We start from the raw sequence: 51413 nt of genomic DNA on the forward strand, positions 1-51413 counted from the left end.
GTGGGCCGGCCCTGGATCTGTTCGTCGGCGCCGCGCGGCGTCCTGGAGTTGGGGTGGTCGGTTGATTGCCGCGAGCGGGCTGCGTTGGGTGCTAAGTCTTATGTTCGCCGTGCCGGTCGTGTACGGGGTGTGGCGGACGGTTTCGCCCGGGACGGGCATCGCGGAGCGGGTGGATCACGCGCTGCACGCGGCCATGGGGGTGCTGATGATCGCGATGGCCTGGCCTCAAGGAATGGATCTGCCGGTCGTTCCTCAGGTCGTGCTGTTCTGCGTGGGCGCGCTTTGGTTCGTCGCCGCCGCTCCGTTCCGATCGCTGGGCGGATCGCGGGGGCGGTCGGTGGTCGCCGTCCTGCCACACGTCGTGATGATGGGCGCCATGGCTTGGATGGTGTGGGCGATGGACTCCTCCGGGAGGATGTCCGGCGGCGCCACTTCGGGCGGGGCGCACGACATGGCCGGGATGGACATGTCGGGTGGCTCGGGTCTCGCCTCCATGACTCTGGCCGGGACGGGGCCCGTGGCGACGGCGGTGCTTCTCGCGGTCGTCCTGGGCGGTCTCGGGCTGTCCTGGCTGACCCGTGCGCTGGACCGGGCCCGGGGCAGGCACGAGGAGGAAGGTCGGCGTCCGGGGGACGACTGCTCGCCCGAGGCGGGACGCGACGGGGCTCTGGGCCCCGGCTGTCATGCGGCTATGGCGCTCGGGATGGCGGTCATGTTCGCTCTGTTGGCGTGACGTCGTCGGCCTCCAGGAGACACGTCCCTGCGCGCGGTGCCCCAGTTCGCCCGGGGTGCGCCAGACCGAGGTCACCTCTCGGCCGGGGCCCGTCGGCAAAGTGCCGTAGAGGCCTGTCGGTTCGCTGTTTTTCGGGGGCCGGCTTGGGCAGGTAACGGTCGGGCCGTCCATGGCCGGACGCGGTGAGCGGGACAGCGGCGGGGGAAGCAGGGGTGAGGTTCCGTGGCCGAAGCACTCGGCAGGCAGGTGAGCGTCACGGACGGGACGTGGCCCTGGGAGCGGCCCGTCATCCGTCCGCGCGGGTGGACGGCGGTGGGTCAACGCCTGAGCAGGGTCTGTTGCCCGTGCTGACCACGGTCGTACTGATCGCGGGCTACGCCTGGCTCGGCTCTTTCGTCGGGGGTGTGATCGGGGCCGCGGTCGGTGCCGCCGCGGGGCTGGTGATGACCGGTGGGCTGCACATGACGGTGAACCGGGTCGTGTCGGGCCCGCGCGGGCGCCGTACCGTTTCCGGTCCTGGACGCCCGGACGCGTACTGACGTACAGGCCATGGCGCCCGGCCGCCGAGAACGGGTACGGGCTCGCGTCCGTGGCGGGGAACGTGTCCGTCAGGCTGCGATCGTTTCGGTGACCTCGTACCCCGCCTCCACGATCGCCGCCCGCAGTCGCGCGTCGTCCAGCTCCGTACCGCCGACGGAGACCGATCCCGCCGTGACGTCGACGTTCACGTCGGTGACGCCGGGGACCTGGGAGACCTCGTCGGTGATGCTCGCAGCGCAGTGCTCACAGCTCATTCCGGTGACGAGGTACTGCTTCTGTGCCATGGCCCAACTCCTGGGTGCTGGTTAGGCGTTCGTACACCTCTTGATACGAATGCACCGGTTCACGCGTTCACCCGGTGCCGTCCACTACTGAGTCGGGGCGCCTGCTCGGCGAGTTCCCGGCTGTGGTGCGGTTCACTCTTCCGGAGCATTACGCGCGGGGCCGGGGCACGCTCGTTCGCGCCCCGGCCCTTGGCGCGGTCAGCGCGCGGTGGCGGATCCAGCCGTACGGCGATTCCGGACCGCTCCCACGGCCAGGTCGACGGCGAGGAACGCGGCCAGCGGTATGCCGAACAAGGGAATGACCCAGCCGACCACGGCGACCGCGACAATACCGACAGCGACAGCCCAGGACGGCAGACCGCGCCAGGCGCCGCGGGCGGGCGGGGCGCCGAGGCCGGCACGGCGGTCGTCCCGGGTGGGACGGCGCTGCCACCACATGCGGTAGCCCCACACGATCACGCAGATCAGACCGATGGCGAGCACGGCCAGCAGGATCTGGTTGGCGAGACCGAAAAGCGTGCCCATGTGGGCGTTGATGCCCCAGCGGGTGAGTTTGGCCATCACCGGCCAGTCGGCGAAGGCGATCCGGTCGGTCACGCGGTCGGTGGTCGGGTCGACGGCGACGCTGTCGCGTCCGACCGGCCAGAGGTTGCGGGTCTGCGTCACCGTCCATGCGGTGCTGCCGTCCGCGGGCACGGCGATCGACACCGGGCCGTCCACGCCGTCGGCCCGGGCCGCCTTCAGGACGCCGTCTATCGCGGCCGGGTCGACGCTCTTCTTGGCGCCGGAACTTGCCGTGCCTGTCGTCAGGGATGTGGCCACCGAGGGCGTGTGAGCGTGCAGCGCGTCGACTGCCTCGGTGAAGTTGGCGCCGGCGTAGCGCGACCAGGTCAGGCCGGTGGCTGACAGGCCCAACAGGCCGATGGAGAGCCAGACTCCGGTGGCGGCGTGCCAGCTGCGGGTGCGCCGGACGCCCTTCTTCGCGGCCCGGTCCGGCAGCAGCAGGCGGCGCGCGGTCCGCCGGCCGTGCCGGCGGCGCCACCACAGAACAAGTCCACCGAGGACGAGCACCCACAGCCAACTGGCCGCGGTCTCCGAGTAGTAGCGGCCGACGGTCCCCAGGTGCAGGTTGCGGTGCAGCGCGTCCAGCCACGTGGTGAGCGGGGTCTCGGCGTACCAGGTGGTCAGCTGTCCCTTGGTCTTGCCCGTGTACGGGTCTACGTAGACGGTGTGGCTCTTCTCGCCGAGTTCGGGCAGGGCGAAGTCGACCTGCGTGGTGTCATCGCCGCTTCCCGGGCGTACGGCGGTGAGCGTGCCGTTCGGGTGCGCCGCGCGGGCGGCGGCGACCTGCTCGGACAGGGGCACGGTGGTGCCATCCGTTTGGGAGACGTGGAGTTCCTTGCCGTAGACGAGCGAGTCCAGTTGCGGCGTGAAGGTGTAGAGCAGCCCGGTTACGGCCGCGACGAGCAGGAACGGCGCCACCAGGATCCCGGCGTAGAAGTGCAGTCGTGCCAGCAGGGTGCCGAGCCCTTCCGGCTTCCGGGCGGGCGCGGGCGCCGTCGGTTGCGCGGCCGTTGCGGTGGCCGTGGCCTCGGCGCCCGCACCGGCTTGTTCGGACAGAGGGGGTTCTTCGGAGTCGACGGTCGTCATCTTCACCTCGTGCTGGGGTCGACGGTGCGCGGGACACCGGTATTCGTGCGGGACGCTCGGCGCCGGCCGCCTGATCGCCGCGACACCGCTCCAGCGGCCCGAATTCAGCCGCTGTCCTGAACTAGTCGGATGGAAGGTCCTGCGAGTTCCTGGGGAATCACTCGAATTCGCCGCTGTTGACAGGCGGGGCGGTTCGGACGGGCCTACGGGACGGAATCGGGCCGGACGACGGCGCTGGGCATTTGCACGTAGTCGTCGTAGGGACCGCTTCGGTTCGCCGGCGCCATGAGGACAATCCTCACGTGGGACGGTTCCTCGTCGGTGCTCCCGTACCCGGTGGCGTCGTGCCACGATGACGGCACCCGGGCCACGATGGAATTCGCCTTCCCGAGCGTGGCCCGGTCTGTGCCTGCCGACCGCCACGTCGCCATGCCCCGCCCGGTGCGGGCGGCGGCCGGCAGGCTCAAAGAATCCATCACCGGAGCCCGGACTCCCGCCCGGAGTACGGGAGTCTGGACGCCAGGTCAGTCGCCGGCGCCCCCTTCCAGGGTTCTACGGCGTCGCAGTGTGCGGACGGCGAGTAACCCACCGCCCGCCACCACGGCGAACGCCCCCGCGACAGCGGCAGTCGCAGTGGTACGACTCATGCCCGCGACGGTGTCCGAGCCTCCCGTCTGCGGGGCGGGCAGGCTCAGGTCCGCGCAGGCCGCAGGCGTGCCGGCGGGCTTGGTGCCCTCGGCGGCCTCGAACTGGTAGGCGTTGGTCTGGGCGTCCCCGTCTCCCGCGGTGATCGAGTAGGTGAGGGTGATGACGCCCTTGGGCAGCGGGGACACGGCGGCACAGGCGGTGTTGGCGTCGGTGACGACGGGCCGTCCGACCGGGATCTCCTTGCCGTCCGGCCCGACCATCCTGATCTCCGGCGCGATGCCGGAGGTCAGGTTGTCAAACGTCAGCCTGACCGCCTCGGTCCCCGCGCCGACCGTGGCTCCGGGGGCCGGGGCGGCGTTCTTGAGCGCGGTGTGGGCCTGTGCGGGTGCGCTGCCGAGGAGCAGCAACGCACCTGCGCACGCGGCGAGTCCGGCCGGCGCCGTCAGAAGTCGAAGTCGGCGCATGCGATTCGGTTGTCCTGTGCCTCGTTGGGATGGACGACGATCGCGACCGCGTCCGTGCCGGTCTTGCGCGCGTTGGTCACCGTGGTCAGGCCCATGCCGGATTTGTCGGCGGTGAACATCAGATGGATCTCGTTCGGGGGCATGGTCGGGCCGCCCTTGTCGAACTGGAAGTGACTCCCGCCGTTGTCGTCCGAGCAGTGCTGGGCGTGCAGATGGGCCATGTAGACGTGCCCCGCCTTGAGTCCGGTCAGGGAAACCGTGACGGTGGTGCCCTTGGCGCCCTGGGCCAGCCAGGCCGTGCCCTTGACGTCGTTCATGCCCGGCGGGCGGGTGTCGAGCATCTTGAAGGCGCCCTTCACCACCTTCGCTCCGGTCAACTCGTAGGCGGGGGTGGCCGAGGGGTCGCCCATCGCCTTGTCGGACATGCCCTGCATGTCGTGGGCGGAGGACGATGCGGAGGCTCCGCCGTGGGTGGATGCGTGGTCGACCGAGTCTCCACCGCAGCCGGTGAGCAGGGCCGTCAGGGTCGTGGCGAGGAGAGTGCCGAGGACCAACCGACTGGTTCGGCGGCCGAGTTGGGGCGCGGAGGGACAGTCGGTCGGGGACGGGTGGGCGGACGTGACGTGGTGCATGGGACTCCCGATCGGTACGGGGAAGCATGCGCCGCCACCCGCGCGGGCGGAGGACGCGTGCCGGGCCGAGATGGACAGGAACACGGGGACACAGGAGCGCGCGGCAGCGGCGCACGTGGACCCGTCCTGTCGACCCCGGCGGACCGGGGTGATTCAGGAGTGCGTGGCGAACAGTGGGCCGAAGGACGCGCGTTGGACTGCCGAGGGGACCCTTGGCGGTCCTCTGCGGACGACGGCGTGCCTGAGCACGGCGAAGCCTGTCGGCGAGGCCGGGGCGGCGTCCGGAGCCGGTCGGCCCGCGAGAGTCCGGCGATCGAGCACGGGTCGCGCGAGCAGTCGGCGGACGCGCTTCAGCGGCGCGAGGAGTACGACGGCGAGGGCCCGGCCCAGCCGGTACATCGCCGTCTCGCCGCGCCACAGCCACACCCCGCACACGACGGCGGCGAGAAGGTGTGCCAGGAACATCGCGGCGGGGCCCTGATGGGCCGCGGCGAGGAACATCGGCATGCCGGCGGAGGTGCCTGCCGTTCCGCTCGGTGCCATGGTCATGCCGGCCCCCGAATGGTCCATGTGCATGGCCATTCCCGAGTGGGAGAACATCATCGCGTGGTCCATGCCGGACGCGGATCCGGCCTCCGCCACACTCGTCGGCCCGTGGGTCATCTGGTGTGCCAGGTCGAACAGCCGGTGCAGCAGTCCCTGCGCGACGGTCGTGAACCCGACCACGGTGCCGGGACCGCGTTCCCGGCCGGTGAGCCACCAGCCGGCCGAGACCGTCCCCGCGAACGCCGCGCCCAGCGCCCACCAGGGCAGCAGGTCACCGGACATCAGGGCATGTCCCAGTGCGCTCGTCACCACGCAGACGGCCGCGAAGACGACCGCCGACAGCGCGCGTGGGCTGCCGGCGCGTTCTCCGGCCGACGTCACGCGGGTCGCCGGGCGCGTGATGCCGCGCCATCTCCGGGACACAAGTCAACTCCTCGTACCGATGGGCTCATTGCCTCTTACGGACGGGAGTGCTCTTTCATTCAGCGGCTCTGGCAGGGCTGGCTTGGGCGCCCTGGGGGCTCCCGCCGCCCGCGAGAGGCCGGGCCGCGTACGTGATCCGGATGACGCCGTCTACGTGACGTTCGGTGCTCGCGCATACGCCGAAGACGTCGGCGAGAAGGGCCGGGGTGAGGACCTCCAGGACCGGGCCCGCCGCCGCGACAACTCCCTCCTGCAGGACGACCAGGTGGTCGCAGAGGCGGGCGGCGAGGTCGAGGTCGTGGAGCACGGCGAGGGTGGTGACGCCGGTGGCCCGGACGAGGTCCAGGAGCTCGAACCGGGCGCGGATGTCGAGGTGGTTGGTGAGTTCGTCCAGCACGAGGAGCTGCGGGTCCTGGGCCAACGCCCGTGCGAGCAGGACGTGTTGGCGTTCGCCGCCGGAGAGGGAGGCGTAGTCGCGGTCCGCGAAGGGGCGTACGCCGCAGCGGTCGATGGCGTCCGACACGGCCCTGTGGTCCTCGGTTCCGTCGCGGCCGAGGAGACCGTGGTGGGGGGCGCGGCCGAGGGCGACGATCTCGGTGACGGTCAGGCCGGTGGTGTTGCCGCCGGCGTCCTGGAGGACGGCGGCCGTACGGCGGGCGGCGGCGCGCGCGGACAGCCGCCATACGTCCTCGCCCACCCTGACCGCTCCGTCCACCGGGCGGAGCGAGCGGTAGACCGTACGCAGCAGATCACCTTGCCGCCCTGGGCCGCGAGTTCGTCCTTGGCCAGGTGGTGGGTCGTGCACGGGCGGCCCTTGGTCAGGCCTGCCGCGGACAGCACCATCACCCCTGTGCAGACACCGGCGACGGCGACTCCCGCCTCCTGTGCCCGTACCAGGTCCCGCAGGACATCCTGATCGTGGATCAGCCGGTCGCCGCCGCCCGGCACGACCAGAAGATCGGTTTCAGTGGGCTCCCACGCGGCCGGCACGGTGATCCTGGTGCCGAAGAATCAGGTCACCTCGCCGGGAGCCGAGGGCCGTACCAGCGTCGTCTCCACGTCCCCGCCCGCCTGTACAGCGTGCCCGAAGACGTCACGCGGTCCGATGGCGTCCTGCTCCTCCACCCCGTCGTACACGATGACCTGAACACGTAGGGGCATCGGCTTGTCTCCTTGGCTGGTGAAGCGTCCACGGACACCCCGGAGCGGGATCTGCGCTCCAGCGGCCCGTCTCCCTGGGCTGGCTCGACCTAGGAGTCGGACACGCCGCTCGCGCAGTTCCCGTCCCGCCCCTACTGATCCGCCGTCATGAATACGACCCACGCACCAGGGCGAAGTGGGGGTGCCGGGGCCGACCGCCCCGACAACCCCCGCACCAACCGGGCTCAGACCGCCGCCATCGCTCGGGCGGGTCCCTCCTCCCCCACTGCCTCAAGGGCGTGGGAGGTGCCCCCGTCCTCCAGCAGGTCCATCAGGCTCGCCCGGGCGCGGGCCACGCGGGAGCGGACCGTGCCGATCGGGCAGTCGCTGACCTCGGCTGCCTCCGCGTACGGCAGACCGACCATCTGCGTGAGGATGAACGCTTCCCGGCGCTCCTCGGGGAGCGCCGCCAGGAGGTCCAGCAGGGCGATGCCGTCGTCGAAGCCGGGCAGGTCGCACGGCTGGGACAGCTCGATGGCCAACTGCCAGTCCGGTACGTCGGACAGGCGGGGCCTGGCGGCGGCGTACCGGTAGCTGTCGATGACGGCCCGACGGGCGATGGACAGCAGCCAGGTGCGCGCCGACGAGCGGCCCTCGAAGCGGTGCAGGCTGCCGAGGGCGCGCAGGAACGTGTCCTGGGCGAGGTCTTCCGCGGCCTGTGGGTCGGCGCACAGATGGGCGACGTAACGCTGGACGTCCCGCTGCAGGGCGCGCACGAACCGCTCGACCGCGTTGGCGTCGCCACTTCCGGCGGCGAGTGCGCAGGCTGTGATCGACTCGTCGAGGGCTGCCGTTTCGTCACCTTTACCGCTTTGGGTGCGCGGGGTGGGCAAGGCAGATGTAATCACCCGGTGTCCTTCTCGGGATCCGTGATCCGCACCGACGCACGCAAGGGCACGCGGGCGGTTCCGGTGAGTGGGGAGACGGCCTACGGCACAGTGGCGCTACGGCGCCGGTGCGGTCGTACGGCCGTGTTCCGAGGTGCGCACGGGCAGCCTCGGGATCCAGCTGTCGTCAGGCGACAGCCGTTCCCGCGGGCGGACCCCGAGAGATGATCGTGTGGACGAGCAGGAGGAGACGCGGCGCCCGGTCCGAGCGGCGGCGCCGCAGGTGCGGGCGGGGGCGCTCCGGGGTGTCCGGCAGAGTGAGCAGCAGCCTCAGTGGTGCGGCCAGCCGTCCGGCGACGGCGCGCAGGATGCGGAAAGCGGCCTTCTCGCCGTACGCCAGCCACAGCCCGCACAGCAGCGCGGCCAGCAGGTGGGCGCCGAGCATTCCCGCCGTAGGCGAAGTACCGGCCGCCGCATGCCCCATGTGATCCATGTGGGTCATGTCCATGGAGCCCGTATGCATCGGCTCCATGTGCATCGGGCCCATGTGCATTGGGCCCATGTTGCTCATGTCCATGGATCCCGAGGACCCGGACGCCTCAGTCATCGACTGGGCGAGCGAGAACGCCTCATGTAGCGCCGTCTGGGTGGCGACCACGACCGCCACGATCAACGGCAGCCCACGTTCCCGGCCCGCCAGAGACCAGCCCACGGCACCGGTCGCAACCACCCCGGCTGCCAGCGCCCAGGCGGGCACGTCGGTGCCGGACATCAGGATGTGGCCCAGGGCGGCGAGCAGCACACAGACGGCCGCGAACACCGCGGCCCTTACCGTGCGAGAACACCACCCTGCTGTCATGGCGCCTCATCCTCGCATCCGGGCGTCGCTCGTCAGGTGGGGGTACGGATATCCACAGCTACCCCCACTCAATCCACAGCGTGTGATCCAGACCACGCAAATGGGCGGGAAGTCAACGGGACTTCGGCCCGACGTTTCCTTGGCCGGGGGCATGTGCGGGAGTCGGAGAGTGCTCCATGGGGCGGGTCGCGTGCGGCCACAGCGTCAGGGCGAACAGCACCAGTGGAGGGCCGGTGCCCGGGTCGGTGGCGTGGCCGGTCAGGAGTCCGCCTAGATCCTGGCCCAGAAGGCCGGTTGCGACCGTCAGGGCGATGCCCGCCGACAGGGCCAGGCACCGCGTGCGAGGGGTCAGGACCCCCACGCCGACGGCGATCGCGAGCAGCCCGAGGACGACGACGAACACCGCCTCCCATCCGCTGGCCAGCCCGCCCGCCGCGTGGTTGATGGCGGCGACCACGGCCGGCTCGTCCTCTCCGGTGTTGGACAGCTGGGCGGCCGGCACATGGGCGGCGGGTTCCAGCTCCAGGGCCGCCGTGCCGACCCACACCACCAGCCACGCCCAGCGGGCCACCGCCCCGCCCAGGAGCCCTCGATCCGCGATGGCCGGCCCGGCACGTCCGGGGCGCGGCCACAGCGCCAGGGCGACCAGCGCGTAGAGCAGGGCCGCGCCCGGGGCGCCGGTCAGCAGGTCGGTGCCGCTCATGAACAGACCGCCGAAACCTTCGCCGATGATCCAGACCCCCAGCGCCCACAGGACCGAGAAGGCCAGGGCCGGGCGGGCGGTGCGCCGCCACAGCAGGCCCACGCCGAGCGCGACCTGGAGCGAGGCGAACAGCGCGTTCCACAGGGCGGGGTGGGCGGCGAGCATGCTCGTCAGGTCGTACTCCACCGTCGCCACGGGCCCGGGCAGGCCCATGTTCGCCATGCCCAGCGTGTCCACGAAGAAGCCCCGGGTGAACATGGACGGCTGGAACTGCAGCGCCCCGTCCACCAGCCACAGCACACCCAGCGCGATCTCCACTCCGCGCCGTGTCACCCCTGGCGTGCCGCCCATATGCCGCAGGGAGAAATCCTGGATCTGCCGCTCGTCGACGGTCATGAGCCGGCACCTCCGCTCGCTGGTCCCGCCCATGTATACGAGCGAGAAGCGCCGGATATTCACTTTTGTGCGTTTTTTGCGGCCCCGGTGATCAGGAGGCGCGGCCGCTCGGGCGGATCACCACCGCGAGGGTCCTGATCGGCGACTGGTGTTCGAAATGCAGGGTGAAGGACACGAGGTCGCCGGCCCGCCACCCCGCCTTGGGCTGCAGGGTCACGTCCAGACCCTGCGGCGACATGGACAGTTCACCGCCCGCCCGGACGGCGACCGAGGCCACGCTCTCCCGGGAGGCGGCCGCGCTCCCGGTCATGCGATGACGGGTCAGTTCCGCCTCTCCCCGGGCCGCAGGTGTGGTCACGCCGACCAGCCGGTCGTCCGCCCCACCCAGATTCATCACGTCGAAGAACGCCGCGGTCTCCGTGCTGTCCCCGTACGGCAGGAAGACCCGCCCGTTCGATACGGCGATCCTCGCCGGGCTGCCCGCCTTCCCGGCCGTCACCCAGGTCGTCAGGCCCCCGAGGGCGAGGCTGAACGCGGCGACGGGCGCGATCGCGGCGAGCAGGCTGTCGGTCAGCCGTCGGCGGGTGGGCCGCCAGGGGTTCTGTCCGTTCATCGGGTACGCCTCCGGGTGGGCGAGGGCTGCCAGGCGCGCAGCCGCAGGCTGTTGCAGACCACCAGCACCGAGCTGGCCGACATGGCCGCCGCGGCGACCATCGGATTCAGCAGGCCGACCATGGCGAGCGGCACGGTGACGACGTTGTAGCCGAAGGCCCACACGAGGTTGGCGCGGATCGTGACCAGCGTGCTCCGGGCAAGCCGGACGGCGTCCGCCAGCGCCTCGATGTCTCCGCGTACGAGGGTGACGTCGGCGGCGCCGATGGCCACGTCCGTTCCGGTACCCATCGCGATCCCGAGGTCGGCGCCGGCCAGCGCCGCGGCGTCGTTCACGCCGTCGCCGATGACCGCGACCCGGTATCCCTCCGCCTGGAGATCTCGTACAAGGCCGGCCTTGCCCTCGGGAGTGCAGCGGGCGTGCACCTCGGCGATGCCCAATGCCTTCGCGACGGCCTGCGCGGGCGCCTCCCCGTCGCCGGTGGCGAGTATCGGCCGTACGCCGAGTCGCCGCAGCCACTCGACGGCGCGGTAGCTGCCCGGCCGTACGACGTCCCCGACCTCGATGCGGGCCTCCGCGACACCGTCCACGTACACCAGCACCGGCGTGTGCGCCCCGGCCTCCGCCACCGACAGTCCAGGGGGCAACTCGTCTTCCGGAGCGAGGACTTCGACAAGATGCCCCTCGACCCGGCCGCGCACGCCCCGCCCTGGCAGCGCGCTGAACTCTTCTACCTCGGGAAGCGGCTGATCCAGCTCCCGCCGGGCGTACGCGGCGATGGCCCGTCCCAGCGGATGTTCCGAGCCCTGCTCCACGGTCCCCGCCAGCCGCAGGACGTTCTCCCGACCGAGCCCGTCCGGTACGGCGGTGACGCGGGCGACGCTCATGTGTCCGGACGTGAGCGTGCCGGTCTTGTCCAGCACCACGGCGTCGAGATGCTGAAGCCCCTCCAGAGCCTGCGGGCCGGTGACGAGGACGCCCAGTTGGGCGCCGCGCCCGGTCGCCGCCATCAGCGCGGTCGGCGTCGCCAGCCCGAGGGCGCACGGGCAGGCCACGACGAGCACGGCCACGCACGCCGTGATCGCCGCCTGCGGATCAGCCCCCGCGCCGAGCCAGAACCCCAGCGCCGTGACGGCCAGCGCCAGCACGACCGGCACGAAGACCCCGGCCACCGTGTCGGCCAGCCGCTGCGCCCGCGCCTTGCCCGCCTGCGCCTCGGTCACCAGCCGGGTGATCCGGGCGAGCTGGGTGTCGGCGCCGACCGCGGTGGCCCGCACCAGCAGTAGCCCGCCGGCGTTGACGGCCCCGCCGACCACGGCCGAGCCGGGCCCGACCTCGACGGGCTCGCTCTCGCCGGTGACGAGGGACAGGTCGATCGCCGAACTCCCCTCCGTCACCTGCCCGTCGGTGGCGACCCGCTCCCCCGGGCGTACGACGAAGACCTGCCCGACACCCAAGTCCTCGACGGCGATGAGCCTTTCGGAGCCGCCCTCCCGTACCGCGACTTCCTTGGCGGCGAGTTGGGCCAGCGACCGCAGCGCCGCCCCCGTCCCGCGCCGGGCCCGCGCCTCCAGGAACCGGCCGGCCAGCACGAACAGCGGTACACCCACGGCAGCTTCGAGATAGATGTGCGCGACACCGTCGGAGGCGGAGGGCACCAGACTGAACGGCATCCGCATGCCGGGATCACCCGCGCCACCGAGGAACAGCGCGTACGTCGACCAGCAGAAGGAAGCGACCACGCCGAGGGACACCAGGGTGTCCATGGTGGCCGCCGAGTGCCGCAACCCCCGTACCGCCCGCACATGGAAGGGCCAAGCACCCCACACGGCGACCGGCGCGGCTAGCACGAAGCACAGCCACTGCCAGTTGCGGAACTGCAGGGCGGGCACCATCGACAGCACGAGCACCGGCAGCGCGAGCAAGGCGGTGATCAGCAGCCGGTCGCGTTCCTGCCGACCGCCTTCCACCTCGTCTTCGCCCTCACGCTCCCGCTTCTTGGGCGGCTCGGGCAGGGCGGCCGTATAGCCGGCCTTCTCCACGGTCTCGACGAGTTCCTGTGGGCTGATCCCCGCCGGATGGCTCACGCGGGCCCGCCCGGTGGCGAGATTGACCGTCGCCGTGACACCGTCCAGCTTGCCGAGCTTCTTCTCGACCCGCCTCACACAGGCTGCGCAAGTCATTCCGTCGACCGTCAGGTCGGTGGTCACCAGGGCGGTCACGGCCGCGGCCATCAGCGGCCTCCCCCGTGCGACCCGCCCATGTCCATGTCGCCCATGTCGGTGCCGCCGCCGATGCTGCCCGTCCGGGTGCCGTGCATGCCGGGCGCCACCGGACCGGCGGCGGACCCGACGGCGTACGACGCCGTGAACATCAGCGCCAGCAGCAGAAGAAACCCGCAGAGCGCGGGCGCAGGCGCGAACCTTCGCAGCACCGCACCCGGGTCGGCGGGGGATTGCCGGGACTCGTCCATCAACCGTGTCTCCAGATCACGTCGTACGAACTCGGTCGGATCGAGCCGTACCGCTTCAGGAGTCGGGCCGACCGGTGGTCGAGTTCCACATCACCGTTGTGGCCCCCGTCACGCGAGGCTCAACGCACCAGCCCTGCCGACGCAATCACCGTCGACAGGGCCATCGATGCGTGCCCTATTTGGCGCGGGGTCCGGTGGCGCGGCTGCGCAGGACGGCGAACACCGCCGCGGCCAGCCCCAGAACGCCCACGATCAGCCCGGCGACACCGAGCCCGCGCGCGGTCGAGTCACTGCTCGATGCTGTCGACTTGGTGCTGGTTGAGGTCTTCGAACTTGTCGGCAACGGGGTCGTGCTGCTGGCGCCCTCGTCCGTTCCCTTGGCGGTCAGCTTGAGGACCGGCGCCGGGTTCTCCGGCTCCTCGCCGCCGGACGCCTCCTCGATCCAGCGGACGGTCTTGCCGTCGGAGTACGTCTGGAGGGTCTTGAACGTCAGCTGGTCGGCGTCCTCGGGCAGTTGACCGAAGGCGACGTTGAAGTCCTCGTAGTGACCGGGGTCGATCTTGCCTCCGGTCCAGGTGATCTCGGAGACGGCGTCGGTGATGGTGCCGTCGTCGGTCTTCACCGGCGTCTTCAGCTTGGTGTTCGTGACCTTCGCGGTCCAGCCGTCCTGCGGGGAGACGAGGACGCCGAGTACGGGGTGGTCGGTGGGAAGGAAGACCTGCACCTTGGTGGTGCCGGCGTTGTCCTCCTCGTTGGGGACCCGGAAGGTCAGGACACCGTCGGTGGCGCCCTTGGCGTAGCTCTCGGGGTGGACGGTGACGTGCGCGGAGGCGATACCGGCCGCGGCGAGGAGGCCGGCGGCGGTCAGGGCGGTCACGGTGCCGACGCGGCGCAGGGCGATACGTGCTCTGGACATGGGTGGGTGAATCTCCGTACTGGAAGGAATGTCGCGGTCAGATGGCGTACGACATCCCCGGCGGCGGCCCCCGCCGGTGCACGGCGTACCGCAGCCGCACACCCTTCATCGACCGGGACCCCGCGAAAGCCCGCAGCCCCGGCCGCCGCGTGTCCGGCACCCCTCCGGCGGTCCGCCACCAAGCGGCGAGCCCCGGCACGAACTCGATCGCCCACCGCAGCAGCGACCACACCGCGGCCTCGCCCCTCCGCAGCCACCAGGTCAGCACGAGCGCCGCCCCGACGTGGGCGGCGGTGGCGTGCGGTGTCAGCGCATGTGAGCGGGCGTGGGCGTCGGTGGTCATCCGCATGCGGTGCGTGACCATCCCGGCGTGGTGCGGCTGGACGGCATGGAAGACAAAATGCAGTCCGCCCTGGGCGGCGAGCGTCACGGCGCCGATACCGACCAGCGACCGCTCCCGGAGCACGTCCACCGCCAGCCTCCTGCCACGCGACCTGCCCCTTACTGAAGCCGTCGGTTCCTGTTTTCGGTGCACGGCCGGCGAACAGGTCTTGGTGTACCTCCGGGCCGTTTCCACTACGGACAGTTTCGCCCCCTGCGCGACTGCGGCAGCAGACCTACGCCCCGGAGGGCGCGCACCGGTCGCTTCCAAATCTTTCCCCGGAGCCGCTCCGCCCTGCTTTCCTCGCGTGTCGCGAGCCCAGACGACCGCGACATCAAACACGTCGACCTGCATGCCATGGCTGGAGCACAGCCAGATCGACAGCCCTGTTCTCGTTACCAGCGGCCTCAGGATGGCCACAATTCACGGCACCACCGCTGCGCCGCCCAGCAGAACAGGTCTCGCCGGCTACGCTCCTACCCGCATTTGCCCAGGTCAGGGGAGCATGAGCAGACGCAAACCGATCCGGCCCCAAACTCACGAGCAGCGGATTCAGTCCGTTCAGGCGAAGTTGACGTTCCGACAGCCCAAAATGAACGTTTCCGCAGGTCACAGCCCTGCACAGGTGGGGCGGGTGGGACTCGAACCCACGGCCGACGGATTATGAGTCCGCTGCTCTAACCGGCTGAGCTACCGCCCCGTACGGCGTGTCGCGTACATGTGTACGCGCCGTCTGCCGCAGCATAGCCGCTCATACGATCTCCTGCTTCGCAGGGGCGACTTCGCCTGCCCTTGAGGACTCCGCCGTGACCTGCGCGGTTCCCGAGACAGGGGTGAGGACATGAAAAAGGACCCCTTCGGGGGCCCTCGTTCAGCATGCTCCCCCGACTGGACTCGAACCAGTAACCTGCCGGTTAACAGCCGGCTGCTCTGCCAATTGAGCTACGGAGGACCGAGCTCCCCCGACTGGACTCGAACCAGTAACCTGCCGGTTAACAGCCGGCTGCTCTGCCAATTGAGCTACGGAGGAATGCCTCGTTGCATCGAACGTACCTACCTGGGTATTCGCCAGGGGGCGGGCGCTCGCTGCGACACATACATTAGCGCAAGCAGGGGGGTGCTCCGCCAATCGGTTCCCCCGGCGCCGACCACACGAGGGAAGGGTGGCCTCCATGCGCTACAAGCTCACGTTCGTCGTCGGCCTGGCTCTGGGTTACGTGCTCGGCACACGCGCAGGGCGCGAACGCTACGAGCAGCTGAAGAAGTCCGCACGCCAGGTCGCCCAGAACCCGGCCGTCCGCAACACCGCCGAGACGGCGGCCCAGCAGGGCCGCCAGTTCGCCGGCAAGGCGTACCACACGGTCAGCGACAAGGTCGTCGACCGGGTGCCGGAGTCGGTGGCCGGGCGGGTGCGGTCCTTGAAGGACCGCACCACCAACGGGACGGGCCAGGACGACTGGGGTACCAGCAATACATAGGTACGCGGCAGCCGGTGGCACACAGCCCCGCGGCACACACCCCCATGGCGGACGGCCCATAGAATTTCCGCCATGGGGATAGTCGCCGGGCTGGACAGTTCGCCCGATTTCACTCGCATCGTCGTCTGCGACACGGACACGGGCGCCGTGCTCAGGCAGGGGTACGCCCCGCATCCGGTGGACGGCGACCGCCCCGCGGACGTCGATCCGCAGGCCTGGCTGCTGTCCCTCGGCGAGGCGGCCGGCGGAGGTCTGCTGGAGGGCGTGCAGGCCATCGGCGTGTCCGCGCAGCAGAACGCCGTGATCCCGCTGGACGCGCAGGGCGGCACCGTGCGCCCGGCGATGGTCGGCGGCGACAAGCGCACGCAGGTCGCGGCGGCCGATCTCATCGACGCGCTCGGCGGGCGGGAGGCGTGGGCACAGGCCGTGGGGTGCGTGCCGCAGGCGGCGCAGCCCGTGACCAAGCTGCGCTGGCTCGCCAAGAACGAACCCGACGCCGCCCTGCGCACCGCGATCCTCATGCAGGCCCACGACTGGCTGGTCTGGCAGTTGCTGGGGCGGCCCGTGAGGAGAACCACGGACCGGGGCGGCGCCTCCGGGACCGGGTACTGGTCGGCGGCCACCGGCAGTTACCGCACCGACCTCGTCGAGCTGGCGCTCGGTCACCAGGCCATACTGCCCGATGTGATCGGCCCGGCCGAGGCGGCCGGTACGACCCCCGAGGGGCTGCTGATCTCCGCCGGCACCGGCGAGACCATGGCCGCCGCCTTCGGGCTCGGCATCGGGCTCGGCGACGCCGTCGTCTCGCTCGGGGCGTCCGGGTCCGTCATGGCCGTCCACCCCGAGGCCCTGGTCGACGGCACCGGGATGATCACCGCCCTCGCCGACGCGACCGGCATGCACCTGCCCGTCGTCACCACCCTGAACGCCGTGCGGACCCTGCGCGGGACCGCCGAGCTGCTCGGGCTGCCGGATCTGGAGAGCCTGTCCGACCTGGCGATGAAGTCGACGCCGGGCGCCCACGGCCTCGTACTCCTGCCCTATCTGGAAGGTGAGCGGACGCCGAACCTGCCGCACACCGCGGGGACCCTGTCGGGGCTGCGGCGGGAGTCGATGAAGGCCGAGCATCTGGCGCGGGCCGCGTTCGAGGGCATGCTGTGCGGGCTCGCGGACGCGCTGGACGTGCTGCGCGGGCGGGGCGTGGAGGTGCGGCGGATCTTCCTGCTGGGGGCGGCCGCCGAGCTGACGGCCGTGCAGGCGGCGGCGCCGGCGCTGTTCGGCGCGCAGGTCGTCGTACCGCAGCCCGCCGACTACGCGGCGATCGGGGCCGCCAGGCAGGCCGCGTGGGCGCTCGGCGCCTCGCAGGGGACGCTGGATCCGCGCACTCCGCCGGCCTGGCAGGGCGCGGCGGCGCAGGTGCTGGAGCCCGGTGAGGAGCTGGCGGTGGGGCAGGCGGTGCGGCAGCAGTACGTGTCGGTGCGGGAGCAGACCCATCCGGGCGCCTTTCGCCCGTAGGACCCCGGCAGATCCCGGCGCGTTCCGCCCGTAGGCCCCCGGCAGACCCCGGCGCGTTCCGCCCGTAGGACGGCGAAAGGCACTGCTGTCGGCTTAATCGGTTGAGGTAACACGGGTGGAGTGTCCGACGATAGGGGCCACGGGCAACGAACCCGCCCCATCGCCGACTCCGAGAGACGTAGCGTGCTCATACGACTACTGCGGACCTATCTGAGGCCGTACAAGAAACCCATCAGTGTGCTGGTGCTGCTGCAGTTCCTGCAGACCTGCGCCACCCTCTACCTGCCCACGCTGAACGCCCACATCATCGACAACGGCGTCGTCAAGGGCGACACCGGCTACATCCTCTCCTTCGGTGCCCTGATGATCGGCATCTCGCTGGCGCAGGTCGTGTGCAACATCGGGGCCGTGTACTACGGCGCCCGGACCGCGTCCGCGCTCGGCCGGGACGTACGGGCCGCCGTGTTCGACCGGGTGCAGTCCTTCTCGGCGCGTGAGGTCGGCCACTTCGGCGCCCCCTCGCTGATCACCCGTACGACCAATGACGTGCAGCAGGTCCAGATGCTGGCCCTGATGACGTTCACCCTGATGGTGTCGGCGCCCATCATGTGTGTGGGCGGCATCGTGCTGGCACTCGGCCTGGACGTGCCGCTGTCGGGGGTGCTGGTCGCCGTGGTGCCGACGCTGGGCATCTGCGTGACGTTGATCGTACGGCGGCTGCGCCCGCTGTTCCGGTCCATGCAGGTCCGTCTGGACACCGTCAACCGGGTGCTGCGCGAGCAGATCACCGGCAACCGGGTGATCAGGGCCTTCGTGCGGGACGAGTACGAGAAGGGCCGGTTCCGGAAGGCGAACACCGACCTCACCGAGATGCAGCTGAAGACGGGCAACCTGCTCGCGCTGATGTTCCCGGTGGTCATGACGACCGTGAACCTGTCGTCGATCGCGGTCGTGTGGTTCGGCGCGCACCGCATCGCCGACGGCGGGATGCAGATCGGTGACCTGACCGCCTTCCTCGCCTATCTGATGCAGATCGTGATGTCCGTGATGATGGCCACCTTCATGTTCATGATGGTGCCGCGCGCGGAGGTCTGCGCCGAGCGCATCGAGGAGGTGCTGGACACCGACTCCAGCGTCGTGCCGCCGAGCGCGCCGGTCGTCGAGCTGCGCCGGCACGGGCATCTGGAGATCCGGGGCGCGGGCTTCCGCTATCCGGGTGCCGAGGAGCCCGTGCTGAAGTCGATCGACCTGGTCGCCCGGCCCGGTGAGGTGACCGCCGTCATCGGCTCGACCGGCAGCGGCAAGTCGACGCTGCTCGGCCTGGTCCCCCGGCTGTTCGACGCGACCGACGGCGAGGTCCTGGTCGACGGCACGGAGGTCTCCACCCTCGACCCGAAGCTGCTGGCGAAAACGGTCGGCCTGGTCCCACAGAAGCCCTACCTGTTCGCGGGGACGGTGGCGACCAACCTGCGGTACGGCAATCCGGACGCCACGGACGAGGAGCTGTGGCACGCGCTGGAGGTGGCGCAGGCCAAGGAGTTCGTCAGCAAGCTCGAGGGCGGGCTCAACGCGCCGATCGCGCAGGGCGGCACCAATGTCTCCGGTGGTCAGCGCCAGCGGCTCGCCATCGCGCGCACGCTCGTCCAGCGGCCGGAGATCTACCTCTTCGACGACTCCTTCTCCGCCCTCGACTACGCCACCGACGCGGCGCTCCGTGCGGCGCTCGCCCGGGAGACCGCCGAGGCGACCGTGGTGATCGTCGCCCAGCGGGTGGCGACCATCCGGGACGCCGACCGGATCGTCGTCCTCGACGAGGGACGGGTCGTCGGCACCGGCCGCCATCACGAGCTGATGGCCGACAACGAGACCTACCGGGAGATCGTGCTCTCCCAGCTGACGGAAGCGGAGGCTGCCTGATGGCCGGGCCGATGGCGCGGATGATGGGCCAGGGCGGCGGCCCCGACAGCCGTTCGATGGACTTCAAGGTGTCGGGCAGGCGCCTGATCGCCCAGTTCAAGCCGGAACGCCTCACCATCTACGCCCTGTTGCTGTGCGTGGTCGTGAGCGTGGGCCTGAACGTGATCGGCCCGAAGATCCTCGGCCGGGCCACCGACCTGGTCTTCTCGGGGATCATCGGTCGGCAGATGCCGGCCGGGGCGACCAAGGACCAGGTCCTCGCCTCGATGCGGGAGCGGGGCCAGGGGCAGATCGCCGACATGCTCCGCAGCACCGACTTCACCCCGGGCAAGGGCATCGACTTCGACGCGGTGGGCCGGGTCCTGCTGCTGGCGCTGTGCACGTTCCTGGTCGCCGGTCTGCTGATGGCGTTCGCCACCCGGCTGGTGAACCGGTCCGTCAACCGCACGATGTTCCGGCTGCGCGAGGACGTGCAGGCGAAGCTGTCACGGCTGCCGCTGTCGTACTTCGACAAGCGGCAGCGCGGTGAGGTGCTCTCCCGCGCCACCAACGACATCGACAACATCGGGCAGACCCTGCAGCAGTCGATGGGCCAGCTGATCAACTCGCTGCTGACCATCATCGGTGTGCTCGCGGTGATGTTCTGGGTGTCCTGGCTGCTGGCGCTGGTCGCGCTGGTGACCGTGCCGCTGTCGTTCGTGGTGGCCACCCGGATCGGCAAGCGGTCGCAGCCGCACTTCGTGCAGCAGTGGCGCACCACCGGCAAGCTCAACGCCCACATCGAGGAGATGTACACCGGGCACACCCTGGTGAAGGTGTTCGGGCGGCAGGAGGAGTCGGCGCAGCAGTTCGCCGAGCAGAACGACGCGCTGTACGAGGCGGGGTTCAAGGCGCAGTTCAACAGCGGGATCATGCAGCCGCTGATGATGTTCGTCTCCAACCTCAACTACGTGCTGGTGGCGGTCGTGGGCGGTCTGCGGGTCGCCTCGGGCGCGCTGTCCATCGGTGACGTGCAGGCCTTCATCCAGTACTCGCGGCAGTTCTCGATGCCGCTGACCCAGGTCGCCTCGATGGCGAACCTGGTGCAGTCCGGCGTGGCCTCGGCCGAGCGGATCTTCGAACTCCTGGACGCGGAGGAGCAGGAGGCGGACCCGATGCCGGGCGCGCTGCCCGAGGAGTTGCGCGGACAGGTGGCGCTGGAGCACGTGTCGTTCCGCTACGACCCGGAGAAGCCGCTCATCGAGGACCTCTCCCTCACGGTGGAGCCCGGGCACACGGTCGCGATCGTCGGCCCGACCGGCGCCGGCAAGACGACCCTGGTCAACCTGCTCATGCGGTTCTACGACGTCTCCGGCGGGCGCATCACCCTCGACGGCGTCGACATCGCCACCATGTCCCGGGACGAACTGCGCGCCCAGATCGGCATGGTGCTGCAGGACACCTGGCTGTTCGGCGGCACGATCGCGGAGAACATCGCGTACGGCGCCTCGCGCGAGGTCACCCGCGGCGAGATCGAGGAGGCGGCGCGGGCGGCCCACGCGGACCGGTTCGTGCGGACGCTGCCCGACGGGTACGACACCGTGATCGACGACGAGGGCACGGGCGTGAGCGCCGGTGAGAAGCAGCTCATCACCATCGCGCGGGCGTTCCTGTCCGACCCGACGATCCTGGTCCTCGACGAGGCGACGTCCTCGGTCGACACCCGTACCGAGGTGCTGATCCAGAAGGCGATGGCCAAACTCGCCCACGGCCGCACGTCCTTCGTGATCGCCCACCGCCTGTCGACCATCCGGGACGCGGACACGATCCTGGTCATGGAGAACGGCTCGATCGTGGAACAGGGCGCGCACGCGGACCTGTTGGCGGCGGACGGGGCGTACGCCCGCCTGTACAAGGCCCAGTTCGCGCAGGCGGTCGCGGAGGTGGACTAGCGGGTGGGGGCCACTCATCTCGGTGAGTGGCCCCTGCTCAGTCCAGATAACCCCGTAGCTGATCCGCAAAAGCGTGATCCCGGAGCTTGTTGAGCGTCTTCGACTCGATCTGCCGTATCCGCTCCCGGGTCACCCCGAAGATGCGGCCTATCTCCTCCAGCGTCCGGGGCCGCCCGTCGGCCAGCCCGTACCGCAGCTGGACGACCTTCCGCTCCCGCTCCCCCAGCGTCGACAGCACCGCCTCCAGATGCTCCCGCAGCAGCAGGAACGCCGCCGACTCCACGGGTGACGCCGCGTCCCCGTCCTCGATGAGGTCGCCGAGGGCCACGTCGTCCTCCTCGCCCACCGGGGCGTGCAGCGACACCGGTTCCTGGGCCAGGCGCAGGACCTCGCTGACGCGCTCGGGCGCGAGCTCGAGGTGGGCGGCGACCTCCTCGGGGGTCGGCTCGTAGCCCCGCTCCTGCAGCATGCGGCGCTGGACCCGGACGACCCGGTTGATCAGCTCGACGACGTGCACCGGGACCCGGATGGTGCGGGCCTGGTCGGCGAGGGCCCGTGACATGGCCTGGCGGATCCACCAGGTGGCGTACGTCGAGAACTTGTAGCCGCGGGCGTAGTCGAACTTCTCGACCGCCCTGATCAGGCCGAGGTTGCCCTCCTGGACGAGGTCGAGCATGGTCAGCCCGCGGCCGACGTACCGCTTCGCCACGGACACGACCAGCCGCAGGTTCGCCTCGATGAGCCGGCGCTTGGCCATGCGGCCCATGACCACCAGACGGTCCAGGTCGAGGCCCAACTGGCTGTCCAGATCGGGGGTGTTGCTCAGTTTCTCCTCGGCGAACAGGCCGGCCTCGACCCGGCGGGCGAGCTCGACCTCCTCGGCCGCGGTGAGCAGCGGGATGCGGCCGATCTCGCGCAGGTACTGGCGGAACAGGTCCGAGGACGGGCCGCCGGTGTCGGCGCGGGCGCGTTCCGCGGCGGTGGTCTCCGCCGGTTCGGGGGCCTCGGCGGCCTCCAGTGCCTCGGCGGGCGGTTCGGCCGGCTCTGGCGGCCCTTCGGGTTCCACGGGATCCGCCTCGGGGTGGTGCACGACACAGGTCTGCGGGGGGACCGCGACGAGGACGTCGGTCTCCGCGTCCGGCTCCGCGCCGTCCGTACTGATGTCGGTCTGTGTGAGGGTCTGGGTCTGCACGGGGGCGACCTCCAGGATGATCGCTGCCAGGGGGTACGGCAGCGGTACTTCGGGAGCGGAGTCGGCGGCCACGCCGCTGTCCGTCCCGTACGCGATGAGCGGAACCGCGGGGGTGTGGGACCCGTGTGGGACGGATCGGCCGCGCTCCGAGGACTCAGGCACCGCACCCCAGTGTGGAGTACGACACATCGCCGCCACGAGGGGCGTGCGGTGACTTTTTGCAATCGGCCCGTGACCCGGCGGTTACCGTGGCGTACGGGTGCGGTCAGAGAGCCGCGGCGCCGTGTTCCCTGAGGGCCTGGTCGTACTGCTGGAGGACCCACAACTCGTTCTGTACGGCGGCCAGGTGGGCCGGGTCGCCGCCGGCGGAGAGGCGGGTCATCTGGGACTGGACGTCCCGGATCCGGCGCTCCACCGCCCGCCGGCGGACCTGGACCAGCACCGTGCCCGCGTACACCTCGTCGACAGTGCGGCGCATGATCGGCTCGACGGCGAGTTCGGTGACCATCGCGCGGACGGTGTCGTCGGGGGCCGCCTCGCGGACGCGGACCAGGTACTCCTGGCCGTCCTGCACGCCGTACTCGGCGCCGCCCGCGTCCATGACCGCCTGACGTACGGCGGCGTACGGGGCGGCGGTGAACTCGTCGACGCCGTACGCGTCGACGGCCGGGGAGACCAACTCGGGCCGCTGCAGGGCGAGTTTGAGCAGCTCGCGCTCGGTGGCGTAGACGGGGTTGCGGAGGGTGAGGGCGGGGCCGGAGGTCGCCGGGCGGGGCGCGGCCTCGTACGACTGCGGGCCGCGGGGCGCCGGCGCCGGGGCGCCCTTGCCGCCGCGGTCGCGGGCCCAACGGGCCAGCTGGGCGACCCGCTTGACCACGAACTGGGTGTCGAGGATGCCGAGCATTCCGGCGAGCTGGACGGCGACCTCGTGCTGGGCGCCGGTGTTCTTGATGCGGGCGACGATGGGCGCCGCCTCGTCCAGGGCCGCGGCCCGGCCCGCGGGGGTGTCGAGGTCGTAGCGGACGACGATCTGGCGCAGGGCGAACTCGAACAGCGGGGTGCGGGGTTCGACCAGGTCGGCGACCGCCTCGTCGCCCTTGGCGAGCCGGAGCTCGCAGGGGTCCATGCCGTCGGGGGCGATCGCGATGTACGTCTCGGCGGCGAACTTCTGGTCGTCCTCGAAGGCGCGCAGGGCCGCCTTCTGGCCGGCCGAGTCGCCGTCGAAGGTGAAGATCACGCGGGCCGAGCCGTTGTCCATCAGCAGCCGGCGCAGGATCTTGATGTGCTCGCCGCCGAAGGCGGTGCCGCAGGTGGCGATCGCGGTGGTGACGCCGGCGAGGTGGCAGGCCATGACGTCCGTGTAGCCCTCGACGACGACCGCGCGGGAGGCCTTGGCGATGTCCTTCTTGGCGAGGTCGATGCCGTACAGGACCTGGGACTTCTTGTAGATCGCGGTGTCGGGGGTGTTGAGGTACTTGGGGCCGTTGTCCGCCTCGTACAGCTTGCGGGCGCCGAAGCCGACGACGTCCCCGCCGATGTCGCGGATGGGCCACATCAGTCGGCCCCGGAAGCGGTCGATGGGGCCGCGGCGGCCCTCCTGGGCGAGGCCCGAGAGGAGGAGTTCCTTGTCGGTGAAGCCCTTGCCGCGCAGATAGCGGGTGAGGTGGTCCCAGCCCTGGGGGCTGTAGCCGACGGAGAAGTGCGCGGCGGCGTTCTGGTCGAAGCCGCGCTCGGCGAGGAAGAGCCGGCCGGTCTCGGCCTCGGGGCTGGTGGCGAGCTGCTCCACGTACCAGTCGGCGGCGATCTTGTGCGCCTCGACCAGGCGGATGCGTTCGCCGCGCTGGTGGGAGGGGTTGTAGCCGCCCTCCTCGTAGCGCAGGGTGATGCCGGCCTGGGCGGCCAGGCGCTCGACCGCCTCGGAGAAGGTGAGGTGGTCGACCTTCATCACGAACGTGATGGTGTCGCCGCCCTCCTGGCAGCCGAAGCAGTGGAAGAGTCCCTTGCTCGGGCTGACCTGGAAGGACGGCGACTTCTCGTCGTGGAACGGGCAGAGTCCCTTGAGGTTGCCCCCGCCCGCGTTGCGCAGCTGGAGGTACTCGGACACGACGGCGTCGATGGGAACCGCGTCCCGTACCGCCTTCACGTCCTCGTCGTTGATCCGTCCAGCCACGCGTGAATTCTACGGTGGTGGTGTGACACCTACGGGACGAGGCTTTCGAGCGGAACGTGCGGGTCCGCCAGGGACTCCGTGTTCACCTGTGCCTTCGACCTGATCAGCTTCTGGATGGGCTCTGTGACGTCCCACACGTTGACGTTCATCCCGGCCAGCACCCGGTCGTCCTTGACCCAGAAGGCGATGAACTCACGCTTCCCGGCGTCCCCGCGGATCACCACCTCGTCGTACGACCCCGGCGGCGCCCATCCGCTGTACTCCATCCCCAGGTCGTACTGGTCGGAGAAGAAGTAGGGCACACGGTCGTAGGTCAGGTCCTGGCCGAGCATCGCGCGGGCCGCCGCGGGACCGCCGTTGAGGGCATTGGCCCAGTGCTCGACGCGCAGCCGGGTGGTGAACAGGGCGTGGTGGAAGGAGGCGACGTCGCCGGCCGCGTAGATGTCGGGGTCGGAGGTGCGCAGCCGGTCGTCGACCACCACCCCTCCCCCGTGCGCACGGTCGGCGATCTCCAGGCCCGCCGCCTCCGCGAGGCCGATGCGCGGGGCCGCGCCGATCGCCGCGAGGACGTCGTGCGCCGGGTGCTCCTCGCCGTCGTCGGTGCGCGCCGCCAGCACCATGCCGTCCTGGCCGACGATCTCCGTCAGCTGCACGCCGAAGTGGAAGCGCACCCCGTGCTCGCGGTGCAGCTCGGCGAAGAGGTTGCCGAGCTCGGGCCCGAGGACGCCGTGCAGCGGGGTCTGCGCGGGTTCGACGACGGTGACCTCGGCGCCGTACTCCCGGGCCGCCGCCGCGACCTCCAGACCGATCCAGCCGGCGCCCGCGATCACGATGTGCCCGTTGTCCCGGCCGAGCGCCGCCAGTACGCCCTTGAGCCGCTCGGCGTGGGCGAGGCGGCGCAGATGGTGGACGCCCGCGAGGTCGGTGCCCGGGATGTCGAGGCGCCGCGGCTCCGCGCCCGTCGCCAGGAGCAGCTTGTCGTAGTGGACGAGCGTGCCGTCCTCGCCGAAGCGGACCGTCTTCGCCGCGCGGTCGATGGCGTCCACGGTCTCGCCGAGGTGCAGCTCGATGTCGTTCCGCGCGTACCAGGCCGGTTCGTGGACGAAGACGCTGTCGCGTTCCTCCTTGCCCAGCAGATACCCCTTGGACAGCGGAGGGCGCTCGTACGGGTGGTCGCGCTCGTCGCAGATCAGTATGACGCGGCCGCTGAAGCCCTCCGCTCGGAGCGTCTCGGCCGCCTTCGCACCGGCGAGACCGCCTCCGACGATGACGAATGTCTGATCCGCGTCGACCACTTGATGCCTCCTACGGGGTGTCCGAGGGGTTTCCCCTCGGAGAACGCAGCGGGTGCCGCCACATGCGAGCGTCCCGCACGGAGTGTGATGGGGGAAGAGGGAGTGGCCCGATCAGGCCACGGAGGGTCACGTTCGGGCGCAATCGGGGTCACTCGTGTCGCGTCAGTCCCTCGCCTTCCCCGTCAGACGGGAGTGAAGCGACCGGGCGGACGCGTCGGTCAGCGAGGCGATCTGGTCCACGATCACCCGCTTGCGCGCCCGGTCGTCCCCGGCCTGCTCGAACAGCGCCCGGAACTGCGGGTCGAGGCCGTCGGGTGCACGCGCGGTGAGCGCCTGTGCCAGTTCGGCCACCACGATCCGCTGATCGGCCCGCAGCCGCTCCTGCTCGGCGCGCTGCATGACGTACCGGTCGGCGACGGCCTTGAGCACCGCGCACTCCAGCCGCGTCTCGTGCGGTACGACCAGTTCGGCGCCGTACCGGGTGAGGCGGCCCGTGCCGTACGCGGCGCGCGTGGCCGACTCGGCGGCCAGACAGAAGCGGCCGATGAGCTGGCTGGTGGCGTCCTTGAGGCGGGCCTGCGCGACCGCCGAGCCGTCGTAGCCGTGCGGCCACCAGTCCTGGTCCTGGAGACGGTCCAGGGCGGCGGACAGCTCCGCCGGGTCGGTGCCGGCGGGGACGTACCGTCCGACGGCGACCTCGAAGACCGCCCGGCGGTCCGGTTCCGCGTGCAGGCAGTTCGGGTCGATGTGGCCGGCGTGCAGTCCGTCCTCGACGTCGTGCACCGAGTACGCCACGTCGTCCGACCAGTCCATGACCTGGGCCTCGAAGGTGGTGCGGGTGGCGGGCGCGTCCTTGCGGATCCAGTCGAAGACGGGTCTGTCGTCCTCGTACACCCCGAACTTGGGGGAGGCCGGGTCGGTGGGGTGGGCGCCTCTGGGCCAGGGGTACTTGGTGGCGGCGTCCAGGGTGGCGCGGGTGAGGTTGAGGCCGACGGAGCCCTCCGGGGTGAACCGCTTGGGCTCGATGCGGGTGAGGAGCCTGAGGGACTGGGCGTTGCCCTCGAAGCCGCCGCAGTCCTCGGCGAACTCGTTCAGCGCGTGTTCGCCGTTGTGGCCGAAGGGAGGGTGGCCGAGGTCGTGGGAGAGGCAGGCGGCCTCCACGAGGTCCGGGTCGCAGCCGAGGGCCGCGCCCAGCTCGCGTCCGACCTGGGCGCACTCCAGGGAGTGGGTGAGGCGGGTGCGGGGGCTGGCGTCCCACACGGTGGCGCTGCGCTCGCCCGGGGTGACGACCTGGGTCTTACCGGCGAGCCTTCGGAGTGAGGCCGAATGGAGTACGCGGGCGCGGTCGCGTTGGAATGCGGTGCGGCCGGGGCGTTTGTCGGGTTCTGGGGCCCAACGCTCGGTTGAGGACAGGTCGTACGGCATGTCTCGACAGTACGGGCATGGACTGACAATGCGCGTACGCGGATCGACACGCCCCCGCGCTCCTTCACGCAGCCGTCCTCGCCGGCGTCGCGAGTGCTTGGTCGTAACGGTGGAGGATCAGTTCCGCCATTGCCGGGTGGGTGCCCAGGGGAGCCGAGGCGATCCAGGGGGCCGCCTCCGCGCACTCCGTGGCGAAGCGGCCCGGGGCTGTGAAGTACGACGCCACGGCGACCCGGGTCCGGCCCCTCGACGTCAGGGACTGGATCGCGTCCGGGACCGTCGGGGCCGCTGTGGTGGCGTAGGCCGGGACCACGGGTACGCCCAGGCGTTCGGCGAACAGCTGGGCCGTGCGGTTGGTGTCGACCTTGGACTCGGGGTCGCGGGAGCCCGCCGCGGCGAGGACGACCGCGCTGGTGCGGCGCGTCTGCTCGTCCATGCGGGTGCGCCAGCCCGCCTCGACCAGGCGGGCGTACAGGGCGTCCACCAGGAGGGGGTGGGGGCCGAGCGCGTCGGCCACGCGTGCGCGTACCCCGGAGGCGGCCGCCATCTCGGGGATGTCCCGCTTGATGTGGTAGCCGCGGCTGAGCAACAGGGGCACGAGGACGGCCTCCGCCGTGCCGAGGCCGGCCAGGGTGTCGGGGAGCAGCGGGGCGTTCAGTTCGATGTGGCCCAGGTGCACGGACAGGCCGGGGCGTTGGTCGCGGACCCGGTCCAGGAGCGCGCGGACCGTGCTCAGGGCGCGCGGGTTGCGGCTGCCGTGGGCGACGACGACGAGCGCGGGCGGGCCGGGGCGCCGCCTGCCGTCGAGAGAGATGAGGCTGAGCTGGCTGGCGAGCCGGCTGCCGATCTGGCTCATGAGGTGCGCCGTACTGTCCGTCATGGACCGATCCTCGCGGTGGCAGGTTGCCGTCCCGTTGCGCGGGAATGACGGGCGTTTTCCGTAGCTTCACCGTGGGGTGCCGGGGGTTTGTGAGGCGAGGTGACCTGCGGTTTCATCGGGCGGAGTGAGCCTGGTCACGTATCGTGGGCGAACCGGACGGCCTGACAGGACGTCTCTGAGTGTCGAAAACAGGCCGAAGAGGGGGACCGTCCGATGCGCCGACCCAAGCTGCGCAGACCGCGTCTGCCGCGTACGCGTGCGGGACAGCGGCGGCTCGTGCAGGCCGTGGTGGCGGTGTGCGTGCTCGCCCTGCTGCCCGCCACCTGGATGTACGTCACGACGGTCGACCGGCTGCGCACGGTCGCGGGCGTGCCGCGCACCCAGGTCGCCGTCGTCTTCGGCGCGGGCCTGTGGGACGGCGAGCCCTCCCCGTATCTCGCCCACCGTCTCGACGCGGCGGCCGGGCTGTACCGGGAGGGCCGCGTCGAGGTCGTCCTCGTCACCGGCGACAACAGCCGCAAGGACTACGACGAGCCGGACGCCATGCGCACCTATCTGACCCAGCACGGCGTCCCGGCCTCGCGGATCGTCAGCGACTACGCCGGTTTCGACACCTGGGACTCCTGCGTCCGCGCGAAGAAGATCTTCGGCGTCGACCGGGCGGTGCTGATCAGCCAGGGCTTCCACATCCGGCGCGCGGTCGCGCTGTGCCGGGCGGCGGGTGTGGCGTCGTACGGCATCGGGGTCCAGGACAAGCACGACGTGACCTGGTACTACGGCGGCGCCCGGGAGCTCTTCGCGGCCGGCAAGGCGGCGCTGGACGCCGTGTTCCATCCCGATCCCCAGTTCCTCGGCCACAAGGAGACGGGGGTCGCGAAGGCGCTGGCGAGCGCCCGGTGACCGGGGGCTCACGCCGGCCGGTCCGGCGCGGGGAGGTCGCCGTCCCGGCCGTGTAACAAGGGGCCGCGCCGCACGTAACACGACCGAAGCACGCTGGCCGGTATGCAGAACTCCGTGACGCCCACCCACTGCCCGTACTGCGCCCTGCAGTGCGGGATGAACCTGACGCCCACGCCGGACGGCACGGTCGAGGTGGGCGAGCGCACGGACTTCCCGGTGAACCGGGGCGCGCTGTGCGGCAAGGGCCGTACCGCGCCGGCCGTGCTCTCGTCCCGGGTGCGCCTCACTTCGCCGTTGGTGCGCTCCGGGGGCACGCTGGTGCCCGCCACCTGGGACGAGGCGCTGGACCGGATCACCGAGGGGCTGCGCCGCACTCGTACGGAGTACGGGCCGGACGCGGTCGGGGTGTTCGGCGGGGGCGGGCTGACCAACGAGAAGGCGTACACGCTCGGCAAGTTCGCGCGGGTCGTGCTCGGCACCTCGCAGATCGACTACAACGGGCGCTTCTGCATGTCATCGGCCGCGGCGGCCGGGACCAAGGCCTTCGGCCTGGACCGGGGGCTGCCCTTCCCGCTGGAGGACATCCCGAAGACCGGATGCGTGATCCTGGTCGGGTCGAACCTCGCCGAGACCATGCCGCCGTCGCTGCGGTTCTTCACCGAACTGAAGGAGAACGGCGGCACGTTGATCGTCGTCGACCCGCGGCGGACCAGGACGGCCGAGCAGGCCGACCTGCATCTGGCGCCGCGGCCCGGGACCGATCTCGCCCTGGCGCTGGGGCTGTTGCACCTCGTCGTCGCCGAGGGCCGGGTGGACGAGGAGTACGTCGAGCGGCGGACCGTCGGCTGGGAGGACGCGCGGGCCGCGGCGATGGCGCACTGGCCGGAGTACGTGGAGCGGATCACGGGCGTGCCCGTCCCCCAACTCCGGGAAGCCGTGCGGATGTTCTGCGAGCCGGAGGCCGCGATGGTGCTCACCGCGCGCGGGCCCGAGCAGCAGTCCAAGGGCACGGACACGGTGGGCGCGTGGATCAACCTGTGCCTGGCGACCGGGCGGGCGGGGCGACCGCTCAGCGGGTACGGCTGTCTGACCGGGCAGGGCAACGGGCAGGGCGGACGTGAACACGGCCAGAAGGCCGACCAGTTGCCCGGGTACCGCAAGCTGGACGACCCGGCGGCCCGGCGGCATGTGGCCGAGGTGTGGGGCGTGGACCCGGACTCGCTTCCGGGGCCGGGGCGCAGTGCGTACGAGTTGCTGGACGCGCTGGGCACGGATGTCCGGGCGTTGCTGTTGATGGGGTCGAACCCGGTGGTGTCGGCGCCTCGGGCGGGGCATGTGGAGGAGCGGCTGAGGTCGCTGGACCTGCTGGTGGTATGTGACGTAGTACTGTCCGAGACCGCGGCTCAGGCCGATGTCGTCCTCCCCGTGACGCAGTGGGCCGAGGAGACCGGCACGACCACCAGCCTGGAGGGCCGGGTGCTGCTGCGCCGACGCGCGATCACCCCTCCCGACGGCGTCCGCAGCGACCTCGAGGTGCTGCGCGAACTCGCCGACCGGCTCGGTGTGGAGAAGGGCTTCCCGACCGATCCCGAAGAGGTCTTCGAGGAGTTGCGGCGGGCGAGCGCGGGCGGACTCGCGGACTACTCCGGCATCACCTACCGCCGACTCGCCGAGGAGAACGGGGTGTTCTGGCCCTGCCCGGCGGACTCGAACGACGCCCGGGCAGCGGACGGGGAGCCGCAGGACGGCCCGGCGGCGGACGGCGCGGTGCATCCGGGTACGCCCCGCCTCTTCCTGGACCGTTTCGCCACTCCGGACGGGCGGGCGAGGTTCGTGGCCGTTTCGCACCGGGCGTCCGCGGAGGAGCCGGACGCCGAGTACCCGGTGCTGCTGACGACCGGGCGGGTGGTCGCCCAGTACCAGTCCGGCGCCCAGACCCGCCGCGTCGAGGAGCTGAACGCGGCCGCGCCGGGCCCCTTCGTGGAGCTGCACCCGCGGCTGGCGGCGCGGCTCGGGGCGGCGGAGGGCGATCCGGTGGCCGTGGTCTCGCGGCGCGGGCGGGCGGTGGCGCCGGCCCGTATCACCACCGCCATCCGGCCCGACACCGTGTTCATGCCGTTCCACTGGCCGGGCGAGGGCCGCGCCAACACGCTCACCAACCCGGCGCTGGACCCCACTTCGCGGATGCCCGAGTTCAAGACGTGCGCGGTGCGGCTGGAGGCCGTCAGGTCCTGACCCGCCAGTCGCCGCTCTCGATGAGCTCGCCCCCGGCGCGGAGGCGGGCGGCCACGGCGGGGGCGGCGAGGTACACCCAGGCCCGCACGGACCTCCCGTCGCTCTCGCGGGTCACCTCGCGCTCGCGCCGCACGTAGAGGCCGGCGGGATCGTCCGGCGCGTACTCCTCCAGCCGGTCGAGGGCGACGAGCAGCTCCGCGTACCGCTCGGGCAGGGCGGTGACCAGCTCCCCGTACACCGTGCCGCCGCCGGGTTCCTCCACGGCGTAGGGATAGCCGGGGCCGTCGTACAGGACCGAGCCGTTCAGCCGCGCCGGGGCCGCGTGCCGGGTGCGGCCGCGCAGGAAGAGGTCGTGGTTGACCTCGCCGGGGCGGAGGGTGCCGTAGACGAAGAAGGGGAGGTGGAGGCTCACAAAAACGATTCTCTCTCCACACACACCTCCTCGTTCGCACTCTTTACCTCTGGCTGTCATGGCCCCTTAAATCTTGGTCGACCGCGCTTCCCCCCACGCATTCGCATGCGCCTCCCCGAGGAGACCGATGAGCCGGATACGGCCGCCCGTCCGAGGTTCCCGTCGTCTCGCCGCCGCCGGCGTGGCCGCCACCACCGCCACCCTGCTGGCGTCCGCACTCTCCCCCGCCGCCGTCGCGGCCGACCGGCCGAGCAGGGCCGGCGCCATCGAGAACGCGGCGTCGGCCCTGCTGGCGCACGCGGCGACTCTCGGTCTGACCTCCGCCGAGGGCACGTCGGTGCGGGACGTGATCGTCGACAAGGACGGTACACAGCACGTCCGTTACGACCGGACGTACCGTCAACTGCCGGTGCTGGGCGGGGACTTCGTGGTCCACTTGGCTCCCGACGGCGCGTACCGGGGCGCGAACCGGGCGACGCGGAGCCGGATATCCCTCACCTCGATCACCCCCTCCATATCGGCCCCGAAGGCCGCCGACATCGCGGCGAACGCGCTGCGCGCCGTGAACCTGGGCGAGACGCTGAAGAAGCTGACGGCGAGCCCCCAGTTGGTGGTCGACGCCCTGCACGGGGCGCCGAAGCTGGCGTGGCGGACGAACGTCACGGCCAAGGACACGCTCGGCAACCCGGTCGCCCGCACGGTGATCACGGACGCCGTCTCCGGGCGGCAGATCGACGCCTGGGACGACATCGAGACGGCGACCGGAGACGGCAAGTCCCTTTACAGCGGCACGGTTCCGCTGGAGACGACGGTCTCGGGGTCGACGTACCAGCTGAAGGATCCGACGCGCGGGAACACGTACACCGGTGACGCGGCGAACAAGACCGACCTGTGCTTCCTGACCAGCATCTGCGTCAGCCGGGCCCCTTCGACCGTGTTCACGGACACCGACAACCACTGGGGCACGGGGGCGACGGCCGACCGGGCCTCCGCCGCCGTCGACGCGCAGTACGGCACGGACGTCACCTGGGACTTCTACAAGAACACCTTCGGGCGCAACGGCATCGCGGGCGACGGGAAGGGGTCGTACAACCGGGTGCACTACGGCAACGCGTACAACAACGCGTTCTGGGACGACAGTTGCTTCTGCATGACGTACGGCGACGGTGACGGGACGACCTTCGGGCCGCTGGTGTCGCTGGACGTGGCCGGACACGAGATGACCCACGGCGTCACGTCGAAGACGGCGGCACTGACGTACTCCGGCGAGTCCGGCGGGCTGAACGAGGCGACGTCCGACATCCTCGGCACGCTGGTCGAGTGGTACGCCGACAACCCCTCCGATCCCGGGGATTACCTGATCGGCGAGAAGGTCGTCCGGTCCGGCTTCGGCCGTGAGGCGCTGCGCTACATGGACAAGCCGTCGCGCGACGGCGCCTCCGCCGACTACTGGAGTTCCTCGGTCGGGAACCTCGACGTCCACTACTCCTCGGGCGTCGCGAACCACTTCGCCTACCTGCTGGCCGAGGGCAGCGGCCCGAAGACCATCAACGGTGTCGGCTACAACTCCCCCACGTACAACGGCTCCACGGTCACCGGCATCGGCCGCGCCAAGCTGGGCGCGATCTGGTACCGGGCCCTGACGGTCTACATGACGTCGTCGACGAACTACGCGGGCGCCCGCACCGCCACCCTGAACGCGGCGAAGGACCTCTACGGCGCGGGCAGCACGGAGTACGACGCGGTGGCGGCGGCGTGGAGCGCGGTCAACGTGAACTGACACCGCCGGCGGGGACCCGGTTTCGGGTGCTCGTCACCCGTTCACCCGCTCCGGCTGCGTCCTTCGGGTTCTCTTACCTCCCGGCCCGCCCTAGGCCTGTGACCTGCCGAAACGCTGGTCGATCGGGGTGGGCCGGGAGGCGGGCGACACCCGTTCGCCGCAGTTCTGACGGCTCCTCAGCAAGCGCGGTCGGCTCGGTGGGCCTTTCCTCGGAAGGGCAGGGGACATCGAAGACGCCCGGAGGAGCATCGATGCGACGTACCGCCCGTCTGCTGACCGGTACCGCCCTCGCCGTCGCCGCCGCGGGGTTCGTCGCGGCGCCCGCGTACGGCGACGACGGCGGCGGCAGTCTGGAGGTCTACCCGTCGTCGGTCGTGCCGGGCGCGGAGGTCAGTGTGAACACCTCGGCCTGCGGGGACGGGGGCACGGCCGCCGGGGACGCCGGCGCGGTGGGCGCCGGTGCCTTCACGCTGGCGCCGAGCGCCCACGAGGGCGAGGCGATCGGGCAGTTCCGGGTGCCCGAGAGCGCGCAGCGGGGGACGTACGAGATCGTCGCGGAGTGCGCCGAGGGCGGACGGCAGGTCTCGGGCGACCTGGTGGTGACGCTGAGCGCGCCGCACGGCCAGGTGCAGCCCCGCGGAAGTGTGAAGACGGGGGTCGGCGGCGTGATGGGCCCCGACCCCGTGCAGACCGCGGCCGGTGTGGCGGCCCTCGCCGTCGCCGCCGCGGGCGGTACCTGGCTCCTGCATCGCCGGGCGAGAGGCGACGGGATCTGACGGACACCCTCCGCTGTCCGTCCGCCGGTACCGCATGTCCCTCCCCCTCCGGGTCCGACGCCCCTCGCGGCCCGGAGGGGGACCGGGTCCCTCCAGGAGGCTCGAATGCGCAGGTTGGGCAACACCGCGATAGCGGCCGTGACGGTGGCCGCGCTCTGCTCCGGCGCGTGGTTGCTGAGCGGTGGCGCCGGGACACACGCCCCGCCACAGCCCACGGCGGCCGAGGCGCACTCGGGCAGCGGCGGCACACGGTCGGCGCCCGCGCTGCCGCCCTCCCCGCCCGACCGCATCCGCATCCCCTCCATCCACGTGAACGCGCCGCTCATGGGCCTCGGCCTCACCTCCTCCGGCAGCCTGGCCGTCCCGCCGGCCGCGCGGAAGAACCTCGCCGGCTGGTACGAGGCCGGCCCCACGCCCGGGGAGACCGGTACGGCGATCGTCGCCGGGCATGTCGACAACGCGGACGGACCCGCCGTCTTCTACGACCTCGGCGCCCTGAGGAAGGGCGCCTCGGTGGAGGTCGACCGGCGCGACGGCGGTGTCGCCGTGTTCACCGTCGACGCCATCGCCGTCTACAAGGCGACCGACTTCCCCGACGAGAAGGTGTACGGCGCCGCCGGCCGGCCCGAGTTGCGGATCATCACCTGCGGCGGAGGGTATTCGCGGTCGACCGGCTACCAGGGGAACGTCGTCGTGTTCGCGCACCTCACGGGGAGGCGGTGACAGCGGTAGCGGTCGTGGTGACAGCCTGCGCGATGGTCCGCGCGCACACCAGGGACTCCGTGTGGGTGGTGTCCACCTCCACGTCGTAGTGGACGTCCCGGTGGACCAGGCCCGCCTGCTGCTCCGCCATCCCGGGGGGCCGGTCGCCACGGGCGATCTCCCGGCCGGCGGCGACGGCCGGGTCGCAGCGGACGCCGACCCAGAGCACGTCCAGGCCGGTCAGCGCCGTGCGCCAGCGGCTCTGGGAGTCCGCGCCGCCGAGGAAGACGTCGTCGACGACGACGTGGGCGCCCGCGCGTGCCGTGGCCGCGACGCCCTCCATCCAGGCCCGTTCGAGTCTGGAGAACTCCGGTCCGACACTGACCGTGCCGTCCGGGGCGAACTCGATCCCGGCGAGCGACGCCCGCAGGGACGCCGGCAGCGAGTCGACGAACGTGTCGATCGCGAAGGCCAGCCACGGCTCGGGCAGGACCGCCTGCAGACACCGCACGATGCCGGACTTGCCGCTGCTGGAGCCGCCATTGAGCACGATCACCCGAGTCGTCATCCGGACACCGTAGCCTCGGGGCGGCGTCAGCTCCTGCTGTTTTCCTGTCGGGACGATCGACCAGCCATAGCGGGTGAGGAGCGCCAGTGGGACACACGCCACACCCGCCGGCAGGGCGAGCACGGCGTAGGCGAGACGGCGCCAGGTGCCGGCGGTGAAGGGCTCCCGCGCGATGTGCCGAAGGCGTACGGCGGCGCCGTCGCGAACCGGGACGTCCCGGACTGTTTCCCTGGTGCTTCCCGCTGGGTGTGGAGCGGTGAGCGGTCTGAGCTGGTGAAACCGACGGGTCCAGCCTCCCGTGCACCCTGCCTCGGACCATGGTGCTCGCACGGATCCCGGGGGCAGGGCCGGCCCCGCCCCCGGCGACCTCACACCGCCCTCCCGGCGCGTGCGCCGAACCCTCACACCCCGGCCGCGCCTGCGAGGAGGGCAGCGTTCCTCGCGGGAAACAGACGTGATGCGGTCGGGTAACACCGGCATCGCACGCTCCTGGACATGACCTCGAATACGCGTGTGGTGGTGATCGGCGCCGGACTCGCGGGCGTCCGTCTCGCCCGGCGGCTCGGTGAGCTCGGTACGCCCGTGACCCTGGTCGGCGAGGAGGAGCACCGCCCGTACAACCGGGTGCTGCTCGCCGAGGTGCTGGCCGGGCGGTACAGCCCCGACGTCATCGCGCTGCCCACGCCCGCGGAGCTGGTCCGCGGCCGGGTCACGGGCATCGACCGCGAGGTGCGAGCCGTACACCTCGCGGACGGCTCGAAGATCGCATACGACACGCTGGTCCTGGCCACCGGCTCCAACCCGGTACTGCCGCCGCTGCGCGGTCTGTTCACCGAGAACCACGAACTGCCCGTCGGCGTCCACGCGTTCCGCACGATGGACGACTGCCTGGGCCTGTCCGAGGCGGTACGGCCGGGCGTGCGCGCGGTCGTCATCGGCGGCGGGCTGCTCGGGGTCTCCGCGGCCCGGGCGCTCGCCCGGCGCGGCGCACAGGTCGTTCTGGCCCAGCAGGCCGAGCGCCTGATGGAGCATCAGCTCGACCCGACGGCCTCCGAGCTGGTCCGGCGGCACCTGAAGGACCTCGGGGTCGAGATCCACACCGAGTGCCGGGTGCGGGACGTGCGCTGCGTCGGCGGGGTGGTCCGCTCGGTCGAGATGGCCGACGGGTACGCCCTCGACGCCGACCTCGTGGTCGTCGCGTGCGGGGTGCACCCGCGCGTCGGTATGGCCCAGGACGCGGGCCTCGCCGTGCACAAGGGCGTCCTCGTCGACGACGAACTGCGCACCTCCGACCCGCACATCCGGGCGATCGGCGACTGCGTCCAGCACGCGGGCACGGTGTACGGCCTGGCCGCCCCGGCGCTCGAACAGGCCGAAGTCCTGGCCGAGTCGCTGGCGGGCGACGCGAACGCCCGCTACACCGGCACCCGTTCGCTCACCCGGCTGACCCTGGCCGGTGAGGGCTTCTTCGACCTCGCCGCGTTCGGCGAGACGGAGCCGCGTCCCGGGGACGACGTCGTCCAGCTCGCGGACGCCACCCGCGGCACCTACCGCAAGGTCGTCGTCCGCGACGACCGCCTGGTCGGCGGGGTCCTCGTCGGCGAACTCGGCACCGTCGGCGCGCTCGCCCGCGCCTGGGAGGGAGCAGAGCCGCTCCCCGACAACGGCCCCCTGCTCCACCTGCTCACCAACGATGGAGGCTCCTGATGACCACCGGCACCCCCACGATCGTGCTCGTCGGCCATGGCATGGTCGGCCAGCGCTTCCTCGAAGCGCTCGCCGGGCGCGGCCTGACCGCCACGCACCGCGTGGTCGTGCTGTGCGAGGAGCCGCGTCCCGCGTACGACCGCGTCGCTCTCACCTCGTACTTCTCGGGCAAGACGCCTGAAGAACTGTCCATGACCGACATGGAGTTCATCAACGACCACGGCATCGAGCTGTACGTCGGCGACCCCGCGCAGACCATCGACCGCGAGGCCCGGAAGGTCACCGCCCGCTCCGGGCAGGTCTTCGAGTACGACACCCTCGTCCTCGCCACCGGCTCCTACCCGTTCGTGCCGCCGGTCCCGAACAAGGACGCCGAGGGCTGCTTCGTCTACCGGACGATCGAGGACCTGCTCGCGATCGAGGAGTACGCGAAGTCGCGTGCTTCGGTCGGCGCGGTGGTCGGCGGCGGTCTGCTCGGGCTCGAGGCGGCGGGCGCGCTCAAGGGCCTCGGACTCACCTCCCACATCGTGGAGTTCGCGCCGCGGCTGATGCCCGTACAGGTGGACGAGGGCGGCGGCGCGGCCCTGCTGCGGACCATCGAGGAGATGGGGCTGAGCGTCCACACGGGCGTCGGCACGCAGGAGATCGTGGTCGGCGAGGACGGCGCGGTCACCGGTATGAAGCTGTCCGACGGCTCCGAACTCGCCACGGACATGGTGGTGTTCAGCGCCGGTGTCCGCCCCCGCGACCAGCTGGCCCGGGACTGCGGTCTCACCGTCGGCGAGCGCGGCGGCATCACGGTCGACGAGCAGTGCCGTACCGTCTCCGACCCGCACGTCTTCGCGATCGGCGAGTGCGCGCTGGCCTCCGACGGCCGGGTGTACGGCCTGGTCGCCCCCGGTTACGAGCAGGCGGAGACGGCGGCCGCGACCATCGCCGAGGACGAGGCGTCCTTCACCGGCGCCGACCTCTCGACGAAGCTGAAGCTCCTCGGCGTGGACGTCGCCTCCTTCGGCGACGCGCACGGCACGACGGACGACTGCCTGGACGTCGTGTACTCCGACTCCCGCGCCGGCCTGTACAAGAAGCTGGTCATCGGCCGCGACGGCACCCTGCTCGGCGGCATCCTGGTCGGTGACGCGGAGGCGTACGGCACGCTGAAGGCGTTCACCGGTTCCGTGCCGCCGGTCAAGCCGGAGTCGCTGGTGCTGCCCGCCGGCGCCGGCGAGTCGGTCCAGCTCGGCCCGACGGCGCTGCCGGACGACGCGATCATCTGCTCCTGCAACAACGTCACCAAGGGCACGATCCGCGGCGCGGTCACCGAGCACCGGTGCACCACGGTGCCCGAGGTGAAGAAGTGCACCAAGGCCGGTACGACCTGCGGCAGTTGCGTCAAGGTGCTCGGCCAGCTGGTCGACGCCGAGCTGGAGGCGTCCGGCGTCGAGGTCGACAAGGGCCTGTGCGGCTGCTTCGGGCAGACCCGCGAGGAGCTGTACGAGATCGTCCTCGCCCTGCGCATCAACAGCTACCAGGACCTGCTGGACCGCTACGGCCGCGACGGCGCCCGGGGCGGCGACGGCTGCGAGATCTGCAAGCCGGCCGTCGGCTCGATCATCGCCTCCCTCGCCCCGACGATCGGCGCGAGCGGCTATGTCCTGGACGGCGAGCAGGCGGCCCTGCAGGACTCCAACGACCACTTCCTGGCCAACCTGCAGAAGAACGGCTCGTACTCGGTCGTGCCGCGCATCCCCGGCGGTGAGATCACCCCCGAGGGCCTCATCGTGATCGGCGAGATCGCCCGCGACTTCGGCCTGTACACGAAGATCACCGGCGGCCAGCGGATCGACATGTTCGGCGCCCGCGTCGAACAACTCCCCCTGATCTGGGCCCGGTTGGTGGACGCCGGCTTCGAGTCCGGGCACGCCTACGGCAAGTCGCTGCGCACGGTGAAGTCCTGCGTCGGCCAGACCTGGTGCCGCTACGGCGTCCAGGACTCGGTCCGCATGGCGATCGAACTGGAGCTGCGCTACCGGGGCCTGCGCTCCCCGCACAAGCTGAAGTCGGCGGTCTCCGGGTGCGCCCGCGAGTGCGCCGAGGCCCAGTCGAAGGACTTCGGCATCATCGCCACCGCCAACGGCTGGAACCTGTACGTCGCCGGCAACGGCGGCGCCACCCCGCGCCACGCGGACCTGCTCGCCCAGGACCTCTCCGACGCCGAACTGATCCGTCTCATCGACCGGTTCCTGATGTTCTACATCCGCACCGCCGACCGCCTGGAGCGCACCTCGACCTGGCTGGAGCGGATCCCCGGCGGCCTCGACCACGTCCGCGAGGTGGTGGTGGAGGACTCCCTCGGCATCTGCGAGGAGCTGGAGTCCCTGATGGCCGCGCATGTCGCCCACTACCGCGACGAGTGGGCCGAGACCATCAACGACCCCGAGAAGCTCGCCCGGTTCGTGTCCTTCGTCAACGCCCCCGACACCCCCGACCCGGTCGTCGGCTTCGTCCCGGAGCGCGACCAGATCAAGCCCGACCTGCCGCTGCTCACCATCGGCCACCGTCCCCTGGAAGGAAGCGCCCAGCGATGACCCTGGCACCCGAGACGACCGACCTCAAGGTCCAACTCCAGCTCGAGGACGACTGGTTCACGGTCTGCGACCTGACCCGGCTGATCCCCGGACGCGGCGTCGCCGCGCTCCTGCCGGACGGCCGCCAGGCCGCCCTGTTCCGGGACCGCAACGGCAACCTGTACGCCATCGACAACCGCGACCCCTTCGGCGGCGCGGCCGTCCTCTCCCGCGGCCTGATCGGCACCCACCAGGGCCGCCCCTTCGTCGCCTCCCCCCTGCTCAAGCAGCGGTTCGACCTGGAGTCGGGCCAGTGCCTGGACGACGAGACGGTGCGGGTGGCCACGTACCAGGTGCGCGCCGACTGACAGCGTTTCCCACCGCAGCGCCTCGATCCCTCCGTGGGGTCGGGGCGCTGTTCGTCGTCGGCGCCGGCCCGGTGGTGGACAGCGGCGGGGTCACTGCGAACCGGCGGTGCGGCGGCGGTGGGCCGCGACCCGTTCCCGGGTCGCGCAGCGGCGGGAGCAGTAGCGGCGTTCGGGGCCGGCGCCCTGGGTGACGAAGACCTGGCGGCAGTTGTGCGCGGCGCACAGACGGCCGGGCGGACGCTGGGTGTCCCACACGAGCACGGTCAGCGCCAGGCAGGAGGAGGCCAGCAGCCACTCGCCCCAGGGTCCGTCGTCATCGCGGTCGAGGTGGGGGTGCCAGGGGCTGCCGCCGTGGGAGGTCAGCCGGAGGGGGCCGGTGTGCTCCCGGAGGAGGCGGTTGAGGAGCACGGCGGCGGTGTCGAGGTCGTCGGCGGTGAAGACCTCGCGCAGCAGGACGGCGGCCGCGCACATCTCGTCGAGGTCGTCCGGCGTGAGATCGAGGGGGCCCTGCTCGCCGTACTCACGCAGGACGGCGACGACCTCCTCCGGGTCCGGGCGCTCGCGGGTGAGGACGCTGACCAGGGCCGCGGCGCGTCGGGCCGCGGCCAGTACGGAGTGCCGGGCGGACAGATCGTCGGAAGGAAGGGGTGTCACGAATTCGAATGTAACGCATATTGACCACCATTAGGGTTACTCACGTAACGTGTTCCCGATGCGAAGGCGTTACACGACGGCGACGGCCTCCTACTTCGTCGGCGCGGTGTCCGCCCGTACCGGCGACGAGATGTCCGGACCGGCGATGATGCTGGCGGGCTTCGCCCTGACCGGCTCGACGGCGACCGCCTCGTCGCTGCTGGCCGGGCTCAACGTCGCCGCGGCGGTCGGCGGACCGCTGCTCGGCGCGTTCCTGGACCGGGCGTCGCGCCCGGGCCGCCTGCTGGCCTGCGCGCTGGCCGGGTACGGCGCCGGAGTGGCGGTCATCCTGCTGGGACTCGGACACCTGCCCCTCCCCGTGACCGTCCTGATCGCCGTGTGCACCGGCCTGCTGGGACCGGCCCTCTCGGGTGGCTGGACGGCCCAGCTCCCCCGGGTGGTGCCGGGCGACGCGCTGCCCCGGGCCAACGCCCTGGACGCGATGACCTTCACCACCGCGAGCCTCGCCGGACCGGCCCTCGCGGGGACGGCGACGGAGACGCTGGGGGCGCCGACGGCGGTGGCGGTGGCGGTGACCCTGATCGGCCTCGCGACACCGGCGGCCTGGCGCCTGCCGACGGCCGGCCACCGAGGGGCGGCCGGACCGGGCCCGGACAGCGATGAGGACGCCGACGCGAGGGCCCCGATGAAGACGCGTGCGCGTGACGGGGGCGCTGGAGTGGGGTCCCGGACTCGGTCGGACGGACAAGCCGACACCGGGCGACGCGCCCCCCTCACCGCGGGTCTCCGTTTCATCGTCCAGCGCCCCGCCCTGGCCCGAGCGACCCTCACCTCGGTCCTCTGCTGCGCGGCCGAGGGCATGTTCACCGCCTGCGTCCCCCTTCTCGGGCAGCGCGCCCTGGGCGGCTCCGGGCGCGGCGCGCTCCTGCTGTCCTGCACGGCCGTCGCCTCGCTGGCGGCCAACTCCGTACTGGCGCGACGCCCCCGCCTGATCGCCCCGGACACGGCGATCTGGGTCGGCGCTGTCATCCAGGCCACCGCACTGGCCCTGGCGGTGACGACGCATCCGGCCGTCCTCGTCACCGCCGCCCTGCTCACCGGCATCGGCGCCGGCCCCCAGCTCACGGCCCTGTTCGCGATACGACACCGGGAGGCCCCCGACCATCTGCGCGGCCAGATCTTCACGACGGGCGCCAGCCTGAAGATCACCGGGTTCGCCCTGGGCGCGGCGACAGCGGGCACGATCGCGGGCCACTCCCTGCCCGGCGCCCTGACGCTGGCGTCCGCCACGGCGGCACTGGCGGCGCCGGCTTACTTCACGGTCTGGCGGGGGCAGGCGGAGGTGACGCTCATCAGCCCTTCAGGGCCTCGTCCGCCACACCGGTGAGCCGCTCCGAGGCGGCCCAAAGCCTCTCGCCCGCCACGTCGTTGAGCGTCCAGGGCGCCCGCCACGACGGCCCCGGTGCCCCGCGCCACATCATGAACGACGGCCCGGTGAAGGAGTCTGGCCGTACGTCGGGGGCAGTCGCGGCGTACAGCACGGGCAGCGCACCGGCCTCCGCCGACTGGGCGAAGACACGGTTGCCGATCTCCATCGCCCGTCCCATCAGCCGACGCCCCTCCATCCGCGGCGCGGCGCCCTGGAGGTTGGTCTCCGCGTAGCCCGGATGCGCGGCGGCCGCCACCACGTCCGCCCCCTGCGCCGCGAGCCTTCGGGCCAGTTCGTGGGTGAAGAGCAGGTTGGCCGTCTTGGACCGGGCGTAGGCGACCCAACGCCGGTACCGGCGCTCGCTGTTGAGGTCGTCGATGTCGATGTTGGCCAGGGCGTGCATCCCGCTGGAGACCGTCACGACGCGTGCGCCGGGTGTCGCGAGGATCGAGGGCAACAGCAGGCCGGTCAGGGCGAAGTGGCCCAGGTGGTTGGTGCCGAACTGGGTCTCGAAGCCGTCCGCGGTCGTGCCGTACGGCAGCGCCATTACGCCCGCGTTGTTGACCAGCAGGTCGAGGCGGTCGTACGGGTACGAGGTCGCGAACTCCCGTACGGAGGACAGGTCCCCGAGGTCGAGGCGGGCCAACTCCGCCTTTGCGCCCGGCACTTCGCTCAGCAGCCGGTCCCGGGCCGCGCCGCCCCGCCGCTCACTGCGACAGGCGAGCACCACGCGGGCACCCTTGCGGGCCAGTTCCCGCACGGTGGCGTACCCGATCCCGCTGTTGGCCCCGGTGACCACGGCCACGCGTCCGCTCTGATCGGGGATGGCCTCAACACTCCAGCCCGGCATGGACGCTCCCTCCGCAGACGGGGTGGGATCCACCCTACGAGTGGAGCGCACCCGATGTAACGTCGGGCGAGGAGACGGACGAGTCGTTCCCGTGCGTCCTCGGGAACATCGGTGAGCAGGAATCCGACCGGCTCCACGATCGTGGTGGCGACGTCCGGATCGATCTCCTACATGGCACTGATGAGCCTGGACCCGACCGGCAAGGGCCGCCGCCGCTGGACGATGCGCTGGAAGGCACCTCCCCAAAAGGGATAGCCGGGGACGTGATTCATTTCGCATAGAAGAGGGCGGCACCCCCGCACAGGATGCCGCCCTCCTGGAGAGCCGGAGCCGCCGTCCATCGGTGTTGAGGGTCGGGGACGGGCGGCGGTTCCGGGGTTTCGGTGGCCGGGGGTCCGGCCGGGGCCGTACGGGCTACCCGGGCCTACGGGCGACCGGGGTCGTACCGGCTAGCGGTGGTCGCTGCCCGTCGACTCCGTCGCCGCGCGGCCCGCCTCCAGGCGGGCCACCGGGATGCGGAACGGGGAGCAGGAGACGTAGTCCAGGCCCACCTCGTGGAAGAAGTGGACGGACTCCGGGTCGCCGCCGTGCTCGCCGCAGACGCCGAGCTTGAGGTCGGGGCGGGTCTCGCGGCCCGCCGTCGCCGCCGCCTTCACCAGGGAGCCGACGCCGTCCTTGTCGATCGTCTCGAACGGGGAGACGCCGAAGATGCCCTTCTCCAGGTAGGCCGTGAAGAAGCTCGCCTCCACGTCGTCCCGGCTGAAGCCCCACACCGTCTGGGTCAGGTCGTTCGTGCCGAAGCTGAAGAACTCCGCCGCCTCCGCGATCTGCCCGGCGGTCAGCGCGGCGCGCGGGAGCTCGATCATCGTGCCGATGGCGAGCTTGAGCTGCGTGCCCGTCGCCGCCTCGACCTCCGCGATGACCTGGTCGGCCTCCTCGCGGACGATCTCCAGCTCCTGGACGGTGCCGACGAGCGGGATCATGATCTCGGCGCGCGGGTCGCCCTTGGCGTTCTTGCGCTCGGCGGCGGCCTCGGCGATCGCGCGGACCTGCATGGTGAACAGGCCGGGGATGACCAGGCCGAGGCGTACGCCGCGCAAGCCCAGCATCGGGTTCTGCTCGTGCAGGCGGTGGACCGCCTGGAGCAGCCGGAGGTCGTTCTCGTGGGACTCCTGACGGGACTCCGCCAGCGCCACCCGCACCGACAGTTCGGTGATGTCCGGCAGGAACTCGTGCAGCGGCGGGTCGAGGAGACGGACCGTCACCGGCAGGCCGTCCATCGCCGAGAACAGCTCGACGAAGTCCTTCTTCTGCAGCGGCAGCAGCTCCGCCAGCGCCGCCTCGCGCTCGTCCTGGGTGTCGGCGAGGATCAGCTTCTCGACCATCTCGCGGCGCTCGCCCAGGAACATGTGCTCGGTACGGCACAGCCCGATGCCCTGCGCGCCGAAGCGACGGGCGCGCAGCGCGTCCTCGGCGTTGTCCGCGTTGGCCCGCACCCGCAGCCGGCGCTTGCGGTCGGCGAAGGCCATGATCCGGTGCACGGCCTCGACCAGCTCGTCGGCGTCGTGGGCGCCGGCGTGCATCCGGCCCTCGAAGTACTCCACGACCGGTGAGGGGACGACCGGGACCTCGCCCAGGTAGACCTTGCCGCTGGAGCCGTCGATGGAGATGACGTCGCCCTCCTCGACGATCCGCCCGCCCGGGACGGTCATCCGGCGCCGCTTGGTGTCGACCTCGAGCTCCTCCGCGCCGCACACACAGGTCTTGCCCATGCCGCGCGCGACGACGGCCGCGTGGGAGGTCTTGCCGCCGCGGGAGGTGAGGATGCCCTCGGCCGCGATCATGCCGTCGAGGTCGTCGGGGTTGGTCTCCCGGCGCACCAGGATGACCTTCTCGCCCGAACGCGACCACTTCACGGCGGTGTACGAGTCGAAGACCGCCTTGCCGACCGCCGCGCCCGGCGAGGCCGCGATGCCCCGGCCGACCATCTCGGTCTTGGCGTGCTCGTCGAACCGCGGGAACATCAGCTGCGCGAGCTGGGCGCCCGTCACCCGCTGCAGCGCCTCGGTCTCGTCGATCAGGCCCTGGTCGACCAGCTGGGTCGCGATCCGGAAGGCGGCGCCCGCCGTGCGCTTGCCGACGCGGGTCTGGAGCATCCACAGCTGTCCGCGCTCGATGGTGAACTCGATGTCGCAGAGATCCTTGTAGTGGTTCTCCAGGGTCTCCATGATCTGCATGAGCTGGTCGTACGACTTCTTGTCGATCTGCTCCAGCTCCGCGAGCGGCACGGTGTTGCGGATGCCCGCGACCACGTCCTCGCCCTGTGCGTTCTGCAGGTAGTCGCCGTAGACGCCCTGGTGGCCGGAGGCGGGGTCGCGGGTGAAGGCGACGCCCGTGCCGGAGTCGGGGCCCAGGTTGCCGAAGACCATCGAGCAGACGTTGACGGCGGTGCCGAGGTCGTGCGGGATGCGCTCCTGACGGCGGTAGAGCTTGGCGCGGTCGGTGTTCCAGGAGTCGAAGACCGCGTGGATGGCGAGGTCCATCTGCTCGCGCGGGTCCTGCGGGAAGTCCCGGCCGGCCTCCTTCTTGACGATCTTCTTGAAGGTGGCGACCAGCTTCTTCAGGTCCGCGGCCTCCAGCTCGGTGTCGACGGTGACCTTCTTGGCCTCCTTGGCCTTCTCGAGAGCTTCCTCGAAGAGGTCGCCGTCGACGCCGAGGACGGTCTTGCCGAACATCTGGATGAGGCGGCGGTAGGAGTCCCAGGCGAAGCGCTCGTCGCCGGCCTGGTCGGCGAGGCCCTTCACGGACTTGTCGGAGAGCCCGATGTTCAGGACGGTGTCCATCATGCCGGGCATGGAGAACTTCGCGCCGGAGCGGACGGAGACCAGCAGCGGGTTGTCCGGCTGGCCGAGCTTCTTGCCCATCCGGGACTCCAGCGCGTCGAGGTGCGCACTCACCTCGTCACGCAGTGCCGCGGGCTCCTCGCCGCTGTCGAGGTAGACCTTGCAGGCTTCCGTCGTGATGGTGAAGCCCGGGGGAACGGGGAGTCCCAGGTTGGTCATCTCGGCGAGGTTCGCGCCCTTGCCACCCAGGAGGTCCTTGAGGTCTTTGTTTCCCTCGGTGAAGTCGTAAACGAACTTCGCTACGTGGGGTTCTTTGTTTTCCGACACGGGTCTCGACTCCTCGAGGACGCGGTGGCTGCCCTGACGGCGAGGAACATACCCAGATCAAAGGTGTCTGGATACGTCTACTCGCGTGTCATGCGCTCGTAACCATCCCTCCGCCAGCGGATCGAAAGTCAAGGGAGGGCAAGCAATCAAGCGCTTATGTTTTCACTTCCTGAAGACACCAGTGCCCACAGGTGCGGTTTTACGCTCAGATGAGCGGTCGACCATGACACCTGATTTCGATCGATGAACGATCAAGGGGTGGCACCCAGTGCCACCCCTTGAGGAAGTGCAGCCGCTCAAGATCCGCTCATCTGAGCGCAACCCTTATCAAGGGTGGCGAGAATCACGCTCCCACAGAGGACCGGATTTCACCATGCGGACGCTTTACACGCCCATCGCGAGCAGCCGTTCCTCGACCCGCTCCGGCGCGTAGAGATGCTCCACGACCAGCGCCCCGGCTCCCACCAGCCCCGCCCGCTCACCGAGCCGTGAGGTGACCACGTCCAGGTGGGCCGTGGAGCGGGGCAGTGCCCGCTGGTACAGCAGCTCCCGCACCCCGGTCAGGAAGGCGGTTCCGGCCAGATCCCCGGCGATCATCAGCACCCCGGGATTGAGCAGCGTCACGACGGTCGCCAGCACGTCCCCCACGAGCCGCCCGGCCTCCCGAGCCAGCCGGGCCGCCTCCGGGTGCCCGGCCGACAGCAGATCCCGTACGTCCGAGCCGGAGGTGGCCGCGACCCCCGCCTCCGCCAGCCGCCCGGCCACGGCGCCGCCACTGGCGACGGCGGCGAGACAGCCGTACGACCCGCACCGGCACAGCGCGTCGGCGCCCACCCGTATGTGCCCGATGTCCCCGGCGCCCCCGTCGATCCCCCGGTAGACCGAGCCGTCGACCACGACGCCCGCGCCGATGCCGGTGGAGACCTTGACCAGCACGAAGGCCGAGCAGCCGGGGTGTCCCGTGCGCTGTTCGCCGTACGCCATGAGATTCGCGTCGTTGTCCACCAGGACCGGCACCGGACCGGCGCCCGTCTGCTCGGTGAAGGCCCGGGCCAGGCGGCCCCTTATGTCGTAGCCGTCCCAGCCGGGCATGATCGGCGGCTGGACGACCCGCCCGGTCTCGCTGTCGACCGGCCCCGGCACCGCGAGCCCGATCCCGCACACGGCCCGCGCCGGCCGCCCGGCCTTCTCCAGCAGCTGTCCGAACCACTGCCCGAGCGCCCCGAGGACGACGTCCGGCCCGTCCTCCACGACGAGGGTGTCCGCGTGCTCGGCGAGTATCTCGCCGGTCAGGGTCAGGACGGCGGCGCGCGCGTGCCGGGTGTCGAGGTCGGCGGCGAGGACGACGGCGTGCTCGTCGTCGAACTCCAGGGTGATGGAGGGGCGGCCGCCCTGGGGCGAGTCGACGGGACCGCCGGCGCCCTCGCGCAGCCAGCCCGCGCGGAAGAGGCGGTCGAGGCGCTGACCGACGGTGGCCCGGGACAGACCGGTGACCTGCTGGAGGGCTCCGCGTGTGGTCGCGCGTCCGCTTCGTACCAGTTCGAGCAGATCTCCGGAGCTGGCCTGGCCGCGTCCCGTCATGCGCACCCCCTTGTGCTTCTCAAGCGTGCATTACATAGTGAGTTTTGCGTGTTAAATAGACGTAACTCTACGGTAGCCCAGACCGAACCGGTCGGCCGTACGTCTTTCGGGGAGCCCCGAGTGGATCGCACTGCCCAACTCACCAGCCGCGGCGAACAGCACCCCGTTGCATACGATCCGCCGCCCGTCCCGGGTCCCCTGCACGCCAGGGCCGCCCGGGTGCTGGAGGAGAACTGGACGGGCGCCTCCACCGTCCCCTCGCGCAGCCTGTATCCGCACCAGTGGTCCTGGGACTCGGCGTTCATCGCGATCGGCCTGCGCCACCTGTCGCCGTTACGGGCGCAGACGGAGCTGGAGACGCTGCTGGCCGCGCAGTGGGCGGACGGACGCATCCCGCACATCGTCTTCAACCCCTCCGTCCCGCTCGACGCCTACTTCCCGAGCCCCGACTTCTGGCGCTCCTCGACCGCGGGGCGCGCTGCGGGCGCCCCGCGCACCGTACAGACCTCCGGCATCGTGCAGCCACCGGTGCACGCGCTGGCGGCCTGGCTGGTGCACCGCGCCGACCCGGGCCTGTCCCGCGCCCGCGGCTTCCTCACCCGGGTCCACCCGCGCCTGGCCGCCTGGCACCGCTACCTCCTGCACCGCCGTGACCTGGGCGGGGGTGGCCTCGCCTCGGTCGTCCACCCCTGGGAACAGGGTATGGACAACAGCCCCTGCTGGGACGCCCCGCTCGCCCGGATCACCCCCGCCCCGTCCCGCTCCTTCCGCCGCGCCGACCTCACCCACGGCGCCCCCGAGGACCGCCCGACGGACCTGGACTACGGCCGCTACGTCCGCCTGGCGACGGACTACCGGGACGCCGGGTACGAGGACGGACCGGGCAGCGGCTTCGCCGTGGAGGACCCGGCGTTCAACGCCCTGCTCATCGCCTCCGAGCACGCGTTGGCCCGGATCGCCGCGGAGCTGGGAGCGCCGGGCACGGCACGGCACGCCCGCGCGGAGCGGCTGACGGCGGCCCTGGTGGACCGCCTGTGGGACGCGCCGAGCGGCATGTTCCTCTGCCGGGACCTGCGCGGCGACGGCCACAGCGCCCCCGCCCCGCACCACCGCCCGCCCACCGGCACCCTGATCCCCGAGCGCGGCGTCTCCGGACTGATCCCGCTCCTCCTCCCCGGCCTCCCCCGCGACCTCGTGCGGACGCTCGTCACCACCCTCCACGGCCCGCACTTCGGGCTCGGTGACACGACCCGGCTGCCCCCGTCCTACGACCTCCTCGGCGAGGCCTTCGACCCGCACCGGTACTGGCGGGGCCCGGCCTGGTTCAACACGAGCTGGCTGCTGGAACGCGGGCTGCGCACCCACGGCGAGCAGGAGCGCGCCGACGCCCTGCGGGAGTCCGTCCTGGACCTGGCCGACGCCTCCGGATTCGCGGAGTACGTCGACCCGCACACCGGCGAGGCCTGCGGAGCACTCGGCTTCGGCTGGACCGCCGCCCTCGCGCTGGATCTGCTCCATTCGCGCCCCGGACACGGCGTGTCCCCCACGGGCGTCGGCACGTTCGAGACGAGTGACAAGGGAGGGGACCGGGCATGACGGACCGGCATCATCTGCTCGTGCGCGGCGGGACGTTCGCGGCCGTGGACGACGGCGGGGACATCAACGGGGTACGGGGAACCGGCTCACCGGCCGGACTGTTCGTGCGCGACGCCCGTCACCTGAGCCGTTGGCAACTGACGGTCGACGGCGCGGTACCGGAGTCGCTCACGCCGGTCGCGGACGGGGACACGGCCCGCTGTGTCCTCGTCCCGCGCGGCGGACGGCAGGAGCCGCCCGCGTACACGATCTTCCGCGAACAGGCGGTGGGGGACGGCTCGTTCGTCGAGTCCCTCCGCATCACCAGCAACCGCCCGACCCCCACCACGGTCCGCCTCGCCGTCACTGCGGACGCGGACTTCACGGACCAGTTCGAGCTGCGCTCCGACCACCGCACCTACGCCAAGATCGGCGCCACCCGCTCCCGCCAGGTCCTCGACGACGGCGTGGAGTTCGGCTACCAGCGCGGTGAGTGGCGGTCCTGTACGACGGTGACGGCCGAGCCCGCCCCGGACGGCGTCGAGGAGACCGGCACCGGCGCCCGTCGCCTCGTGTGGACCCTCGACCTGGACCCGCACGGCACGGCGGAGCTGACGCTGCGGGTGATGGCCCGCCCGCACGGCGACCGGCGGGCCCGGCGCGTACCGGCGTCCCCAGCCGCACTGAACGAACAACTCCTCGCTCTCGAAGGCGAGTTCGTGGAGGGCGTGCCCTTCCCCACGGGCTGGCCGGAGCTGGCGGCGGCCTGCGCACGGGGCCTCGCCGACCTCGCCGCCCTCCAGGTCCCGGCGAGCGGCCCGGACGGCGAGGACCTGCGGGTGCCCGCCGCCGGAGCCCCCTGGTTCCTGACCCTGCTCGGCCGGGACGCCCTGCTGACCTCGCTGTTCGCCCTCCCCTACCGCCCGCAGCTCGCCGCCGCCACCCTGCCCGCGCTCGCGGCCACCCAGGCGACGGAGACCGGCGCGGACTCGGTGGCGCAGCCGGGCAAGATCGTGCACGAGGTCCGCCACGGCGAGCTGGCCCACTTCCGCCAGGTCCCCTACGGCCGCTACTACGGCTCGGTGGACGCGACGCCCCTCTTCCTCGTCCTCCTCGGCGCCTACGTCGAGCACACCGGCGACGCGGACCTCGCGCGCCGACTGGAGCCCAACGCCCGCGCGGCGATCGGCTGGATGCTGGACCACGGCGGGCTGACCTCGCGCGGCTACCTCGTCTACCGCGCCGACCAGGGCGGACTCGCCAACCAGAACTGGAAGGACTCCCCCGGCGCGATCTGCTCCGCCGACGGCACCCGGGCGAGCGGACCGGTGATGGCGGCCGGGGCACAGGGCTACGCCTACGACGCCCTGCGCCGCACGGCGTCGGTCGCCCGCACCGTCTGGGGCGACGAGACGTACGCGGCGCTGCTGGAACAGGCGGCGGCCGATCTGCGGGACCGCTTCCAGCGGGACTTCTGGATGCCGGACGCATCCTTCCCGGCGCTCGCGCTGGACGGCCGGGGCCGCCAGGTCGACGCGCTCGCCTCGGACGCCGGGCACCTGCTGTGGTCGGGCCTGCTGGACAAGGAGTACGGCGAGGTGGTGGGCCGGCGGCTGCTGGAACCGGACTTCTTCTCCGGCTGGGGCGTGCGCACGCTGGCCGCGGGACAGCCGGCGTACCACCCGCTGTCGTACCACCGCGGCTCGGTCTGGCCGCACGACAACGCGCTGATCACCCTGGGCCTGGCCCGCTACGGCCTGCACGACGAGGCCCGCACGGTCGCCCACGCCCTGGTCGACGCGGCGACGGCCGCCGGGCACCGCCTGCCGGAGGTCATCGCCGGGTACGGCCGGGACTCCCACGCGGAGCCCGTCCCCTACCCACACGCGTGCGTGCGGGAGTCCCGCTCGGCGGCGGCACCGCTCGCTCTGCTGACGGCGGTGGGAGGCGCGTAGCGCTCCGCTGGGAGAGGCCGGATGGCGAGTGCGGGTTCGCGGGGCTGGTCGCGCCCACGCGGCGGAGCCGCACATTGCTGCCGTCCCGCGCC

General features: G+C 71.5%; 44 protein-coding genes, 3 tRNA genes and 1 pseudogene. 18 read left to right on the plus strand and 30 right to left on the minus strand.

Annotated elements, in window-relative coordinates:
- Nucleotides 1–100: 100 nt before the first annotated feature.
- Both MKW14_RS37865 and MKW14_RS37870 read left to right on the plus strand, forming a co-directional pair.
- On the plus strand, nt 101–733 hold the full coding sequence (locus MKW14_RS37865) for a DUF5134 domain-containing protein (RefSeq protein ID WP_308314678.1): 633 nt from the start codon (nt 101–103) through the stop codon (nt 731–733).
- Nucleotides 734–1071: 338 nt separating this feature from the next.
- Nucleotides 1072–1272, plus strand: a complete 201-nt coding sequence (locus MKW14_RS37870) for a hypothetical protein (protein ID WP_240870889.1) — start codon at nt 1072–1074, stop codon at nt 1270–1272.
- A gap of 69 nt (nt 1273–1341) precedes the next feature.
- Here the strand turns inward: MKW14_RS37870 and MKW14_RS37875 are convergent, their stop codons facing one another.
- From MKW14_RS37875 to MKW14_RS37965, 19 genes and pseudogenes are all read right to left on the minus strand, one after another.
- A complete protein-coding gene (locus MKW14_RS37875; protein WP_240870891.1) occupies nt 1342–1557 on the minus strand; it encodes a heavy-metal-associated domain-containing protein in 216 nt (71 codons plus the stop codon).
- Nucleotides 1558–1755: 198 nt separating this feature from the next.
- On the minus strand, nt 1756–3207 hold the full coding sequence (locus MKW14_RS37880; protein ID WP_240870894.1) for a PepSY-associated TM helix domain-containing protein: 1452 nt from the start codon (nt 3205–3207) through the stop codon (nt 1756–1758).
- A gap of 524 nt (nt 3208–3731) precedes the next feature.
- A complete protein-coding gene (locus MKW14_RS37885; protein WP_240870897.1) occupies nt 3732–4319 on the minus strand; it encodes a copper resistance CopC family protein in 588 nt (195 codons plus the stop codon).
- Nucleotides 4298–4951, minus strand: coding sequence for a superoxide dismutase family protein (locus MKW14_RS37890; RefSeq protein WP_240870899.1), 654 nt, complete (start codon nt 4949–4951; stop codon nt 4298–4300). Before MKW14_RS37890 ends, MKW14_RS37885 begins: the two co-directional genes overlap by 22 nt.
- A gap of 153 nt (nt 4952–5104) precedes the next feature.
- Nucleotides 5105–5920, minus strand: coding sequence for a hypothetical protein (locus tag MKW14_RS37895; RefSeq protein ID WP_240870902.1), 816 nt, complete (start codon nt 5918–5920; stop codon nt 5105–5107).
- A 55-nt stretch (nt 5921–5975) separates the two neighbouring features.
- Nucleotides 5976–6725, minus strand: a complete 750-nt coding sequence (locus tag MKW14_RS37900; RefSeq protein WP_374116657.1) for an ABC transporter ATP-binding protein — start codon at nt 6723–6725, stop codon at nt 5976–5978.
- Between the two features lie 5 nt (nt 6726–6730).
- A pseudogene (locus MKW14_RS41135) lies at nt 6731–6910 on the minus strand (DJ-1/PfpI family protein); the annotation flags it as partial.
- A 21-nt stretch (nt 6911–6931) separates the two neighbouring features.
- Nucleotides 6932–7081 carry a hypothetical protein gene (locus MKW14_RS37910; protein WP_240870904.1) on the minus strand — a complete coding sequence of 50 codons (150 nt, stop codon included), beginning with the start codon at nt 7079–7081 and terminating at the stop codon, nt 6932–6934.
- A gap of 224 nt (nt 7082–7305) precedes the next feature.
- Nucleotides 7306–7968, minus strand: a complete 663-nt coding sequence (locus MKW14_RS37915) for a sigma-70 family RNA polymerase sigma factor (RefSeq protein WP_240870906.1) — start codon at nt 7966–7968, stop codon at nt 7306–7308.
- Nucleotides 7969–8134: 166 nt separating this feature from the next.
- The gene (locus tag MKW14_RS37920; RefSeq protein WP_240870909.1) at nt 8135–8806 is read right to left on the minus strand and encodes a hypothetical protein; all 672 of its coding nucleotides are present in this window, start codon (nt 8804–8806) and stop codon (nt 8135–8137) included.
- Nucleotides 8807–8918: 112 nt separating this feature from the next.
- A complete protein-coding gene (locus MKW14_RS37925; protein WP_240870910.1) occupies nt 8919–9905 on the minus strand; it encodes a hypothetical protein in 987 nt (328 codons plus the stop codon).
- 91 nt (nt 9906–9996) lie between these two features.
- Nucleotides 9997–10518 (minus strand): copper chaperone PCu(A)C, encoded by a 522-nt coding sequence (locus MKW14_RS37930; RefSeq protein ID WP_240870913.1) that lies wholly within the window; start codon nt 10516–10518, stop codon nt 9997–9999.
- A complete protein-coding gene (locus MKW14_RS37935; protein WP_240870914.1) occupies nt 10515–12752 on the minus strand; it encodes a heavy metal translocating P-type ATPase in 2238 nt (745 codons plus the stop codon). Before MKW14_RS37935 ends, MKW14_RS37930 begins: the two co-directional genes overlap by 4 nt.
- A complete protein-coding gene (locus MKW14_RS37940; protein ID WP_240870915.1) occupies nt 12752–12991 on the minus strand; it encodes a hypothetical protein in 240 nt (79 codons plus the stop codon). The genes MKW14_RS37935 and MKW14_RS37940 overlap by 1 nt, the downstream gene beginning before the upstream one ends.
- 175 nt (nt 12992–13166) lie before the next feature.
- Nucleotides 13167–13907, minus strand: coding sequence for a YcnI family copper-binding membrane protein (locus MKW14_RS37945; RefSeq protein ID WP_240870917.1), 741 nt, complete (start codon nt 13905–13907; stop codon nt 13167–13169).
- A gap of 37 nt (nt 13908–13944) precedes the next feature.
- Complete coding sequence (locus MKW14_RS37950; RefSeq protein ID WP_240870920.1) at nt 13945–14379, minus strand: hypothetical protein; 435 nt, start codon at nt 14377–14379, stop codon at nt 13945–13947.
- A 536-nt stretch (nt 14380–14915) separates the two neighbouring features.
- Nucleotides 14916–14989: transfer RNA gene (locus tag MKW14_RS37955), tRNA-Ile, on the minus strand.
- A gap of 179 nt (nt 14990–15168) precedes the next feature.
- Nucleotides 15169–15241 (minus strand) — tRNA-Asn (locus MKW14_RS37960).
- 5 nt (nt 15242–15246) lie between these two features.
- A tRNA-Asn gene (locus MKW14_RS37965) sits at nt 15247–15319 on the minus strand.
- A 142-nt stretch (nt 15320–15461) separates the two neighbouring features.
- Here MKW14_RS37965 and MKW14_RS37970 point away from each other — a divergent pair.
- The 4 genes from MKW14_RS37970 (at nt 15462) to MKW14_RS37985 (ending at nt 21130) form a co-directional block, all read left to right on the plus strand.
- Nucleotides 15462–15767: a YtxH domain-containing protein gene (locus tag MKW14_RS37970; protein WP_240870922.1), complete on the plus strand. Its 306-nt coding sequence runs from the start codon at nt 15462–15464 to the stop codon at nt 15765–15767.
- 72 nt (nt 15768–15839) lie between these two features.
- Nucleotides 15840–17282 (plus strand): FGGY family carbohydrate kinase, encoded by a 1443-nt coding sequence (locus MKW14_RS37975; protein WP_240870924.1) that lies wholly within the window; start codon nt 15840–15842, stop codon nt 17280–17282.
- 183 nt (nt 17283–17465) lie between these two features.
- A complete protein-coding gene (locus MKW14_RS37980; protein ID WP_240870925.1) occupies nt 17466–19199 on the plus strand; it encodes an ABC transporter ATP-binding protein in 1734 nt (577 codons plus the stop codon).
- The gene (locus MKW14_RS37985; protein WP_240870927.1) at nt 19199–21130 is read left to right on the plus strand and encodes an ABC transporter ATP-binding protein; all 1932 of its coding nucleotides are present in this window, start codon (nt 19199–19201) and stop codon (nt 21128–21130) included. The genes MKW14_RS37980 and MKW14_RS37985 overlap by 1 nt, the downstream gene beginning before the upstream one ends.
- Before the next feature lie 37 nt (nt 21131–21167).
- On the opposite strand, the gene MKW14_RS37990 is transcribed toward MKW14_RS37985, so the two are convergent.
- The 5 genes from MKW14_RS37990 to MKW14_RS38010 all read right to left on the minus strand — a co-directional run bounded on the left by MKW14_RS37990 (nt 21168) and on the right by MKW14_RS38010 (nt 28092).
- Nucleotides 21168–22484 (minus strand): RNA polymerase sigma factor, encoded by a 1317-nt coding sequence (locus MKW14_RS37990; protein ID WP_240870929.1) that lies wholly within the window; start codon nt 22482–22484, stop codon nt 21168–21170.
- Nucleotides 22485–22587: 103 nt separating this feature from the next.
- On the minus strand, nt 22588–24492 hold the full coding sequence (gene dnaG, locus MKW14_RS37995; protein WP_240870931.1) for a DNA primase: 1905 nt from the start codon (nt 24490–24492) through the stop codon (nt 22588–22590).
- A 29-nt stretch (nt 24493–24521) separates the two neighbouring features.
- Nucleotides 24522–25787 (minus strand): NAD(P)/FAD-dependent oxidoreductase, encoded by a 1266-nt coding sequence (locus MKW14_RS38000; protein WP_240870932.1) that lies wholly within the window; start codon nt 25785–25787, stop codon nt 24522–24524.
- A gap of 162 nt (nt 25788–25949) precedes the next feature.
- A complete protein-coding gene (locus tag MKW14_RS38005) occupies nt 25950–27212 on the minus strand; it encodes a deoxyguanosinetriphosphate triphosphohydrolase (RefSeq protein WP_240870935.1) in 1263 nt (420 codons plus the stop codon).
- Between the two features lie 64 nt (nt 27213–27276).
- Nucleotides 27277–28092, minus strand: coding sequence for a sirohydrochlorin chelatase (locus MKW14_RS38010; RefSeq protein ID WP_240870938.1), 816 nt, complete (start codon nt 28090–28092; stop codon nt 27277–27279).
- Nucleotides 28093–28305: 213 nt separating this feature from the next.
- Between MKW14_RS38010 and MKW14_RS38015 the strand changes: the two genes are divergently transcribed.
- Entirely contained in the window at nt 28306–28992 is a 687-nt protein-coding gene (locus tag MKW14_RS38015) for a SanA/YdcF family protein (protein WP_240870940.1), read from the plus strand.
- A 102-nt stretch (nt 28993–29094) separates the two neighbouring features.
- Complete coding sequence (locus MKW14_RS38020; RefSeq protein WP_240870941.1) at nt 29095–31227, plus strand: molybdopterin oxidoreductase family protein; 2133 nt, start codon at nt 29095–29097, stop codon at nt 31225–31227.
- Here MKW14_RS38020 and MKW14_RS38025 read toward each other — a convergent pair.
- Complete coding sequence (locus tag MKW14_RS38025) at nt 31217–31639, minus strand: gamma-glutamylcyclotransferase family protein (RefSeq protein ID WP_240870942.1); 423 nt, start codon at nt 31637–31639, stop codon at nt 31217–31219. The two genes, MKW14_RS38020 and MKW14_RS38025, sit on opposite strands and share 11 nt — an antisense overlap.
- Nucleotides 31640–31766: 127 nt before the next feature.
- Between MKW14_RS38025 and MKW14_RS38030 the strand changes: the two genes are divergently transcribed.
- The 3 genes from MKW14_RS38030 to MKW14_RS38040 all read left to right on the plus strand — a co-directional run bounded on the left by MKW14_RS38030 (nt 31767) and on the right by MKW14_RS38040 (nt 34918).
- Nucleotides 31767–33419 (plus strand): M4 family metallopeptidase, encoded by a 1653-nt coding sequence (locus tag MKW14_RS38030; RefSeq protein ID WP_240870946.1) that lies wholly within the window; start codon nt 31767–31769, stop codon nt 33417–33419.
- 251 nt (nt 33420–33670) lie between these two features.
- Complete coding sequence (locus MKW14_RS38035; RefSeq protein ID WP_240870949.1) at nt 33671–34195, plus strand: hypothetical protein; 525 nt, start codon at nt 33671–33673, stop codon at nt 34193–34195.
- 105 nt (nt 34196–34300) lie between these two features.
- Nucleotides 34301–34918: a class F sortase gene (locus tag MKW14_RS38040; protein ID WP_240870951.1), complete on the plus strand. Its 618-nt coding sequence runs from the start codon at nt 34301–34303 to the stop codon at nt 34916–34918.
- On the opposite strand, the gene cpt is transcribed toward MKW14_RS38040, so the two are convergent.
- Complete coding sequence (cpt, locus tag MKW14_RS38045; RefSeq protein WP_240870954.1) at nt 34902–35465, minus strand: chloramphenicol phosphotransferase CPT; 564 nt, start codon at nt 35463–35465, stop codon at nt 34902–34904. The two genes, MKW14_RS38040 and cpt, sit on opposite strands and share 17 nt — an antisense overlap.
- A gap of 495 nt (nt 35466–35960) precedes the next feature.
- Between cpt and MKW14_RS38050 the strand changes: the two genes are divergently transcribed.
- From MKW14_RS38050 to nirD, 3 genes are read left to right on the plus strand one after another with little or no spacing between them, the layout of a single operon-like run.
- On the plus strand, nt 35961–37172 hold the full coding sequence (locus MKW14_RS38050) for an NAD(P)/FAD-dependent oxidoreductase (RefSeq protein ID WP_240870957.1): 1212 nt from the start codon (nt 35961–35963) through the stop codon (nt 37170–37172).
- A complete protein-coding gene (nirB, locus tag MKW14_RS38055; protein WP_240870959.1) occupies nt 37172–39760 on the plus strand; it encodes a nitrite reductase large subunit NirB in 2589 nt (862 codons plus the stop codon). The genes MKW14_RS38050 and nirB overlap by 1 nt, the downstream gene beginning before the upstream one ends.
- Nucleotides 39757–40107: a nitrite reductase small subunit NirD gene (nirD, locus tag MKW14_RS38060; RefSeq protein ID WP_240870962.1), complete on the plus strand. Its 351-nt coding sequence runs from the start codon at nt 39757–39759 to the stop codon at nt 40105–40107. Before nirB ends, nirD begins: the two co-directional genes overlap by 4 nt.
- Nucleotides 40108–40197: 90 nt before the next feature.
- Here the strand turns inward: nirD and MKW14_RS38065 are convergent, their stop codons facing one another.
- Nucleotides 40198–40761, minus strand: a complete 564-nt coding sequence (locus tag MKW14_RS38065) for a CGNR zinc finger domain-containing protein (protein WP_240870965.1) — start codon at nt 40759–40761, stop codon at nt 40198–40200.
- A 58-nt stretch (nt 40762–40819) separates the two neighbouring features.
- Between MKW14_RS38065 and MKW14_RS38070 the strand changes: the two genes are divergently transcribed.
- Nucleotides 40820–42148, plus strand: a complete 1329-nt coding sequence (locus MKW14_RS38070) for an MFS transporter (protein ID WP_240870968.1) — start codon at nt 40820–40822, stop codon at nt 42146–42148.
- On the opposite strand, the gene MKW14_RS38075 is transcribed toward MKW14_RS38070, so the two are convergent.
- Nucleotides 42114–43040, minus strand: coding sequence for an oxidoreductase (locus tag MKW14_RS38075; protein WP_240870971.1), 927 nt, complete (start codon nt 43038–43040; stop codon nt 42114–42116). The two genes, MKW14_RS38070 and MKW14_RS38075, sit on opposite strands and share 35 nt — an antisense overlap.
- 111 nt (nt 43041–43151) lie before the next feature.
- On the opposite strand from MKW14_RS38075, the gene MKW14_RS38080 reads away from it, so the two are divergent.
- Nucleotides 43152–43295: a hypothetical protein gene (locus MKW14_RS38080; protein WP_240870974.1), complete on the plus strand. Its 144-nt coding sequence runs from the start codon at nt 43152–43154 to the stop codon at nt 43293–43295.
- A 194-nt stretch (nt 43296–43489) separates the two neighbouring features.
- Here the strand turns inward: MKW14_RS38080 and ppdK are convergent, their stop codons facing one another.
- Both ppdK and MKW14_RS38090 read right to left on the minus strand, forming a co-directional pair.
- Nucleotides 43490–46210, minus strand: coding sequence for a pyruvate, phosphate dikinase (ppdK, locus tag MKW14_RS38085; protein WP_240870976.1), 2721 nt, complete (start codon nt 46208–46210; stop codon nt 43490–43492).
- Between the two features lie 384 nt (nt 46211–46594).
- A complete protein-coding gene (locus MKW14_RS38090) occupies nt 46595–47791 on the minus strand; it encodes an ROK family protein (RefSeq protein WP_240870978.1) in 1197 nt (398 codons plus the stop codon).
- 120 nt (nt 47792–47911) lie between these two features.
- Between MKW14_RS38090 and MKW14_RS38095 the strand changes: the two genes are divergently transcribed.
- Both MKW14_RS38095 and MKW14_RS38100 read left to right on the plus strand, forming a co-directional pair.
- Entirely contained in the window at nt 47912–49387 is a 1476-nt protein-coding gene (locus tag MKW14_RS38095) for an MGH1-like glycoside hydrolase domain-containing protein (RefSeq protein ID WP_240870979.1), read from the plus strand.
- Complete coding sequence (locus MKW14_RS38100) at nt 49384–51321, plus strand: amylo-alpha-1,6-glucosidase (RefSeq protein WP_240870980.1); 1938 nt, start codon at nt 49384–49386, stop codon at nt 51319–51321. Before MKW14_RS38095 ends, MKW14_RS38100 begins: the two co-directional genes overlap by 4 nt.
- The last annotated feature ends 92 nt before the right edge of the window (nt 51322–51413 follow it).

Origin of the sequence: Streptomyces gilvus (genome assembly GCF_022513565.1) — a bacterium.
GTDB lineage: Bacteria > Actinomycetota > Actinomycetes > Streptomycetales > Streptomycetaceae > Streptomyces > Streptomyces gilvus.

Coding starts and splice junctions, on each gene's coding strand:
- MKW14_RS37865 (WP_308314678.1), top strand. CDS start 101: ATGTTCGCCGTGCCGGTCGTGTACGGGGTGTGGCGGACGGTTTCGCCC.
- MKW14_RS37875 (WP_240870891.1), bottom strand. CDS start 1,557: ATGGCACAGAAGCAGTACCTCGTCACCGGAATGAGCTGTGAGCACTGC.
- MKW14_RS37880 (WP_240870894.1), bottom strand. CDS start 3,207: ATGACGACCGTCGACTCCGAAGAACCCCCTCTGTCCGAACAAGCCGGT.
- MKW14_RS37885 (WP_240870897.1), bottom strand. CDS start 4,319: ATGCGCCGACTTCGACTTCTGACGGCGCCGGCCGGACTCGCCGCGTGC.
- MKW14_RS37890 (WP_240870899.1), bottom strand. CDS start 4,951: ATGCACCACGTCACGTCCGCCCACCCGTCCCCGACCGACTGTCCCTCC.
- MKW14_RS37910 (WP_240870904.1), bottom strand. CDS start 7,081: ATGCCCCTACGTGTTCAGGTCATCGTGTACGACGGGGTGGAGGAGCAG.
- MKW14_RS37920 (WP_240870909.1), bottom strand. CDS start 8,806: ATGACAGCAGGGTGGTGTTCTCGCACGGTAAGGGCCGCGGTGTTCGCG.
- MKW14_RS37925 (WP_240870910.1), bottom strand. CDS start 9,905: ATGACCGTCGACGAGCGGCAGATCCAGGATTTCTCCCTGCGGCATATG.
- MKW14_RS37930 (WP_240870913.1), bottom strand. CDS start 10,518: ATGAACGGACAGAACCCCTGGCGGCCCACCCGCCGACGGCTGACCGAC.
- MKW14_RS37935 (WP_240870914.1), bottom strand. CDS start 12,752: ATGGCCGCGGCCGTGACCGCCCTGGTGACCACCGACCTGACGGTCGAC.
- MKW14_RS37940 (WP_240870915.1), bottom strand. CDS start 12,991: ATGGACGAGTCCCGGCAATCCCCCGCCGACCCGGGTGCGGTGCTGCGA.
- MKW14_RS37945 (WP_240870917.1), bottom strand. CDS start 13,907: ATGTCCAGAGCACGTATCGCCCTGCGCCGCGTCGGCACCGTGACCGCC.
- MKW14_RS37970 (WP_240870922.1), top strand. CDS start 15,462: ATGCGCTACAAGCTCACGTTCGTCGTCGGCCTGGCTCTGGGTTACGTG.
- MKW14_RS37975 (WP_240870924.1), top strand. CDS start 15,840: ATGGGGATAGTCGCCGGGCTGGACAGTTCGCCCGATTTCACTCGCATC.
- MKW14_RS37985 (WP_240870927.1), top strand. CDS start 19,199: ATGGCCGGGCCGATGGCGCGGATGATGGGCCAGGGCGGCGGCCCCGAC.
- MKW14_RS38005 (WP_240870935.1), bottom strand. CDS start 27,212: ATGCCGTACGACCTGTCCTCAACCGAGCGTTGGGCCCCAGAACCCGAC.
- MKW14_RS38010 (WP_240870938.1), bottom strand. CDS start 28,092: ATGACGGACAGTACGGCGCACCTCATGAGCCAGATCGGCAGCCGGCTC.
- MKW14_RS38015 (WP_240870940.1), top strand. CDS start 28,306: ATGCGCCGACCCAAGCTGCGCAGACCGCGTCTGCCGCGTACGCGTGCG.
- MKW14_RS38020 (WP_240870941.1), top strand. CDS start 29,095: ATGCAGAACTCCGTGACGCCCACCCACTGCCCGTACTGCGCCCTGCAG.
- MKW14_RS38030 (WP_240870946.1), top strand. CDS start 31,767: ATGAGCCGGATACGGCCGCCCGTCCGAGGTTCCCGTCGTCTCGCCGCC.
- MKW14_RS38035 (WP_240870949.1), top strand. CDS start 33,671: ATGCGACGTACCGCCCGTCTGCTGACCGGTACCGCCCTCGCCGTCGCC.
- MKW14_RS38040 (WP_240870951.1), top strand. CDS start 34,301: ATGCGCAGGTTGGGCAACACCGCGATAGCGGCCGTGACGGTGGCCGCG.
- cpt (WP_240870954.1), bottom strand. CDS start 35,465: ATGACGACTCGGGTGATCGTGCTCAATGGCGGCTCCAGCAGCGGCAAG.
- MKW14_RS38050 (WP_240870957.1), top strand. CDS start 35,961: ATGACCTCGAATACGCGTGTGGTGGTGATCGGCGCCGGACTCGCGGGC.
- nirB (WP_240870959.1), top strand. CDS start 37,172: ATGACCACCGGCACCCCCACGATCGTGCTCGTCGGCCATGGCATGGTC.
- nirD (WP_240870962.1), top strand. CDS start 39,757: ATGACCCTGGCACCCGAGACGACCGACCTCAAGGTCCAACTCCAGCTC.
- MKW14_RS38070 (WP_240870968.1), top strand. CDS start 40,820: ATGCGAAGGCGTTACACGACGGCGACGGCCTCCTACTTCGTCGGCGCG.
- MKW14_RS38075 (WP_240870971.1), bottom strand. CDS start 43,040: ATGCCGGGCTGGAGTGTTGAGGCCATCCCCGATCAGAGCGGACGCGTG.
- MKW14_RS38090 (WP_240870978.1), bottom strand. CDS start 47,791: ATGACGGGACGCGGCCAGGCCAGCTCCGGAGATCTGCTCGAACTGGTA.
- MKW14_RS38100 (WP_240870980.1), top strand. CDS start 49,384: ATGACGGACCGGCATCATCTGCTCGTGCGCGGCGGGACGTTCGCGGCC.